Source organism: Micromonospora sp. CB01531, assembly GCF_001905095.1.
Classification (GTDB): domain Bacteria; phylum Actinomycetota; class Actinomycetes; order Mycobacteriales; family Micromonosporaceae; genus Micromonospora.
The window spans coordinates 56035-110539 of the sequence record NZ_LWLS01000024.1 but is presented as its reverse complement, the minus strand read 5'-3'; the positions used below and the strand labels follow the sequence as shown (position 1 = coordinate 110539).

The 54505-nt window shown below is 72.8% G+C and carries 60 protein-coding genes and 5 tRNA genes (2 of these 65 running past the window's edge); 27 read left to right on the top strand and 38 right to left on the bottom strand.

Annotated features, from left to right (window positions below):
• The 4 genes from A6A27_RS05790 to A6A27_RS05775 form a co-directional block, all read left to right on the top strand.
• Positions 1-1161, top strand: partial view of a lipopolysaccharide biosynthesis protein gene (locus tag A6A27_RS05790; protein ID WP_083672449.1) — the 3' portion only. 183 nt of this gene lie to the left of the window's left edge; the window shows 1161 of its 1344 coding nt (coding positions 184-1344); its start codon lies off the left edge, out of view; the stop codon is at positions 1159-1161.
• Positions 1158-2999 carry a hypothetical protein gene (locus A6A27_RS42900; protein WP_073833495.1) on the top strand — a complete coding sequence of 614 codons (1842 nt, stop codon included), beginning with the start codon at positions 1158-1160 and terminating at the stop codon, positions 2997-2999. Before A6A27_RS05790 ends, A6A27_RS42900 begins: the two co-directional genes overlap by 4 nt.
• A gap of 104 nt (positions 3000-3103) precedes the next feature.
• A complete protein-coding gene (locus A6A27_RS05780) occupies positions 3104-3442 on the top strand; it encodes a hypothetical protein (RefSeq protein ID WP_073833494.1) in 339 nt (112 codons plus the stop codon).
• Positions 3439-3651, top strand: coding sequence for a hypothetical protein (locus A6A27_RS05775; protein WP_073833493.1), 213 nt, complete (start codon positions 3439-3441; stop codon positions 3649-3651). Before A6A27_RS05780 ends, A6A27_RS05775 begins: the two co-directional genes overlap by 4 nt.
• A 42-nt stretch (positions 3652-3693) precedes the next feature.
• Here the strand turns inward: A6A27_RS05775 and A6A27_RS05770 are convergent, their stop codons facing one another.
• A complete protein-coding gene (locus A6A27_RS05770; protein WP_073833492.1) occupies positions 3694-4713 on the bottom strand; it encodes an NAD(P)/FAD-dependent oxidoreductase in 1020 nt (339 codons plus the stop codon).
• Between the two features lie 79 nt (positions 4714-4792).
• On the opposite strand from A6A27_RS05770, the gene A6A27_RS05765 reads away from it, so the two are divergent.
• Together A6A27_RS05765 and A6A27_RS05760 are read left to right on the top strand one after the other, a co-directional pair.
• Positions 4793-5404: a helix-turn-helix domain-containing protein gene (locus A6A27_RS05765; protein WP_073833491.1), complete on the top strand. Its 612-nt coding sequence runs from the start codon at positions 4793-4795 to the stop codon at positions 5402-5404.
• Positions 5401-6090 carry a methyltransferase gene (locus A6A27_RS05760; RefSeq protein WP_073833490.1) on the top strand — a complete coding sequence of 230 codons (690 nt, stop codon included), beginning with the start codon at positions 5401-5403 and terminating at the stop codon, positions 6088-6090. Before A6A27_RS05765 ends, A6A27_RS05760 begins: the two co-directional genes overlap by 4 nt.
• 103 nt (positions 6091-6193) lie before the next feature.
• Here A6A27_RS05760 and A6A27_RS05755 read toward each other — a convergent pair whose 3' ends face one another.
• Both A6A27_RS05755 and A6A27_RS05750 read right to left on the bottom strand, forming a co-directional pair.
• Positions 6194-7024, bottom strand: a complete 831-nt coding sequence (locus A6A27_RS05755) for a polysaccharide deacetylase family protein (protein ID WP_073833489.1) — start codon at positions 7022-7024, stop codon at positions 6194-6196.
• Between the two features lie 357 nt (positions 7025-7381).
• On the bottom strand, positions 7382-9646 hold the full coding sequence (locus A6A27_RS05750) for a hypothetical protein (protein ID WP_073833488.1): 2265 nt from the start codon (positions 9644-9646) through the stop codon (positions 7382-7384).
• A gap of 192 nt (positions 9647-9838) precedes the next feature.
• Between A6A27_RS05750 and A6A27_RS05745 the strand changes: the two genes are divergently transcribed.
• A complete protein-coding gene (locus A6A27_RS05745; RefSeq protein WP_073833487.1) occupies positions 9839-11083 on the top strand; it encodes a PucR family transcriptional regulator in 1245 nt (414 codons plus the stop codon).
• A 9-nt stretch (positions 11084-11092) separates the two neighbouring features.
• Here the strand turns inward: A6A27_RS05745 and A6A27_RS05740 are convergent, their stop codons facing one another.
• Together A6A27_RS05740 and A6A27_RS05735 are read right to left on the bottom strand one after the other, a co-directional pair.
• Positions 11093-11341 (bottom strand): potassium transporter TrkA, encoded by a 249-nt coding sequence (locus A6A27_RS05740; RefSeq protein WP_073833486.1) that lies wholly within the window; start codon positions 11339-11341, stop codon positions 11093-11095.
• Positions 11342-11468: 127 nt separating this feature from the next.
• Positions 11469-11672 carry a hypothetical protein gene (locus A6A27_RS05735; protein ID WP_073833485.1) on the bottom strand — a complete coding sequence of 68 codons (204 nt, stop codon included), beginning with the start codon at positions 11670-11672 and terminating at the stop codon, positions 11469-11471.
• 541 nt (positions 11673-12213) lie between these two features.
• Between A6A27_RS05735 and A6A27_RS05725 the strand changes: the two genes are divergently transcribed.
• From A6A27_RS05725 to A6A27_RS05715, 3 genes are all read left to right on the top strand, one after another.
• A complete protein-coding gene (locus A6A27_RS05725; protein WP_073833483.1) occupies positions 12214-13029 on the top strand; it encodes a rod shape-determining protein in 816 nt (271 codons plus the stop codon).
• Positions 13030-13101: 72 nt separating this feature from the next.
• Positions 13102-13422, top strand: coding sequence for a TraR/DksA family transcriptional regulator (locus tag A6A27_RS05720; RefSeq protein WP_073833482.1), 321 nt, complete (start codon positions 13102-13104; stop codon positions 13420-13422).
• Between the two features lie 98 nt (positions 13423-13520).
• A complete protein-coding gene (locus A6A27_RS05715) occupies positions 13521-14093 on the top strand; it encodes a hypothetical protein (RefSeq protein WP_143193901.1) in 573 nt (190 codons plus the stop codon).
• A gap of 108 nt (positions 14094-14201) precedes the next feature.
• On the opposite strand, the gene A6A27_RS45540 is transcribed toward A6A27_RS05715, so the two are convergent.
• Together A6A27_RS45540 and A6A27_RS05705 are read right to left on the bottom strand one after the other, a co-directional pair.
• Positions 14202-15098: an alpha/beta hydrolase gene (locus tag A6A27_RS45540; RefSeq protein WP_083672447.1), complete on the bottom strand. Its 897-nt coding sequence runs from the start codon at positions 15096-15098 to the stop codon at positions 14202-14204.
• 22 nt (positions 15099-15120) lie between these two features.
• Positions 15121-15627 carry an NUDIX domain-containing protein gene (locus A6A27_RS05705; RefSeq protein ID WP_241825092.1) on the bottom strand — a complete coding sequence of 169 codons (507 nt, stop codon included), beginning with the start codon at positions 15625-15627 and terminating at the stop codon, positions 15121-15123.
• Positions 15628-15772: 145 nt separating this feature from the next.
• On the opposite strand from A6A27_RS05705, the gene A6A27_RS05700 reads away from it, so the two are divergent.
• From A6A27_RS05700 to A6A27_RS05685, 4 genes are all read left to right on the top strand, one after another.
• Positions 15773-16327: an AMIN-like domain-containing (lipo)protein gene (locus A6A27_RS05700; RefSeq protein WP_198940205.1), complete on the top strand. Its 555-nt coding sequence runs from the start codon at positions 15773-15775 to the stop codon at positions 16325-16327.
• 92 nt (positions 16328-16419) lie between these two features.
• Positions 16420-17100: a response regulator transcription factor gene (locus A6A27_RS05695; protein WP_073833575.1), complete on the top strand. Its 681-nt coding sequence runs from the start codon at positions 16420-16422 to the stop codon at positions 17098-17100.
• A gap of 6 nt (positions 17101-17106) precedes the next feature.
• Positions 17107-18504, top strand: coding sequence for a sensor histidine kinase (locus A6A27_RS05690; protein WP_073833479.1), 1398 nt, complete (start codon positions 17107-17109; stop codon positions 18502-18504).
• Positions 18492-19382 (top strand): Gmad2 immunoglobulin-like domain-containing protein, encoded by an 891-nt coding sequence (locus A6A27_RS05685; RefSeq protein WP_073833477.1) that lies wholly within the window; start codon positions 18492-18494, stop codon positions 19380-19382. Before A6A27_RS05690 ends, A6A27_RS05685 begins: the two co-directional genes overlap by 13 nt.
• Here the strand turns inward: A6A27_RS05685 and A6A27_RS05680 are convergent.
• Positions 19339-19605: a hypothetical protein gene (locus tag A6A27_RS05680; protein ID WP_073833475.1), complete on the bottom strand. Its 267-nt coding sequence runs from the start codon at positions 19603-19605 to the stop codon at positions 19339-19341. The two genes, A6A27_RS05685 and A6A27_RS05680, sit on opposite strands and share 44 nt — an antisense overlap.
• A gap of 452 nt (positions 19606-20057) precedes the next feature.
• Here A6A27_RS05680 and A6A27_RS05670 point away from each other — a divergent pair, with 452 nt between their 5' ends.
• Complete coding sequence (locus tag A6A27_RS05670; RefSeq protein WP_073833472.1) at positions 20058-22025, top strand: zinc ribbon domain-containing protein; 1968 nt, start codon at positions 20058-20060, stop codon at positions 22023-22025.
• Here the strand turns inward: A6A27_RS05670 and A6A27_RS05665 are convergent.
• From A6A27_RS05665 to A6A27_RS05655, 3 genes are read right to left on the bottom strand one after another with little or no spacing between them, the layout of a single operon-like run.
• Positions 21998-22516: a glycosyltransferase gene (locus A6A27_RS05665; protein WP_073833470.1), complete on the bottom strand. Its 519-nt coding sequence runs from the start codon at positions 22514-22516 to the stop codon at positions 21998-22000. The two genes, A6A27_RS05670 and A6A27_RS05665, sit on opposite strands and share 28 nt — an antisense overlap.
• Positions 22513-23109 carry a TetR/AcrR family transcriptional regulator gene (locus A6A27_RS05660; RefSeq protein ID WP_073833469.1) on the bottom strand — a complete coding sequence of 199 codons (597 nt, stop codon included), beginning with the start codon at positions 23107-23109 and terminating at the stop codon, positions 22513-22515. The genes A6A27_RS05665 and A6A27_RS05660 overlap by 4 nt, the downstream gene beginning before the upstream one ends.
• 53 nt (positions 23110-23162) lie before the next feature.
• Positions 23163-23381: a hypothetical protein gene (locus A6A27_RS05655; RefSeq protein WP_143193900.1), complete on the bottom strand. Its 219-nt coding sequence runs from the start codon at positions 23379-23381 to the stop codon at positions 23163-23165.
• Positions 23382-23543: 162 nt separating this feature from the next.
• On the opposite strand from A6A27_RS05655, the gene A6A27_RS05650 reads away from it, so the two are divergent.
• Together A6A27_RS05650 and A6A27_RS05645 are read left to right on the top strand one after the other, a co-directional pair.
• Positions 23544-24302, top strand: a complete 759-nt coding sequence (locus tag A6A27_RS05650; protein ID WP_073833466.1) for a HipA family kinase — start codon at positions 23544-23546, stop codon at positions 24300-24302.
• Complete coding sequence (locus tag A6A27_RS05645; protein WP_073833465.1) at positions 24299-24667, top strand: DUF3037 domain-containing protein; 369 nt, start codon at positions 24299-24301, stop codon at positions 24665-24667. Before A6A27_RS05650 ends, A6A27_RS05645 begins: the two co-directional genes overlap by 4 nt.
• A gap of 69 nt (positions 24668-24736) precedes the next feature.
• On the opposite strand, the gene A6A27_RS05640 is transcribed toward A6A27_RS05645, so the two are convergent.
• From A6A27_RS05640 to A6A27_RS05630, 3 genes are all read right to left on the bottom strand, one after another.
• Positions 24737-24809 (bottom strand) — tRNA-Gln (locus A6A27_RS05640).
• A 24-nt stretch (positions 24810-24833) separates the two neighbouring features.
• Positions 24834-24906: transfer RNA gene (locus A6A27_RS05635), tRNA-Arg, on the bottom strand.
• 39 nt (positions 24907-24945) lie between these two features.
• Complete coding sequence (locus tag A6A27_RS05630; RefSeq protein WP_073833463.1) at positions 24946-26145, bottom strand: RtcB family protein; 1200 nt, start codon at positions 26143-26145, stop codon at positions 24946-24948.
• Positions 26146-26513: 368 nt separating this feature from the next.
• Here A6A27_RS05630 and A6A27_RS05625 point away from each other — a divergent pair, with 368 nt between their 5' ends.
• Positions 26514-26939: a hypothetical protein gene (locus A6A27_RS05625; RefSeq protein WP_073833462.1), complete on the top strand. Its 426-nt coding sequence runs from the start codon at positions 26514-26516 to the stop codon at positions 26937-26939.
• 116 nt (positions 26940-27055) lie between these two features.
• Positions 27056-27613 carry a dihydrofolate reductase family protein gene (locus A6A27_RS05620; RefSeq protein ID WP_073833460.1) on the top strand — a complete coding sequence of 186 codons (558 nt, stop codon included), beginning with the start codon at positions 27056-27058 and terminating at the stop codon, positions 27611-27613.
• Positions 27614-28205: 592 nt separating this feature from the next.
• Here the strand turns inward: A6A27_RS05620 and A6A27_RS05615 are convergent.
• The 6 genes from A6A27_RS05615 to A6A27_RS05595 all read right to left on the bottom strand — a co-directional run bounded on the left by A6A27_RS05615 (position 28206) and on the right by A6A27_RS05595 (position 30669).
• Positions 28206-28279 (bottom strand) — tRNA-Gly (locus A6A27_RS05615).
• 27 nt (positions 28280-28306) lie between these two features.
• Positions 28307-28379 (bottom strand) — tRNA-Glu (locus A6A27_RS05610).
• A gap of 213 nt (positions 28380-28592) precedes the next feature.
• Positions 28593-28664 (bottom strand) — tRNA-Trp (locus A6A27_RS05605).
• Positions 28665-28737: 73 nt separating this feature from the next.
• Entirely contained in the window at positions 28738-28860 is a 123-nt protein-coding gene (locus A6A27_RS46775; protein ID WP_274534527.1) for a hypothetical protein, read from the bottom strand.
• Positions 28861-28968: 108 nt separating this feature from the next.
• Entirely contained in the window at positions 28969-29199 is a 231-nt protein-coding gene (locus tag A6A27_RS05600) for a hypothetical protein (protein ID WP_241825096.1), read from the bottom strand.
• A 102-nt stretch (positions 29200-29301) separates the two neighbouring features.
• The gene (locus A6A27_RS05595) at positions 29302-30669 is read right to left on the bottom strand and encodes a hypothetical protein (protein WP_073833459.1); all 1368 of its coding nucleotides are present in this window, start codon (positions 30667-30669) and stop codon (positions 29302-29304) included.
• Positions 30670-30873: 204 nt separating this feature from the next.
• Here A6A27_RS05595 and A6A27_RS05590 point away from each other — a divergent pair, with 204 nt between their 5' ends.
• A complete protein-coding gene (locus A6A27_RS05590; RefSeq protein ID WP_073833457.1) occupies positions 30874-31485 on the top strand; it encodes a DUF6058 family natural product biosynthesis protein in 612 nt (203 codons plus the stop codon).
• On the opposite strand, the gene A6A27_RS05585 is transcribed toward A6A27_RS05590, so the two are convergent.
• Positions 31463-31792 (bottom strand): hypothetical protein, encoded by a 330-nt coding sequence (locus A6A27_RS05585; protein ID WP_073833455.1) that lies wholly within the window; start codon positions 31790-31792, stop codon positions 31463-31465. The genes A6A27_RS05590 and A6A27_RS05585 overlap by 23 nt on opposite strands.
• A 77-nt stretch (positions 31793-31869) precedes the next feature.
• Entirely contained in the window at positions 31870-32286 is a 417-nt protein-coding gene (locus A6A27_RS05580) for a hypothetical protein (RefSeq protein ID WP_073833454.1), read from the bottom strand.
• Positions 32287-32346: 60 nt separating this feature from the next.
• Between A6A27_RS05580 and A6A27_RS05575 the strand changes: the two genes are divergently transcribed.
• Positions 32347-32652 (top strand): ArsR/SmtB family transcription factor, encoded by a 306-nt coding sequence (locus tag A6A27_RS05575; protein WP_073833453.1) that lies wholly within the window; start codon positions 32347-32349, stop codon positions 32650-32652.
• On the top strand, positions 32649-33056 hold the full coding sequence (locus tag A6A27_RS05570; protein WP_073833451.1) for an SRPBCC family protein: 408 nt from the start codon (positions 32649-32651) through the stop codon (positions 33054-33056). Before A6A27_RS05575 ends, A6A27_RS05570 begins: the two co-directional genes overlap by 4 nt.
• 27 nt (positions 33057-33083) lie before the next feature.
• On the opposite strand, the gene A6A27_RS05565 is transcribed toward A6A27_RS05570, so the two are convergent.
• Positions 33084-33476: a hypothetical protein gene (locus tag A6A27_RS05565; RefSeq protein ID WP_073833450.1), complete on the bottom strand. Its 393-nt coding sequence runs from the start codon at positions 33474-33476 to the stop codon at positions 33084-33086.
• A 256-nt stretch (positions 33477-33732) separates the two neighbouring features.
• On the opposite strand from A6A27_RS05565, the gene A6A27_RS05560 reads away from it, so the two are divergent.
• A complete protein-coding gene (locus tag A6A27_RS05560; protein ID WP_073833448.1) occupies positions 33733-34518 on the top strand; it encodes an alpha/beta hydrolase in 786 nt (261 codons plus the stop codon).
• A gap of 8 nt (positions 34519-34526) precedes the next feature.
• On the opposite strand, the gene A6A27_RS05555 is transcribed toward A6A27_RS05560, so the two are convergent.
• Positions 34527-35033 carry a DinB family protein gene (locus A6A27_RS05555; RefSeq protein ID WP_073833447.1) on the bottom strand — a complete coding sequence of 169 codons (507 nt, stop codon included), beginning with the start codon at positions 35031-35033 and terminating at the stop codon, positions 34527-34529.
• Between the two features lie 103 nt (positions 35034-35136).
• On the opposite strand from A6A27_RS05555, the gene A6A27_RS05550 reads away from it, so the two are divergent.
• A complete protein-coding gene (locus A6A27_RS05550) occupies positions 35137-36174 on the top strand; it encodes a M4 family metallopeptidase (protein ID WP_073833445.1) in 1038 nt (345 codons plus the stop codon).
• 37 nt (positions 36175-36211) lie between these two features.
• Here A6A27_RS05550 and A6A27_RS05545 read toward each other — a convergent pair whose 3' ends face one another.
• The 9 genes from A6A27_RS05545 to A6A27_RS05505 all read right to left on the bottom strand — a co-directional run bounded on the left by A6A27_RS05545 (position 36212) and on the right by A6A27_RS05505 (position 46444).
• Positions 36212-36997, bottom strand: a complete 786-nt coding sequence (locus tag A6A27_RS05545; RefSeq protein WP_443189949.1) for a M15 family metallopeptidase — start codon at positions 36995-36997, stop codon at positions 36212-36214.
• A 110-nt stretch (positions 36998-37107) separates the two neighbouring features.
• Positions 37108-37830: a polysaccharide deacetylase family protein gene (locus A6A27_RS05540; protein WP_073833442.1), complete on the bottom strand. Its 723-nt coding sequence runs from the start codon at positions 37828-37830 to the stop codon at positions 37108-37110.
• On the bottom strand, positions 37827-38687 hold the full coding sequence (locus tag A6A27_RS05535) for a UDP-N-acetylglucosamine--LPS N-acetylglucosamine transferase (protein WP_241825090.1): 861 nt from the start codon (positions 38685-38687) through the stop codon (positions 37827-37829). The genes A6A27_RS05540 and A6A27_RS05535 overlap by 4 nt, the downstream gene beginning before the upstream one ends.
• A 10-nt stretch (positions 38688-38697) precedes the next feature.
• On the bottom strand, positions 38698-40458 hold the full coding sequence (locus A6A27_RS05530; protein WP_073833441.1) for a lysylphosphatidylglycerol synthase transmembrane domain-containing protein: 1761 nt from the start codon (positions 40456-40458) through the stop codon (positions 38698-38700).
• An 86-nt stretch (positions 40459-40544) separates the two neighbouring features.
• Positions 40545-41870 (bottom strand): D-alanyl-D-alanine carboxypeptidase family protein, encoded by a 1326-nt coding sequence (locus A6A27_RS05525; RefSeq protein ID WP_073833440.1) that lies wholly within the window; start codon positions 41868-41870, stop codon positions 40545-40547.
• A 256-nt stretch (positions 41871-42126) separates the two neighbouring features.
• Positions 42127-42546, bottom strand: coding sequence for a protein-tyrosine phosphatase family protein (locus A6A27_RS05520; RefSeq protein ID WP_073833439.1), 420 nt, complete (start codon positions 42544-42546; stop codon positions 42127-42129).
• Positions 42547-42659: 113 nt separating this feature from the next.
• Entirely contained in the window at positions 42660-43292 is a 633-nt protein-coding gene (locus tag A6A27_RS05515; protein WP_073833438.1) for a hypothetical protein, read from the bottom strand.
• A gap of 12 nt (positions 43293-43304) precedes the next feature.
• Complete coding sequence (locus A6A27_RS05510; RefSeq protein ID WP_241825089.1) at positions 43305-45074, bottom strand: DUF4012 domain-containing protein; 1770 nt, start codon at positions 45072-45074, stop codon at positions 43305-43307.
• A gap of 143 nt (positions 45075-45217) precedes the next feature.
• Positions 45218-46444 carry a glycosyltransferase family 4 protein gene (locus tag A6A27_RS05505; protein ID WP_073833435.1) on the bottom strand — a complete coding sequence of 409 codons (1227 nt, stop codon included), beginning with the start codon at positions 46442-46444 and terminating at the stop codon, positions 45218-45220.
• 123 nt (positions 46445-46567) lie between these two features.
• Between A6A27_RS05505 and A6A27_RS05500 the strand changes: the two genes are divergently transcribed.
• Positions 46568-47143: an arsenate reductase/protein-tyrosine-phosphatase family protein gene (locus A6A27_RS05500; protein ID WP_241825088.1), complete on the top strand. Its 576-nt coding sequence runs from the start codon at positions 46568-46570 to the stop codon at positions 47141-47143.
• On the opposite strand, the gene A6A27_RS05495 is transcribed toward A6A27_RS05500, so the two are convergent.
• Positions 47124-48581 (bottom strand): polysaccharide biosynthesis tyrosine autokinase, encoded by a 1458-nt coding sequence (locus A6A27_RS05495; RefSeq protein WP_073833434.1) that lies wholly within the window; start codon positions 48579-48581, stop codon positions 47124-47126. The genes A6A27_RS05500 and A6A27_RS05495 overlap by 20 nt on opposite strands.
• Before the next feature lie 187 nt (positions 48582-48768).
• Between A6A27_RS05495 and A6A27_RS05490 the strand changes: the two genes are divergently transcribed.
• Both A6A27_RS05490 and nhaA read left to right on the top strand, forming a co-directional pair.
• On the top strand, positions 48769-50619 hold the full coding sequence (locus tag A6A27_RS05490; RefSeq protein ID WP_073833432.1) for a polysaccharide biosynthesis protein: 1851 nt from the start codon (positions 48769-48771) through the stop codon (positions 50617-50619).
• Positions 50620-50797: 178 nt separating this feature from the next.
• Entirely contained in the window at positions 50798-52108 is a 1311-nt protein-coding gene (nhaA, locus tag A6A27_RS05485; RefSeq protein ID WP_073833430.1) for a Na+/H+ antiporter NhaA, read from the top strand.
• A gap of 31 nt (positions 52109-52139) precedes the next feature.
• Here nhaA and A6A27_RS05480 read toward each other — a convergent pair whose 3' ends face one another.
• The 4 genes from A6A27_RS05480 to egtC all read right to left on the bottom strand — a co-directional run.
• On the bottom strand, positions 52140-52355 hold the full coding sequence (locus A6A27_RS05480) for a hypothetical protein (protein WP_073833429.1): 216 nt from the start codon (positions 52353-52355) through the stop codon (positions 52140-52142).
• Between the two features lie 218 nt (positions 52356-52573).
• On the bottom strand, positions 52574-53161 hold the full coding sequence (locus A6A27_RS05475; RefSeq protein WP_073833427.1) for a TMEM165/GDT1 family protein: 588 nt from the start codon (positions 53159-53161) through the stop codon (positions 52574-52576).
• A 237-nt stretch (positions 53162-53398) separates the two neighbouring features.
• Positions 53399-54364, bottom strand: coding sequence for an L-histidine N(alpha)-methyltransferase (gene egtD / locus A6A27_RS05470; protein ID WP_073833426.1), 966 nt, complete (start codon positions 54362-54364; stop codon positions 53399-53401).
• 53 nt (positions 54365-54417) lie between these two features.
• A protein-coding gene (egtC, locus tag A6A27_RS05465) for an ergothioneine biosynthesis protein EgtC (protein ID WP_073833424.1) crosses the window boundary here: on the bottom strand, positions 54418-54505 show its 3' end. 659 nt of this gene lie beyond the right edge of the window; only the last 88 of its 747 coding nucleotides appear in the window; the start codon falls outside the window, past its right edge; its stop codon occupies positions 54418-54420.

The window sequence follows — 54505 nt, the reverse complement described above, 5'->3', positions numbered from 1 at the left end:
GCTCTCGCCGCGCGCCTCTACTCGCCGACCGAGCTCGGCATCGGGGCGGCGACAGTGTCCACGATGACGTTTCTCAGCAACCTCGCCCAGCTCAATCTGAACGGGGCCCTCGCCCGCTTCCTGCCGGCCGCGGCGGGGCAGAGCGGCCGGCTCGTCGGGTACGCGTACGCGGTCACCTGTCTTGCGGCGCTCGCCCTGAGCGGCGGTTTCCTGCTGCTCGCTCCCCTGGTCACCGACCGGCTCGATTTCCTGCACCGCACCCCCCTGTTCGCCGTGGCGTTCGCCGTCGCCGTCGCCTGCTGGGGCGTCTTCACCCTGCAGGACAGCGTGCTGACCGCCCTGCGCGGTGTCGTCTGGGTCCCGGTCGAGAACACCGCCTTCGGGCTCGCCAAGATCGGGCTGCTGGTGCTGTTCGCCGGCGTCGTGCCGAGCCTGGGCATCTTCGTCTCGTGGAACCTGGCGGTCGTCGCGGCGCTCATCCCCGTCAACATGCTGGTCTTCCGCCGGCTGCTGCCCCGACAGCGGGCACGGGGCACCGAAGCGGCGCTACCGGGCCGTCGGGGACTCGCCCGGTTCGTGGCGCTGGACTACGTCGGATACCTGTTCATGCAGGCCGGTACGAATGCTCTACCGTTGCTCGTGACCGCCCGGTTGGGCGCGGAGGCCAACGGCGTCTTCTACGTGGCCTGGCTGCTCGGCGGCTCACTGGAGCTGGTGGCGTACCACTTCGGCACCTCGCTGACCGTGGAGGCCGCCGCCGACGAATCGCGGCTCGCGGCGTACGCGCGGCAGGTGCTGCGCCGGGGCCTGCTCCTCTTCGTACCGGCGGTCGTCCTGCTCTGCACGACGGCGCCGCTGCTGCTGGCCCTGTTCGGCAGCGACTACGCCGAGCCCGGCTCGGACACCCTGCGGCTCTTCGCCGTCGCGGTGCTGCCCAAGTTGCTGCTGACCGTCTTCGTCGCGGCGTCGCGGGTCCAGCGCCGGGTGGGGCGCATCATCGCCGTGCACGCATCCACGAGTGTCCTGGTCGTCTCGCTGGCGGTGGTCGCGATGGCGGAGATCGGGGTCGCCGGGGTCGGCGTCGCCTATCTCGCCGGACAGCTCGTCGTGGCGGCGGCCGTGCTGCCGTCGCTGGTGCGGCTGCTGAGGGGCGCGTCGTGAGCGGCGCCGCGGCCCTGCTGGCCACCCCGGCCTCAGCCGGCCGGCGGATCCGACACGGCCTGCTCGCCGGTGCCGAGTGGGCTGCGCCGGCGGCGGCGCTCGCGCTCGGGGTCTGGGCCCTGCAGCGGGGGGACGCCGCCGACATCGGGTCGCTCGGCCTGGTCACCGCGCTCCGCCCCGAACTGTACGTCGCACTGGCGCTACTGACCGCGAGCTTCCTCCGCGGCGTCTTCCGCCCCCGCCCGGCTTCCGATGCCCTGCTCGCCGCGCACGTGGTGGTGCTCGTCATCCTGCTCTTCGGCGCGGCGCCGATCATCGAGCCCCTGCCGCGGGTGATCTCGGGTTGGCTGCACGTCGGCTTCGCCGACTACATCGCCCGTACCGGGGAGACCCTGCCGGAGTTGGACGCCCGCTTCAGCTGGCCCGGATTCTTCGCGCTGACGGCCATGGCGACGCGGCTGGGCGGGCTGCCGGACGCCATGCCGCTGCTCGCCTGGGCGCCCGTGGTGTTCAACCTGCTCTACGGCGTCGCGGTGTTCCGGCTCGCCCGGTTGACGTCGACGGACGCGCGGACGGCGTGGCTCGCCCTCTGGCTGTTCTTCCCGGCCAACTGGGTGGGGCAGGACTACTTCGGCCCCCAGGCGATGAACTACCTCTTCTACCTGGTCCTGCTGATGGTGCTGCTCCGCTGGTTCCGCCCGGTCCCGCACGACAGCCGGCAGGGCGAGCGGACCTGGCGGAGCCCGACGGCGTTGCTGCGACGCCTGCTCCGGATCCCGCCGCGGACGCTGCTGCTCGAACCGGGGGCCGACCGGGCCAGCCCGGCGTCGCTGGTCGGGCTGGCCGCGGTGGTTCTCGTGATCTTCGCGGCCAGCACGGTGAGCCACCAGCTCACCCCGATCGCGATCGTGGTCTGCGTCGGTGCGCTGGTGCTGGTCCGCCGCTGCACGCTCCGTACGCTGCCGGTCCTGCTGGCCGTCATGCTGATGGCCTACATCAGCTACGGCGCCGTCGCGTACTGGGCGGGGCACCTGGACGACATGTTCGGCTCCTTCGGCAACGTCGGCGGCACCATCAACGACGGGGCGGTCGAACGGGTACGAGGCGACGCGGGGCACCAGATGGTGGTGCTGCTGCGGGTCCTCCTCGCGATGGCGGTCTGGGGGCTGGCGGCCATCGGCGCGTGGCGACGAATGCGCCGGGGACAGGCCGTCCTGGGGCTTCTGACGCTCGCCGGCGCACCCTTCCTTCTGCTGGGGATGCAGAGCTACGGCGGGGAGATCTTCCTCCGCGTGTACGCCTTCGCCCTGCCGTTCATGGCGATCCTCCTGGCCACGCTGCTGGTCCCGCTGTGGCCGGCGCGGCGTCGCGTCCCCGCGGCCCTCACGGCGGGCGCGCTGAGCGCCGTCCTCATCGGCGCGTTCTTCGTCGCCCGATACGGCAACGATGCCTTCGAGCAGATCCGCCCGGGCGACCACCGGGCCGTGGAGTGGCTCTACGCGCACGCCCCGGCGGACACCACGCTCGTCTCGGTGACCTCGAACGTCCCCTGGCGGGCGAAGGGCGTCGAACGGTACCAGTACCGCCCACTCGGCCAGGACCTCGGGCCGACCACGGTCCCCGCCCTCGAGGAGGAGATGCTGCGCAACCCGAAGGGCGCATATCTGATCATGACGAAGGGGCAGTTCGTCTTCGCGCAGTCGTTCCTGGGCAAGCCCCCGGGCTGGGGCGAGGACCTGGAACGCCAGGTCGTCGACTCAGGACGGTTCCGGCTCGTCTACCAGAATCCCGAGGCGAGGGTCTACGTCCTCGCCAGCAGCGAAGGGGGCGGCCGGTGACCCAGATCGCCGATCCTGGCATCGATGCCAGTCCAGGTTCTCTCGGCCAACCGGCTCCGCCCTCGCTGACGGGCTCCCCGTCGGGTTTGCCCTGGTCAGCGTTGGTGACGCTCGTCGCCGGCGACGCGGTTCTCGCCCTCGTCCTCTGGGACGTGCCGGGCATCCTGCGGACCGTCAGCGTCCTCGCCTACCTCGCCGTGGCGCCGGGACTGGCATGCGTGAGGCTGATCCGGATCCCGGACGGCCTCACCCGGTTCGTCGTCGGCGTCGCGCTCAGCCTCGCCCTCGGCGTCCTGGTCGCGCAGGGGATGCTCCAGCTGCACCTGTGGTCGCCGCTGCTCGGGATCGTCACCCTCACCGTGATCGCGTCGCTGGCCGCCCTGATCGAGCTGGGCCGGGACGTGTTGCACCACCACCGGAGGCGACGGATGGAGCCGGCATGACTGACATCGTCCTCAGCGTGGCACGTTCCGGGCCCGTCCAGGCGACCGTGCTCACCCTGCTCGTGGGGGCGCTCATCGCCCGAATCGTGGCGCAGCTTGCCGCGCGCCCGGCGCGGCCGGAGGTCCTCCGGACCCTCGACATGGTGGCCGCGCCGCTGCTCATCGCATTCGTTGTCATCATCCTGCAGCGGTTCCATGGGCTGAGCTGACCGTGTCCGGCGCAGCCCAGCCCGTCCCCGCCCGTCTCCCCTTCACAGGCCGTGGCGGCGGTCGCCCGTCACCAGCTCGGTGATTCGTGCCTCGGACCGGGCCGAGAACGGGTCCCGGTGGGCGGCGACCGCCTGCCGGGTCTCCTCGGCCATCAGATCGGCGTTGATCTGGGCGCCCGCGCCCGCGCCGGCCGCAGCGGCGGCGCCGACCTGGGCGGCCGGGTCGGTGACGTTGCCCGCGACCCACACTCCGGGCACCTCGGTACGGCCGGTCGCGTCGGCGGGGATGTGCTCCCCGACCCCGGCGGGGTGCGCCGCCGGCCGCAGTCCGAGCGCCGCCAGGAATCCGGCGCGGGCCACCATCCGCGGCGCGACCACCAGGGCGTCGCGGTGGACCAGCCGGCCGTCGCCGAGGCGTACGCCCACGAGGCGGTCCTGGACGACCTCCAGGGACGCCACCTCGCCGGCCACGACACGGACGTCGCGGGCGGCCAACTGCTCCGCCTGCTCGTCGGTGGGCGGCGGCATGGTGTGGGGGAAGAACGTGACATCGGCGCTCCACTGGCGGAACAGCAGCGCCTGGTGCACCGACAGCGGTCCGGTGGCCAGCACCCCGATCGCCCGGTCCCGGACCTCCCATCCGTGGCAGTACGGGCAGTGGATCACGTCCTGACCCCACCGGGCCCGCAGTCCCGGCACGTCCGGCAGCTCGTCCACCAGCCCGGTGGCCACCAGCAATCGGCGCGCCCGGACGGTCCGGCCGTCGGTCAGCGCCACCCCGAACCCGTCGTCCGCGGGGGTCGCGGCGCCGACCTCGCCGGGCACCACCTGGCCGCCATAGTTGCGGACCTCGGCCCGGCCGCGCTCCAGCAGCTCGGCCGGGGGCATCCCGTCGCGGGCCAGCAGCCCGTGCACCCCGTCGGCCGGGGCGTTGCGCGGGGCACCCGAGTCGATCACCAGTACCGATCGGCGTGCCCGGGCCAGCATCAGCGCCCCGCTCAACCCCGCGGCACCCCCACCGATCACCACCACGTCGTAGCTCGCCCTGAGCTGCTCGGTCATCCTGACCACCTCCGAGGGCAACCATCCGGGTCGCCCGCGAAAGTGGCAACCTTTGTTGCTGTTATGGCAAGCTGATGGCATGGACGACGACCTCGACCAGGCACTCGACGCGGTCGGCCCCCGGCTCCGCGCGCTGCGCCGGCAGCGCGACACCACGCTCGCCGAACTGTCGGCCGCCACCGGCATCTCGGTGAGCACCCTGTCCCGGCTGGAGTCCGGCACCCGCCGGCCCACCCTGGAGCTCCTGCTCCCCCTGGCCCGGGCCCACGACGTCACGCTCGACGAACTCGTCGGCGCCCCGCCCACCGGAGACCCGCGCATCCACCTGCGCCCGGTCACCCGCCACGGCATGACCATGCTGCCGCTGACCCGTCGGGCCGGCGGCATCCAGGCGTACAAGCTGGTGATCCCCGCCAGCGGTCGGCGGAACGAACCGGACCCGCAGACCCACGAGGGCTACGAATGGCTCTACGTCCTCAACGGGCGGCTGCGGCTCGTCCTCGGCGACCACGACCTGGTGCTCTCCCCCGGCGAGGCGGCCGAGTTCGACACCCGCGTACCGCACTGGTTCGGGGCCGCCGACGCCGAACCGGTCGAGTTCCTCAGCCTCTTCGGGCGGCAGGGCGAACGTCTGCACCTCCGTGCCCGCCCCACCACCGGCTCCACGCGCTCCGGCGGAGTTGCCGGATGAGCGCAACTCGATCCGCCGCCCAGGCCTGGGACGATGAATATCGGCGCGGCCGCTACCAGGACGAGCCGCCGGTCGCGTTCGTTGCCGACATCCTGGCCGCCGCCCACCGGGCCGGCGCGACCGACGGGCTCTACGTCGGCTGCGGCAACGGCCGCAATCTGCTGCCGTTGGTGGACGGCGGGCTCGACCTGCTCGGCCTGGACATCTCCGCCGAGGCGGTCCGCCAGCTCGCCGACCGGCGACCGGACCGGGCCGGACGGCTGCGCCACGGCGACCTGGACTCGTTGCCGCTCGGGGCGACCTGGCCGTTGGTGATCGGCATCCAGGTCTTCCAGCACGGCGATCGCGGGCAGGCACACCGGCAGGTCCGCGCGGCGCAGCGGCGGGTCGCCGCGGGCGGTTTGATCTGTGTACGCGTCAACGCGGTCGGCACGGACGTGTGGCCGGCGCACGACGTGGTCGAGCGGGCACCCGACGGCGGATTCACCGTGCGCTACACGGCGGGGCCGAAGCGCGGGCTGGACATCCACTTCTTCGGTGCGGCGGAGCTGGGCCAGCTCTTCGCGGGGTGGGCACCGGTGCTTCCGGCCCGGCCGCAGCGCACCGAGCGGGACAACCTCGGCACCGGGCAGTGGACGCAGTGGGAGGCCATCTGGCGACGCCCGGCGGAGCTGGTCACCCCGTAGCTCGACGTCGGCCGCGAACCGTCGACCGGACGCCGGGTTGAGTGGGGCACCGACCCTCAACCGCCGGATGGTCCCGCTGCCGTACGGGGTAGTCGGGTGGCGGTCAGCTGCCCTTGGCCGATCCGACGGCGGCACTCTGCGATTGCCCGCCTGGCTGCCGAGATGGTGACGGCAACCTGGACTGTCCGGCCCCAGGTGCGTCGACGGGCAACGCCTCGAGCTGGAAGCGGCTCAGCAGGCCGGGCAGAAACGTCGCCAGGGCGGTGGCAGTGTTCTGCCGGTCGCCGCCGCCATCGTGCAGGAGCACGATGGAGCCGGCCCTGGTGCCCTCTGTGACGGTGGCGATGATGGCGGCTGCTGCCGGCTCCTCCCAGTCCCGGGGGTCCACCGCCCAGTGCAGGCCGGTCATGCCCAGGTCCTCGGCGACGTCGACAAGCTGCGGGGTCCAGTTCCCGCCCGGCTGCCGGAAGTACTTGATCGGGGCCTGCGGTGCGGCGGCGTGGATGGCCTGGCTGGTCCGCAGCAGATTGCCCTCAATGTCCAGACGTGGCCGGCTGCCGAGGTCGAGGTCCTCGTTCCAGGTGTGGTTGCACAAGGTGTGACCGTCGGCCACGATGGCCCGCACGAGTGCCGGATACGCCGCCGCGTTCTTGCCCAGTAGGCAGAACGTCGCCTTGACATGGAACTGGCGCAGTGTCTTCAGGACGAGCGGAGTCCAGGTGGGATCGGGCCCGTCGTTGAAGGTCAGCGCCACCTGCGCCGAGCCGGTGGTCATCTGGACACCGGTGGGGACGGGGGATTCGGTGGCGGACGGCGCTTCGGCCGATGATGACGCGTGCGGCAGCAGGGACCGACTGATCAGATAGACGCCGCCGACCAGCACGGCCAGCACCAGGGTCAGGACGGCGGCGCGCAGCGCCGAAGACCGGCGCATCAGACCCTCCTTCGACTGCCGGTCGCTGCGGACATTGTCATAGCTGGTCACTGTCGCCCCTTCTGCCAATCCGACAGGCGCCACGCTATCCGCAAACGACCCAAAGCCGTGTGTATATGAACAAATTGCCCCTCATATCGGCATTGCAGCCCCAACCAGCAGCTCCCGAAGGCGAACTATCAACGGTTGGCGGGGCGGGGCGAATGTAGATCTGGGCGGCACCGATGAACAACACCCGGATGGGCCATGCACCCTCCACTGCGGTCGCCGGGTCCGGCGGCGGCGCCCGCCTACGGCGTCGCACCGCACCCAGTCAGTGGCCGGGAAATCCGGGCCGACCCGGCATGGCCGCCCAGGTCAGCGGGGCGCGGTTTGCCCACCGTCGGCGGGCTCCTCCCGGTCGAGGTAGTCGGCGAGTTCGATGACGACGTCCGTGTAATGCGGGTCGGTGTGGTACGGCCAGTGTGCCTCGATCGGCGGCGGGACGGTGTCCATGGGTGCGACGGTGACCGCGCGCGGGTCGCGCAGGCGCACGTCCACCTGCCCGGCCGGCCCGTCGACGGCGGGTGGTTGGCCCGGGTGGTGCGTGGAGAAGATGGCCCCGCTGATCGGGTCGGTGTTGCGCCAGAGGTTGCGCCACCGCCACCCGACGCGTTCGCCGACCTCGTGCAGGACGTCCTCGCCGAAGTAGGCCGGCATCAGGTGGCCGTAGAGCCGGCGCAGCGGTGAGCCGTAGGTGAGCAGGGCGACCCGGTGCAGGGTCTCCGGCGGCAGTTGCAGGATGGCGGCCGCCGCCAGCGCGGAGCCGTGGCTGTGCCCGGACAGCACCACCTTGTGCTCCCGGGTCAGGGCGCTCACCCGCCTGGCGAGCTCGGGCACCGCCCGCTCGGCATAGCAGGGCGGCGCGAACGGATGTGTCGTCCGCGGGAAGAAGGTGCCCAGGTCCCACAGCACCCCGGCCGCCCGCCGGACCTCGGGCGAGACGTACGCCAGGAGGCCGATCAGCACGAGCCCGATGATGATCAGACCGAGCGAGATCGTCCCTGCGTCGGTGAGATAGGCCGCGAGCCCCACGAACGTGCCATGGTTGCCGCTGACCTGCTGCGCCAGCTGGGTCGGCCCGATCTCGATCAGGTCAAGCGCGGTGAACACGAGACTGAGCAGCGAGAGCACGAAGTACACGATGAGTAGCGGGCTGAACTGCTCGGCGAGGCGTGACCTGCTGATCGCGCGACGCACCGTCTGCACCTGCCCGGCGGCCTGCGGGGGCGCGTCGGGAAAGTCCTCCCGGCTGATCCGCTCCGCCAGCCGGTCCCGCCGGCGCCGGCTGAACCGGCCCGCGTACAGGCCCACCACGGTCACCAGCAGCACGGTGAACAAAGCACCCAGCGCCTCCCACCGGTAGGCGATCGGCGGGTCCAACGGTGGGGCGCCGGGCGGCGGTGGATGCCCGGGGCCCGGGATGTCACCCCGGTCCAAGACGTCGGCCACCCGGTAGACGAGTCCCGCCGTGATGGTGGCCGCGAGACCGGCCGCGATCGCGCCGAACACCGGGGCGCCCAGGCCCCGGAAGAACGCCCGGGCCGAGGGCGGGGTCGCCCGCTGCTGCCACACGGTGATCACCGCGAGCGCCAGTAGCAGCGTGGCCTGTCCGAGGATCACCAAATTGACGCTGAGGGCGAAACCGGGCAGCGCCCCTCCCCGGGGTACGGGAGGACGCGGCAGGAGGGCGTACCCGGCGGTGAGGACGGTGATCGCGATGACCGCCACCCGCAGCGGCCGGATGACCACCCTGGTCCAGTCCCAGCGGGTGTGCGGAGCGTTCAACGCGGGCAGGCAGAGCAGCACCACGCAGGAGGCCACGAGCAGCGCCGCCGCTGCGAGCAGCGCCATCCCGACCGGCCGGTGGTCCAGGGTGATGAGGGCGAAGAGGGCGCTGACGTCGAGCGTGCCGTACGCGATCGCCACGTGGATCGACCGGAGCCGTCCGACGATGGTCTCTCCGCTCCAGAAGCCAGGCGCGTCGAGCCGGTCCCCGGGCGGGGCGCCCGAGCTGCCGTAGTTGGACCGGAACGCCTCGTAGGAGCGCGCGGAGCGCTTACCGACCCACCAGATGACGCGGATGGTGGCGGCCGGGAACACGGCGAGGACGACCATTCGCGGCCCGATCGGAAACTCGTCGAGCCAGGCCAGGTACCCCCGCCCGGCGGTGCACGGCCGGTACTGCGCGCACTGCCAGCCGACGAGGTCCAGGGTGACGCCAATGATCGACAGCACGAAGATGGCGGTGATGGTGGCGCCGAGCACGCGGCAGAGGGCCTTCACCGTGTCGCCGTTGCCACCCGGGGGCCGCAGCCACGCCGCCAGGTTGCTGAACATGAAGGGCAGCAGGAAGAGCAGTGACAGCGTCCGGGCCACCGTGCTCACGGTCAGGTTCCGCCACTGGTACGCCTCGATGACCACCCCGCCCGGCCCGGACGTGTCGCCGAAGCCCGGCCGCGGGCGGTAGAAGCCGGCGTTGCGGTCACCGGCGACCCGGACCACCACCGGGTGGTCCAGCAACTCCTCCGCCCGCACCCCGGTGACCCCGTGTACGCGCAGCTCCACCACATCTCGCGACATCTGCCCCTGACCACGCCGTCGGGTCGCCCCGGGCCGCCGCGGGCCCGGTCGAGCCTGCCGCGCGCGCATACCCCGGACCGGAAGCGCTATGCCCGGCAAAAGCCGGCTCCGGCGATCGCCGGAGCCGGCTCGCTAAGCTGGCCGGGTCCGGATCGGTGGGGAACCGGCAACGTGCCAGGAGGAGCGGCGGCGATGACCGGTGGCGTCCGGCGGTCCGGCCAGGGCCCCGCGGTCGAGAACGACCGGGACGCGTGCCTGGCGGCGGTGGCCCGTGCCGCCAGCGCCGACGCCGGTGGGGTGCCCGTGGACCTGCTCGGCGACTACCTGTGGCTGCTCGCGGAGGCAGCGGTGACCGGGCGCCGGCCACGGCGGGCCGAGCTCGACGCCGTCGGTGTGCTCGGGCGGCGCGCCGCCGAGCAGGGCGTGTCGGCCGGGCGCGCGGTCCAGCTGTACCTGTCGGCGGCCCGCCGGCTGTGGCAGCAGCTGCCGCAGCTGACGACGCCCATCGACAGCACGGGGGTACGCGCGTCCGCCGAGGCTGTGCTGCACGTCGTCGACAGCGCGGTGGCGACCCTCGCCGAGGGCTACGCCGCGGCCCGCCGGGAGCTGGTCCGGCGGGAGGAGACGCTGCGCCGGGAACTCGTGGACGATCTGCTGCGCGGCGACTCCGACCTGGGTGGCTTGGTGGAGCGGGCCGAGCCGTTCGGGTTGGACCTGGCCCGGGTGCATCAGGTGGCGCTGGCCGCACCGAGCCGGCGCCTGCCGGACACCGACGCGGCGATCAGTGCCCTGGAGGCGGTCATCTTCGATCGTCTCGGGGACCGTGACGTGCTGGTGGCCACCAAGGAGGGGCTGCTGGTGGTGATCGCCCCCGCCGACGCGGTGGCCCCCGACCGGGGTGGCCGCGGACGGGGCGCGGTCGGCGACCTCGGGCGGCTGATGCACGCCGAGCTCGACCGGCTGCCGCGCGGCGGTCCGTGGCAGGTGGCGGTCGGCCGCCCGCACCCCGGCCTGTACGGCATCGCCCGTTCCTACGAGGAGGCCCGGGAGGCGCTGACGATGGCGCAGCGGCTGAACGCCGACACGCCCGTCATCGACGCCCACGATCTGCTCATCTACCGGGTCCTGCTGCGTGACCAGCCGGCCATCGTCGACCTGGTGCAGGCGGTGCTCAGCCCGCTGCGGCACGCCCGCGGTGGCGCCCAGCCGTTGCTGGACACCCTCAACGCGTACTTCGCCACCGGCGGCGTCGCCACCGAGGCCGCCCGCCGGCTGCACGTGTCGGTCCGCACGGTCACCTACCGCCTGAGCCGGATCAGGACGCTCAGCGGGTACGACCCGAACGACCCCAGCGACCGGTTCACCCTGCAGGCCGCCGTGTACGGCGCGCGGGCGCTGGACTGGCCACGTCACCCGCTGCCCGGCCCAGCCGCGTAGCCGGCGGCCTCACCCGCACCGGTCGCCGCCGGCGGCCACCTCGACCACCTCGAGCAGGCCCAGCAGGCCGGCCAGCGCCACCGCCTCGGAGCGGGTGAGGCGGAAGCCGCAGGTGCTGTCCGAATCGTTCAGGTCGTCGTGGATGACGTCCCGGCGATCCTGCCCCCGGTACTCGACCACACCGATTCGGCGACCCTGCTCGGTCGTGAATGTGTGCCGCACTCCGATGCCCGGCAACGGCGTACGTTCGATCTTCATGGGGTGCTCCGTACTGGAAGGGCTGGTGGGGGTGACCGCGATCCCGTGTCCGGCCGACGCCGACGGGTGGCGGCGCCGCCGAGGGGCGGCGGTACGGGCCGGGACTGCGGGTGAGGTTCGGGTGGCGTCAGCTGGCGGCGAGCCGGCCCGGCGGCGCCCGGTCGGCCGACCATGCGGGCACACATCCCGGGATCGCCTTCGCCAGCCTGACCACGATGCACAGGCCCACGGCCGGGCGGGCGTGCCGGAACGCGGTGAGCACAGCAACCAGGACGAGCATCGCCAGGGCGCTGCGCTGGGCGACGTCGGACCGGTGCCGGTGGGGTGGCATGCGGTCACCATAGCCCTCCGGAAGACGCCGCCGGTGCCGCCCGGTTGCGGGATCTGCGGCGGCGGGCGGACCCCGCCACCCGCTCCGGGCGCGACACCCGCCGAGTGGCGCATCGGTCGCGCGGCCACCGGCGGGACCTCGCCGGTGGCCGGCAAGCAAGCCGCTGGATGTTGGCCGGCCCTAGGCCATGTCAGTCCGCCGCTTCCGGCCGACGCTGGAGGTCCGACAGGTCCTGACCGGCGAGGAGGTGGGTGATGACGACCAGCATGGTGGCGCTGCCATTCGTGCCGGCCGGTCGAGCCTCGGCTGCCCCGCCGACGTCTCCCGGCCGCCGCGACGGCGCCGCGACACCCTGGCGCTGCCGTCCCCGCCGCCGATCCGCGCTCCGCCGACCGGGAGCGCTGGGGGTTCCGGACACGGTCAGCGGCTGATCGCCGCGACCCACCGCGACCGCTGAGGTCAGCCCCTTCCGTTGGCTTTCCCGCCGCTGCCCACGCCGGGCGGCGGCATCGTCACATCCACCGTTGAAAAAGAGGTCGGCATGCCTGTCGTCCAAGCCCCCACCGGTCGCCAGCCGGACACCGTTGGCACCGGGTCCGTGCTCAACGGCATCGTCGGGCCCGCCACCACCCGCCCCAGCCCCATCGCCGTCGACCTCGGCAGCGGGCAGTTGCGCATCCGGGTGGGCAGCCACGCGACGCTCACCACGCTGGTCGGCGACCGGCGGATCCGGCCGCTGGTGCGGCGGGGCCAGATCGTCGACGGTCCCGGCTGCGCCACCGCGCTGGCCCAGCTGCTGCGACAGCACCACGTCACGGTGCCGGCCCGGCCGCTGATCGTCGCCTGCCGCCCCTTGCTCGCGACCGCCGCCGACCACGACACCACCCGGCGGGTCCTCGACGCGGTGTTCGCGCCCGCGCGGCTGCTGTTCATCGACACCGTGCGCGCGGCCGCCATCGGTGCCGGCGCCGGCGCCGGCGCACTGCTCGTCGCCGACATCGGCGCCCAGCTCACCGAGGTCGCGGTCCTGCGGGACAGCCAGGTCGTCGCCGGCCGGCGGGTGAACCTCGGCACCGGCGACCTCGCCCACGGCACCACGGTCGGAATGCTCGCCGACACGCTCGCCCGCCTCGTGCGAGAGCTGACTCTGGGCGCGAAGGCCGTGCCGTCGGCCGCCACCGCGCTGTCCCGCGGGATGGTCATCGTCGGGGACGGCGCCACCCGGCCCAACCTGAGAGACCGCCTCGCCGCGCTGACCGGGATCCCGGTGCACCGCGCCGCGGGACCCCGTACGGCCGCGCTGACCGGCGCGAGCCTGGCCGCGGCGGCTGCGGCCCGCCATCCGGCCGCGGACTGAGCCTGGTCCGCCCACCCTCCCCAACCTCGCGCTGGTCCCGGGCCAGTGCGTCCAGTGAAAGGTACCGACGCCATGACCGACACGCTGAGCGACCGCGCGAAATCTTTGCGCGACATTCTCGAGCGGCAGTTCGAGGAGCACACCGGTCAACTCACCGCGCTCACCGCGCACGCTCGGGAGCCCAACCACGGTGGTTACGACCCCGACACCCTGCGCGGGCTCATGGAGACCGCGCGCCAGGGCATCGCGGACACCGCGGCGGCGTTGCGGCGCATGGCGGAGGGCAGCTACGGCAGCTGCGAGAGCTGCGGCGGTGAAATTCCCGTCGCCCGGCTGGAGATCCTGCCCTGGGCCCGCCACTGTGTCCCCTGCCAGCAACGACAGCGGGTCTGAGCATCCTCCTCCACCGCGGGCGCCGTCGCCGGAGGACGGCGCCCGCGGCGGCACTTCAGGGGACCGCCGGACAACCCTGAGGGCTCTAACCTGGATCGATGAGACCTCGAGGGTTCTGGCCGGTCGTGACGCTGCTGACGGTGGCCCTGGGCGGGTGTGGGTGGGCGGAAGTGACCGGCGAGGCCCGAGTGCCGGGCTGCGCGGTCCCGAACGACGAGGACGAGCTGCTCGACGCGTACGCGGACGATCGGATCCTCGCCGTGCGGCCAGAGGGCTCCCAGCCCGGCGGCGACGTCGTCCGCAGCACGGGGTGCCGCCGGCTGAACAAGGAGGACGTGTCGAACACCTCGATCACCCTGACCTGGCGGTTCGAGCGCGACTACGACGACGCGACGCTGCGCCGCACCTTCGACCCCGTGGCCAGCGGCGACGGATGGCATCCCGTGGTGGACATCGACATCCCGCCGGACGTGCCCGGGGAATCGACCCTCACCTATTGCCGAGCGGTCCGGGGTGTACCCAGCCGGCTGCTCATCCGGTCCCAAGCGGCACAGCGCATGGACGTCCGACCGAGCACGGCGGACCGGCCGGCATCCCCGCAGTGGACCGTCGTCGCACCGGCTCTCATCTATCTCACCATCTACGCCGACCCGACCTGCCCGAAGCTGTGATCAGCGGGTGCAGTCAACTGGGCCGGCGGCGATGGACGACTCTGGTGCTGCCCCGGCTTCGGCGGGCTCGGGCCTGAATCACCACCGTGCACATCGACGCCGAGGCGATCAGCCCGCCAACGCCGCGCTGATCACGCGTACCTGTTCCGGCGCAACGGAGCGCCAGAAGTCGGTGTCGTGGCAGCCGGTAGGGATCTGCACGACACCCGGGTCGGGCAGCCGGTCGCGCAGGGTGCGTACGGCCCGGGCGAACGGGTCCGCGGCGCCGATCGCGATCCGCACCGGCAGGCCGGCGAACTCCCGCGCCCGGGCGGTCACGTCGTACCGGGCCCACTCGGCGGCGCTGTCGAAGGCGCCCGCGTTGACCCGTTCCGCGTCGGCGTACGAGTGGAAGATCGCCGGTGAGGTGGCCGCCACCGCCCGGAACCGCCCCGGATGGGTCAGCGCGGCGAGCAACGCCCCGTACCCGCCCATCGACCAGCCGGCCACCGCGACCCGGTCGGTCCGCAGCCCGCGCTCGGCCAACAGCGGCAGGAACTCGTCGACCAGCATGCCGAGTGGGTCGTCGCCCGCGTGGGGGTGCCAGTAGCCGTCGCCGCCGTCGGGAGCGGCGAGAGCGAACGGGGCCGCCCCGTGCGGCAGGGCGCCGGCCAGGACCTCCGGGTATCCGGCCGCGCCGACGGCGCTGCGGGCGTCCGCCGCGTACCCGTGCAGGGCCAGGCAGACGGGGAGCCGCGCGCCCGGGGCGTGGCCGGGCGGGTAGGCGATGGCGAAGGCGACCTCCCGGCGGCGCGCCGCGGACCGGAAGGTGCCGGTGACCGGCAGCGGCGCGGGCGCCCGTGGCGCGTCCGGCGGGCGGGCGTCGCAGCGGCCCAGCGTGCGGTTGAGCACCGACCGGCCCGGCAGCACCTCTGCGTCGACCAGGGCCACGCCGCCCGCGCCGAGCCCGGCGAGGCCGGCGGTGGCGCCGAAGGACTGGAGCAGTCGACGTCGGGTGACCGGCATGCGGCCACCCTAGACGTCCGGGTCAGGTCAGGGGGTCCGGCAGCAGCGCCAGGGTGGGCGCGAGCTGCGAGTGCAGCGGGGTGGGCAGCGCGTCGCGGGTGTACCAGCCGAGCCGGTCGAACTTGTGCGGCTCGCCGATGGCGACCGTGGCCGGGTCGACCAGGACCGCGAAGACCACCGCCACCCAGTGCGAGGACGGGTCGTCGCGCAGCACGTTGCGCACCCCGAGCAGGCTGATCGCCAGCGGCGACCTCGCGTACTCCTCGCCGACCTCGCGGGTGACGGCCGCCTCGAACGTCTCACCGAACTCAAGCGCGCCGGCGCCGGTGTCCCAGGTGCCCGGCTCGTCGCGGGCACCGGTGCCACGCCGGGCGAGCAGCAGCCGGCCGGCGCGGTCGTGGCAGACGAAGACGCAGGACACCGATGGGGTACGCGCGGACATCAGCTCATTCTGCGCGACGCTCTGCCCGGCCGGCCCGGCCAGTAACGCCGCGGCGGAGCTGCTCCGGGCGTAGCGCAGGAACCGCACGGCCCGCCCTGGTCAGGTGGCCGGCGCTGTTACCTGGCGGTTACGCCACTGCGAAGCCACCGTGGCACGGCGGGTCGACCGTCGAGCGCACGGGACCACCGGAGACGGTCCGGTGCTCGTCCCGAGCATCGACAGGAGGACAGCGATGAGACTCAGGAGCGCACTGGTGGCCCTGGTCGTCGTGCTCGGCGGGCTGGTCGCCGGCGTCGGCGGCGCCGCGGCGGCCACGCCGTACTGCGGCATCACCTGGGGCAGCACGGCCAAGGCGGGCGGCAAGCTGAGCACCGCCCCGCTAGGCGAGGTCCGCACCGGCCAGCACGGCTGCTGGGACCGGGTGGTCTTCGAGTTCGCCGGCCCGGCCGACGGCTGGTCGGTCGCGTACGGGGAAACCTACACCGAGGGGCAGGGGCTGGCGCTGTCCCCGTACACCGCGGGTGGCGCGCTGCTGCGGGTCTCGCTGCGGGCGCCGGCGTACGACGGGAACCGCGTGGCCACCGTGCCGTACCGCACCGGTGAGCACGTCGCGAACCCGCTCGGCTACCGAACCCTGCGGGACGTGGTCTTCGGCGGCAGCTTCGAGGGCTACACTACCTTCGCCGTCGGCGTCCGCGCCCGGCTGCCGTACCGGGTCTTCGTGCTCGACGGCCCCGGTACGCACAGCCGGATCGTCCTCGACGTGGCCCACCGATGGCAGGCCTGAACCCGTCGGCGGTGATGGGGGCCGACCGGGTCCCCATCACCGACCGTTGCGCCAGCACCCCGCAACGTCCCACCCGGCTACCCTCGGTGGCCATGGAGGGCCGCGTGCTGGTCGTCGAGGACGATGCCTCCATCCGGGAGGTCACCGCCCTCGGTCTGCGGCGGGCCGGATTCCGGGTGGAGACCGCAGCGGACGGACGGGCGGCCCTCGCCGCGTGGCGGGCCCGGCCGGCGGACCTGATCGTCCTCGACGTGATGCTCCCCGGCCTCGACGGCTTCGAGGTCTGCCGGGAGATCCGGCGGACCAGCCAGGTGCCGATCCTGATGCTCACCGCCCGCACCGACACCATCGACGTGGTCGTCGGGCTGGAATGCGGCGCCGACGACTACCTGCGCAAACCGTTCGACCTCCCGGAACTGGTCGCCCGGGTCCGCGCCGTGCTACGCCGCACCGTGGCGCCGGTCACCGACACCACCGTGACGGCCGGGCCGCTGGAGATCGACCCGGCCCGGTTCGTGGCCCGCAAGGCCGGCCGCGAGCTGACCCTCACCGCGACCGAGTTCCGGCTGCTGCTGGAGCTGGCCCGCCGACCCGGGCAGGTGTTCACCCGCGAACTGCTGCTCGACCGGGTGTGGGGGCACAGCTACCTCGGTGACTCCCGGCTCGTGGACGTGGCGGTGCAACGGCTGCGCGCCAAGGTGGAGGACGACCCCGGCGCCCCGACGCTGATCAGGACGGTCCGCGGCGCCGGCTACAAACTGTCGACGGGGTGACGGGCGATGACGGCGGGCAGGGTCACCCCCGGGCGCTTACGGCGCCGGCTCGTCATCGCGTTCGTGCTCGTCGCCGGGGTCTCCGCCGGCGCGCTCGCCGGCGGGTCGTACCTGATGCTGCGGCAGGCCCGGTTCGACGGCTCGCTGCAACGCGCCGCCGCCGACGCCCGCTACCAGCTCGTCCTCGCCGCCCAGTTCCTGCCGCTGACCGACACCCGCCGGGCGGACCTGCTGGCCAGCTTCGAGCAGAACGGACGGCACGTGCTGCTGGTCGCCGGCGACACCCAGGCGTCGAACCCCCGGTACGCGCCGACGCCCGGCCCGGCCCTGCAGGACGCGGTCGCCGCCGGGCAACTCGCCTTCCAACGCTCCCCCGGCAGCACCCGGCCGCACCTGCTCGTGGTCGGCGGCCGGATCCCCGGCTCCACCGCCGAGCTGTACGTGGTGACCGTCGAGGACGACCTCGCCGACGGCCTCAACCAGCTCCGCACCGCGTTGGCGGTCGGCTGGATCGCGGTGGTGCTGCTCGCCGCCGCAGTCGGCAACACCCTCGCCCGGCGCACCCTGGAACCGGTGGGCCGGGCCAGCCGGGCCGCCCGCGCCGTGGCCGAAGGGCTGCTGGACACCCGGCTGCCGGTACGCGGCCGCGACGAGTTCTCCGCGTGGGCCGCGTCGTTCAACGAGATGGCCGAGGCGCTGGAGACGAAGATCGAGGCGCTGTCCCGGGCCCAGGCCCGGGAGCGGCGGTTCACCGCCGACGTGGCGCACGAACTGCGTACCCCGGTCACCGCCCTGGTGGCCGCGGCGTCGCTGCTCGCCGACCAGCTCGACGCGCTCCCCGCCGACGCCCGGCGCGCCGCCGAACTCCTCGTCACCGACGTGGTCCGGCTCCGCCGGCTCGTCGAGGAACTGATGGAGATCTCCCGCCTCGACGCCGGGCGGGAACCCGTGTCGATCCGGCCGGTGGACACCGTCGCGGTGCTCCGCGGGATCGTCGACGCGCGGGGCTGGACCGACCGGGTGACCGTCGCCGGGGAGGCACCCCCCACCGGCACCGACCCGCGCCGGCTGGAACGGGTGCTGGCCAACCTGGTGTCCAACGCGGTCGAGCACGGCGGCGGCGAGGTCCGGGCCGAGGTACGGCACACCGGCGAGACGGTCGTCGTCGACGTCACCGACCAGGGCCGCGGCATCCCCGCCGAGCACCTGCCACATCTGTTCGACCGCTTCTACAAGGTCGATCCCGCCCGCACCGGATCCGGCAGCGGCCTCGGCCTGGCCATCGCCCAGGAGAACACCCGACTGCTCGGCGGACGGCTGACGGCACACAGCGAGATCGGCCGCGGCGCCCGTTTCCGCCTCGAACTGCCCCTCACCGGAGGAGGTGACCCGTGCGACGCCTGATCGCCCCGCTCACGGCGCTGCTCCTGCTCACCGCCGGCTGCGCGCCGGCCCGCACCGGCACTCTCGGCCCGGCCCCCGCCGGAGCCTCCCGCACCGCCGGCGCCACGCCGACGGGCGCGGGACGCACACCCGCCACCGTCTCCCCCACCACCCGCCCGTCGACGCCCGCCGCCCCGACCGGCGTCGAGGAGCCGAGCCCGGACGGGACGGTCACCTTGCAGCTCTGGTTCACCCGAGGCGGCAAGCTCGTGCCGGCCCGGCGTACGCTGCCCGCCACCCCGGCCACCTCCCGGTTGGCACTCACCGAACTGGCCGCCGGCCCGTCCCTCGCCGAGACGGCCACCGGCATGACCACCCTGGTCCCGGCCGGCACGCAGGTGAGCCGCATCGCCGGCGGGGTGGCCACGCTGGTCCCGCCGGCCGGCTTCGACGGCGACGACGCGGCGACCGTCCGGCTGCGCCGGGCCCAGGTGGTCTGGACGCTGACCCAGTTCCCCACCGTGCGTCGGGTGGCCTTCGCCGCGAACGACACCACGCCGGCCGCCCGCGGCGACTTCGCCGACCTGCTGCCGCCGATAGTGGTGACCGGACCGGCGATCGGCGACCGGGTCACCAGCCCGGTGACGGTGACCGGGACCGCCGACGTCTTCGAGGCGACGGTGAGCGTCCGGGTCCTGGACGCCGCCGGCCGGGAGGTGGGCACCGCGTTCAGCACCGCGACGTGCGGTTCCGGCTGCCGGGGCGACTACCGGGTACGGGTCGGCTACCGGCTCGACCGCACCGGACCGGGCAGCATCGAGGTGTACGAGGTGTCGGCCCGGGACGGTTCCCGGATCAACGTCGTGGCGGTTCCCGTCGTCCTGACCGCCGGCGGGTAGAGCTGGTCATCTTCTCGATCAGGTCGGCGGCGACGGCCGCGCCGTCGGCCGAGCGGATCTGTCTGCCGATCCGGGCGGCGCCATCGCGGTGCGGACCGTCGCCGAGCATGTGTGCGATCGCGGCTCGGATGTCGCTGACCGAGGCGGACCTGCGCAACACCGTGGCGGCGCCCTGACGGGCGACGGCCCTGGCCACGGCGGGCTGGTCGCCCAGCGGGGTCATGGGAGGAGCACCATCGACAGGTCGTGCGCCAGCGCCTGCAGGTGGTGCTATGCCCGGCGTGCCCCACGACCAGGCTCACCGTCGGCAGGACCTGCGCGTGCGGCAGGAACTGGTGCACCTCGACGTTGGCCGGTGGACGGAGCTCGTCGGCCGCGACGCCGTGGCCGACGGTCAGCACCGCCTGCACCGGAAGGTCCGCGACGGCCTCCAGGATCGACTGCAACACCGCCTTCTGCCCCACGTAGTAGATCGAACTGAGGCTACCCAGTTTGATTATGAATCGTCACTGATCATAGATTGGTCTGTGTGGAACGTTTTCGGCTCTCCAATGCTGCGGAGCGTGTCGGTGTTCATCCGTGACGCATCACGTTTGGGCTGGCTCGGGAGCGTTCCGGTGACGTGGGTCGATCGTGAGGGCCGGTTCTCTGGATCGGTGTCGAGGCATTGAGTCGGTGAGCGGGAAGCTGCGGCTGGCCGAAGGTGAGGCCGCCCGCACCGCGTGCGCCCGCGCCTTGCTGCGCACCGGTGTGGACGAGGAGACCGGCGAGGTCCTGTCTGCGGCGGTGCTGGCGCAACGTGTCGGGTGGTGTGCCGATCTGGTGGCGGGCATGGTGGCCGCGCTGATCGGCGAGCACTGGAACACGGCGGATGTGGAGGTGCTGGCGGCCGGGGTGAATGCGGGTGGGCGCAGGTTGCCGCCGAACGCGTGGATGGCGTTGCGACGCCTTGGCTGGACGGTCGCCCCGCCTGGGGGTGTGAGGGTCAATGACCGGGTCGTGCGGATGGTGCAGGAGCAGGCGGGGCGTGCTCTTCGTTCGGCGGCGTGGCGTGCTGATGTGACAGCGGGGGTGCTGGCGACCTGGCCGGCCGATCCACGCAAGCGCACCCCCGTCGAGTGGGAGCAGGTTCGGGCATCGATCCCTGGCGGGGAGCATCTGCCATCGGGCGTCATCAAGGGCCGCACCCGGCAGGCCGCCGCGTTCCTCACCGCCAACGGCCGGGTGCCGGCGGACGTGTTCGAACTCGAAGGCGTCCCGAGGATCCCGCGGATGCTGCTGCTGGCCGCGTGTGATCGGCAGCAGGCCACCCTCGAACGTTGCGCCACCGACCCGGGCAGAGCGCTACTGCGGCTGCAGCTTCCTGTACGACCGGATCCGCGAGCGTACGGGGACTGGACGTGGGTGGCCTGTCCGATCATCCTGCCGCCCACGGTCCCTGCGGGTGCGGTGCTGCACCTGCCCACTCTCCGTGTCATGGGCGGCAGGGTGCGCGCCGATGTGGCATTCACCCATGCCGTGCCGAACGCCCAGCGCACCGGTCACACGGTCGGGCTCGGTGTGGACTGGGGCGTGAACACCCTCCTCAGCGCCGGTGCCCTGCGACTACAGGCGGACGGTCGGATCACGGCGTTGGGGGCTGGGGCTCAGTTCCGGGCCGCCGGGGTCCTCGCGAAGCAGCACCGGCTGCGCCGTCACGGTGAGCGGCTGCACACCAAGGTCGACCACTACCAGCGGCTCATCGGCCTCGACTCGCGGCATCAACTCGTCGGTAAGCATGCGGTCCTGCGCGACGAGATCCGCCACGTCTCCGAACGCCGCCAGAACCTGAACAACGCGCTCGCCTGGGCTGCCGCCCGCTGGACGGTGGACCAGGCGATCGTCGCTGGGGCGTCCGTGATCTATGTGGAAGACCTGCGCTCTTTGGAAGCTCGGGGCATGGGCGTCACCCTGAACACGCGCCTGTCTCAGCAGGTGCGCGGGCAGATCGTCGACCGGATGCGGCACCTTGCCGCCGAGGCGGGTATCGCCGTGGTCACCGTCCCCGCCCGGAACACGTCCAAGCACTGCCCGCAGTGTCTGACTCCGCTGCAGCATCGTAAGGCGCCAGACAGGCCGACGGTGGCGGGCTGGAAGTGGGCCATCTGCCCCAACACGGGCAGCTGCGGCTGGCAGGGCGACCGCGACCACGGCGCATGGCGGCGCATCGCCGCCCGCGGCCTCACCCACCAGGCCAAGACCGTCACCGACAAGACCAACGGACACATGATCATTCGCGCCGTGGTCGACACACTCGAAGCCACAGCCGTCATCACCAGGACCAGTCGGGGAGACCGGTCGAAGACCGGCCCTACCCGGCACAAGGCAACACGCCCCGCGCCCAGGCGACGCAGGGCACCCTCCCCCGCCAGACCTCATGGCCAGGCGGGCAAGCGTCCGGAGGGACACGCACCAACGGACCGGACCCGGCTGCCCCGCGCAGCCCACCGACACCAGGGCGTGAACACGATCAGCACACCCACCACCGGCCACCGGCCACGCGGAGCAGCACTGGGCGCAGGATTCCACCTGAATGCCCACGCTACCCCACCACGGTGGGAAACGATCCCGGAAACTCAATCCGACTCAAGATCACTAAGCTGACCAGAGACGCTCAGGTCGCTGCGGCCCCACAGCCGCGCCGGCGACATGCCCTTGGCGCGGGCGACCAGCCCGATCGGCCCCCGCGCCCAGGGGCCGTGCAGGTAGCGGTGCAGGGTGTGCACGAGCGTCACCTGCGGGACCGAGAGGCCCTGCGCGGCCCTGATCCCGGCCAGCAGCATGCAGTCGACGACCGCGACATCAGCCGGCTCGCGGCGCAGCGACTCGGCCACGTCCGCGCCCACGGCCGTCTCGGTGAACAGTCGCAGATACTTCACCGCCCACTGCGGGCTGTTGGTACGCGTCACCGGCGACCAGGCGCGGGCATGCCGGTAAGGCTCGAAGCGCAACCCGGCCGCCTCCACCGCCTGGCGTTGCCGCGGGTGGCCGAGCATACGGACCGTGTGCCCGCGACGCTGAAGTTCGGCGGCGATTCCGAGCGCCGGCGGCACGTTGCCGCCACCGTCCCAGGTGACGAACAGCGATGACGTCATGATGACTCCCCAAGAATCGCTGCGATGAGCTGCCGGACCCTGCCCTCGGCCTGCTCCCGGGCCAGCCGACGGTCTCGGGTGAGCAGCTTCCAGGTGTACAGGTCGGTCGCGATGACCAGCAGATCGGTGATCGCCTCCCGCGCGCCGGCCGGCCGGGCCGCAAGCATCGGCGCGAAGACCTGCGCGACCCAGTCACGATGGAACTCGCGCCCCTGCTCGGTGACCGCGTAGACCCTCGGGTCGTGCGCCTCCTGGGCGAGGAATCGCAGCATCAGCTCGCCCCAGCGGTCGTAATGGTCGAAGAGAGTCGCTACGGCGGCATCGACGTCGCCGGCCGGGGTGTGTCGTTCCGCACTGACCTGCTGCACGGCTTGCGCCGCAGCCGCCTCGAACAGGCCGTCGCGGCTGCCGAAGTGCCGCAGCACCGTCTGCACGCTGACCTGGGCGGACTCCGCCACATCGGTGAGCACGATCTCCACCGACGCCTGCCGCCGGGCCAGCGCCACGGTGGCGTCCAGAATCCGCTGCCTGGTACGCGCCGCTGACGCGGCTCGCGCCGTCTGGACGTAGGCCCGCTTGGCGTTCACGGGCATCAGTGAACACCGCGACCCGATTTCACGTCAATGGCGTTGACACGAAATTGCCGCTACCCCGTGGTGGCCGCCGGTGTCTCGTAGATCCACGACTCGGCCGCGCCCTCCGGCGCCCGCTCCACTCGGCGATACTCGACGGTCTCCGTCGTTTCATGGGGTCCGTGCAGCTTGAGCTGGTACGTCGTCGGCGGATCATCCGCATCCGGCACGTCCCAGTCCACGCTCATCCCGTCGTACGGCCCGCCCCGCAGGCGCAGCTTCGCGATCGCCACGCTACTCACCGTAGCGAAGCCGAGGGTCATGCGGGCGCGTTAGCGGCCTGAGACCCAGGTCGCCGCCCACCTCGCGCGGACCGGCAATCACACACGGTGGACCGCGCCGCGTCCCACCGGACACCCGCCGAACACCGAAGGCCGCGGCGCTAGGGTGGGCTCGTGCTCCGCCAGGTCACCGGAATCCGATACGTCACCCCGCTGCGCGAGGGCGGCTCGCTGCCCGGCGTGGTCGAGGCCGACGACCTCGGCACCTACGTGGCGAAGTTCCGCGGCGCGGGACAGGGCCCGAAGGCCCTCGTCGCCGAGGTGATCTGCGGGGAACTGGCCCGCCGACTCGGGCTGGCGGTGCCCCGCCTGGTCGTGCTCGACATCGACCCGGTGATCGGCCGGGCCGAACCGGACGAGGAGGTGCAGGAACTGCTGCGCGGCAGCGGCGGCGCCAACCTGGGGATGGACTTCCTGCCCGGCGCGCTCGGCTACGACCCCATGGCGCACCCCGTCGACCCGGTCCTCGCCTCCCGGGTGCTCTGGTTCGACGCGTTCACCGAGAACGTCGACCGCAGCTGGCGCAACCCCAACCTGCTGATCTGGCACCGGCAGCTCTGGCTGATCGACCACGGCGCCTGCCTCTACTTCCACCACAACTGGCCGCGCGCCGAGGCAGCAGTGCACCGGCCGTACCGGGCCGACGACCACGTGCTCGCCCCGTACGCCACCCGGCACGCCGAGGCGGACGCCGACCTGGCGCCACGGGTCACCCCCGCACTGCTGACCGAGGTGCTGGCCCTGGTCCCCGACGACTGGCTGGCCGGCCCCGACTTCGACTCCGCCGACGCGGCCCGAGCCGCGTACGCCGACCATCTCGCCCGACGGGTCGCGCGCACCGCCGACTGGCTGCCGCAGGAGAGCGCCGCATGAGAAAGCCCTTCGAGTACGCGGTGATCCGGCTGGTGCCCCGGATCGAGCGCGGCGAGCAGATCAACATCGGCGTGATCCTCTACTGCCAGGGGCTCGACTTCCTCGGCGCGCGTACCCACCTGGACGCCGACCGGGCGCGGGCCCTCGCGCCGGACGTGGACCTGGAGGAGGTCGCGGCGGCGCTGCAATCATGGGACCGGACCTGCGTGGGGGCCGGCCCGTCGGCGGGAATGCGGCACGGCGAGCGGTTCCGCTGGCTGGTCGCACCGCGCAGCACGATGATCCAGGCCGGGCCGGTGCACACCGGCCTCACCGCCGACCCGGCGGCCGAGCTGGACCGGCTGCTGGAGACGCTGGTGCGCTGAGCCGACGGCACAGCGCTACTTCACAGTGGACGGCAATCGAGACCGAGGTGGGGCTCGAACCCACGTGCGCTGCGAGCGGAGGACTCGAACCTCCACCTTCCCTTCCAGAGAGGGATGTGCTGCCCACTTGCACCAGCTCGCATGGTGTCCGCCGAGCGGCGGACCGTGCCCCGGCCAGGATTCGAACCTGGGCCCTCCGAATTCGTAGTTCGGCGCGCTCTCCGCTGCGCCACCGGGGCGGGCGACCGGCGCCCTCCCCCCGCGGGGCGCCGGTCTGGTCAACCCTTCACGCAGACAACCTGCTTGAGGTGCGCCACCACCTCGACCAGGTCCTCCTGCTGCGCCATCACCTGGGTGATGTCCTTGTACGCGCCGGGGATCTCGTCGACCACCCCGGCGTCCTTGCGGCACTCCACGCCGGCCGTCTGCGCCGCCAGGTCCGCGGTGCTGTAGGTCCGCTTCGCCTGACCGCGCGACATCCGGCGCCCGGCGCCGTGCGACGCCGAACAGTAAGCGTCCAGACAGCCCTTGCCGCGCACGATGTACGAGCCGGTGCCCATCGACCCCGGGATGATGCCGAGATCGCCCTTGCCGGCCCGAATGGCGCCCTTGCGGGTCACCAGCACGTCCACCCCGTCGTACGTCTCCTCCGCCACGTAGTTGTGGTGGCAGCTGATCGGCTCGTCGTAGGTCACCTGCGGGAACTCGTCGCGGACCACGCCGCAGAGCAGGGCGAGCATGACGGCGCGGTTGCGGCGCGCGTACTCCTGCGCCCACCAGAGGTCCCGACGGTAGGCGTCCATCTCCGGGGTGCCGGCGAGGAACACCGCGAGGTCGCGGTCGGGCAGGTCGACGTTGTGCGGCAGGCCGCGGGCCACCGAGATGTGCCGCTCGGCCAGTTCCTTGCCGATGTTGCGGGACCCGGAGTGCAGCATCAGCCAGACCTGGCCGTCGTCCGGGCCGCCCTGCTCGAGGCAGACCTCAATGAAGTGGTTACCGCCGCCGAGGGTGCCCAGCTGGCGCTGAGCCCGGGTCTCCAGCTGCGCCACCTTCCGGTCGAGAGTGCCGAAGCGCCGCCAGAAGTCGTCCCAGCCGCGCTGCTCCAGGCCGCGGACCCGACGCGGGTCGACCGCGTCGTCCCGCTTGGCGAAGCCGACCGGAATGGTCGCCTCGATCGCCGTACGCAGCGGGGCGAGGTCGTCAGGCAGGTCGGCCGCGGTGAGCGAGGTACGCACCGCCGACATGCCGCAGCCGATGTCGACGCCGACCGCGGCCGGCGAGACGGCCTGGCGCATCGCGATGACCGAGCCGACGGTGGCGCCCTTGCCGAAGTGCACGTCCGGCATGACGGCGACCCCCTGCACCCAGGGCAGGGCGCCGATGTTGCGCAGCTGCTTGGCCGCCTGCGCCTCGATGCTGTAGGGGTCGGTCCAGACCCGGACCGGCGCCCGGGTGCCGGCCAGCGGGGTAAAACCCATCGTGTCTCCTTGATTTCAGGGATTTCTAAATCTTGTCGTCCTCATTGGAAGATCGCCTGCGCTGTTGAAGGTCGAGGTCTGATGTCGCTCGCTCTCGTGAAGGATCTGAGCAGTCGCCGTCAGCCGCCCACCGCCGTCGAGATCGAGGCTCTGGAGACAGACGCGCTGGCGGGCTTCGTTCTTGCTCGATCGAGCGCGGGCTGGGCAGACAGCACCATCCGCGCCGACGTACGCACGTTGACCTCACTGCGCGAGTGGCTCGACAAGCCTCTGTGGGAGATGGAGCCCTCCGACGCGGACCGATACTTCGGCAGGCACCTGAAAGGCATGGCGAGACGACCAAGACCGCACAGTCCTGCTCGATCACGGTGTTCTTTACCTACTTGGAGAAGCGCCACGCCGCCGAGATCTACAACATCACTGGCCACGCCCCGGAAGGTCCACTGGACGACCTCAACCGCCCCCGTGGCCACCAAGAAGGGCTGATCCGTGTTCCCCCGCCCGAGGCGGTGCTCAAACAGCTCTTCGGGGCTTGGCGCGCGGACCTGGAGAACACCAGGAAGTTCAACACCGAAGCGCGCGACTACATCGCCTGCCGGCTGATGGCCAAGATCGGCGTCCGCATCAACGGAACCACGAAACTCGATCTAGACGACATCAAGGACGGGCGCAAGTTTGGGTCCCGGCGCCCTCCGGCGGGTTTCATGGGGCGTGAGTCTAGGACCCGCCCTGGTCGTGGGTGCTTGGCCTTATCGCCATGGGTCGCGCAACAGTCGGCAGCGAGCGAGCCATGATCTCCGCATGGAGGAGGCGAGCGCAGGCTCGTCCAGACCGACGACGTCCACGAGACGGGGCGTGTGTACCTCGAGCTCGCTGATGCGACGCCGTAGTGGCGTTAGAGTCGCCGGGTATGGGACTCCTTACCTTCAACCTTAACCTCACCCTGGACGGTTGCGTCGACCATCAGGAGGGGATCGCCGACGACGAGACGCACGCCCTCTTCACCCGCCTCATGGACACAGCCGGGGCCATGCTGTGGGGTCGCGTCACCTACGAGATGATGGAAAGCTACTGGCCGGCCGTCGCCCGCGGCGACGAGCAGGCGCCGCCGGCCATGCGCGATTGGGCGGTCAAGCTGGAGGCCAAACCCAAGTACGTGGTGTCGTCGACGCGCAAGGACTTCCCGTGGACCAACAGCCACCACATCGCCGGCGATCTGCGCGAGGGCGTGCAGAAGCTCAAGGACGCGACCCCGGCCGGGGTCCTCCTCGGAAGCGGCAAGCTCGCGACCGAGCTCGACCGGCTGGACCTGATCGACGAATACAAGCTGCTCGTCCATCCCAGGATCGCCGGCCACGGCCCGACGCTTTACCAGGGCGGGCTGCCCGGCACGCGCCAGCTCGAGCTGGTCTCGGCGGAGCCGCTCCGCAACGGCGTGGTGGCCATGCACTACCGTCGCGTGCGCTGAATCGCACGAGTCGATCGCCGCCAGCTCACCGGCACCGCGGCGTCCTTCTCGCGTTCGCCGCGCCGAACGACTTCTCGAAGGCGAGTACGTCTCCGAATAGCCGGTCGGAGGCTCCATGGATGTCGCCAGCGACAGAGGATCATGGCCCGTCCATCATGACCACGACATCACAGGCGGTCCCGGCGGGTGAGCGACATGCTTGCGCCCACCCGCCAGTGCCTCCAGGGCGGGACCCAAACTCGCGCACATTGCTCATCGAGAAACACTCCGCCCTTGGCCCAGAAAGGACGCCCATCTGGGCCCCGTTTCCACGACCGAAGCCAAACGGGCGGCCCTCACGCTGACTTGGTCGACGCTGGCGTCGAAACCGGCTTCTGGATGACCAGGGACGCCCCGCACCCTGGCCCGACGACATCGACGACTGGACTCCTGCGGGAACTACGCAGGAGTCCGAAAGGCCGCCGTCTGACGACGCTCCGGTCTAAGCCGGCTGAACTTCATCCGGAACATAGAGGCGAGGTGCTGGTCAAGGCGTTGGAGGGGTTCTAAGTTCGTCCTGAAGCAACTTCAGTTCCCGTGAACTTAGGCGGGTCGCGGCTGGCCGGATTCGAACCGGCGATCTTCACCATGGCAAGGTGACGCGCTGCCTGACTGCGCTACAACCGCGAGGTGGTCCCGGAGGTGGGACCGGCGTAGGCCGTACGGGACTCGAACCCGTGACCTCCCGGGTGAGCACCGGGTGAGCTGCCAGCTGCTCCAACGGCCCGTGCGGGACGGCGGGTTGCCGTCCGCGAAAGTCCGGGACCGCGGAATCGAACCGCGTGTCCCTCGCGCCCAAGGCGAGCGGGTCAGCCAGCTCCCTCGTCCCGGAGGCCCGGCCGGCGTCGGGTGGGACGCCGGGCCGGGACAGTACTCATGCCGTCCACTCTGGAGTTGAGAAGATGCGACGTCGCCGGCTGGCGGCCGGGACGGGGTGAAGCAGGGGCGACAGGATTCGAACCTGCAACCGTCGGAGTTGGAATCCGGTGCTCTTCCGTTGAGCTACGCCCCTCGGAGCGGGGTGACGAAAAAGCCGCCCGGTCCCTGATCGCGGGGCGGGCGGCTGCGCGTGGATCGCGCCGGCGCTAGACGCGCCACCACCCGGATTGCCAGAGCTGCCGTCGGCAGCCGCCCAGGCCGGATTCCGGCAGCAGGGCACCGCCGCGCGGCGTGGGCCGCTCGGCCTGGGTGCGGTTCTGCTGCGACACGGTGTGCTCCCTGCGTGGTGGTGCCAGTTGATGTTGCCCGCTCACGGTAGGCGGGCCGGCGGGCGGACCGCAATGAATATTCGTACGCCCTGCATCAGCCGGCACGGGTCACGCGCCCTCGAGATGGCGGGACAGGACCAGCGCCGAGGAGACCGCCAGCTCACGGTCGAGTACCTCATCCCGGGGGACGAACACCATGGCGCGTCCCTCTCCGAGCACCACGTCCTCCTGTCGTGCAATGGTGGTGCCGTGGAAGACGTGGACCGTCACGGTGTGGGGGAAGCCCTCCTCGTATGGGCGCGGACCACTCCACAGCGGGTGGAGCTTCCCCGCTGTCAGGCCTGTCTCTTCCAGTAGCTCACGGCGGGCGGCTTCCTCGGGCGTCTCGCCGGGGTTCGACGTGACCGCCTGGCGAGCTCCATTGAGGATCGGCGGGACGCTCTACTTGGCATCGGTTAGGAAGGCGGTGACGCGGGTGCTGACGGTGGCGTGGAGGGCAGCTACCGCCTCAACGCCCTCGTGCAGTGCTGCGGACAGCGCCGCGACGTCGCACGGGTCGTCGATCGGGCGCGCGATCGCGAGGGCGCCTTCCCACCAATAGGTGGCTACCGCCCACGCGACGTCATCGTCGGAGAGCATGAGGTCGTCCAGCACCTGGTCGATGGCCTCGCCGAGGTCTTCGTCGTCCACGTCCGGATGGTCGTCGACGCACCGCTGCCGCAGCCGCCCGGCGTCAGCGTCAATCTGGAGCTGCCAGCCTTCGCCGGCAGCGGTGACGTCGAACCATTTCGGTAGGCCGCGGTCGGTGTCGTCGCCCGCCACCAGGCAGGGGATGCGCAGGTCGTCGATCGGGTGGGTGCGGACCAACTCGTAACCCAGGGCGCTCGCTGCCTGACGCAGTTGCGCGGCTCGGCCGCCCTCCCAGCGGGCACCGACCGGCAGCACGGCACGCAACCGTTCCCCGATCGTCGCCCAGCGCGCGTCTGGGACGAGCACCTGCAGCGCAGCCGCAATGTCCTCGAAGGTGACCGCTGGCAGCCGTGGGTCGCCCACATACAACTCGATGTGGGGTTCGAGCAGACAGGTGAGTAGCACCTGCTCGGCGGCGACCTCATAGGGTGGGGCGTCGTCGATGTAGGCCAGCGCGTCGTGGATCGCCGACACCCAGTCATTGGCATTCCAGGCGACCGGCTGCCAGGCGATCGAGCCGCAGTCGCAGCGACTGGCGGGCGCGGTCGGGGACAGGTCGGTGTCGCAGCGGGGACAGGTCAGCCCGGCAGCGGCTGTCTGACGGGCGTAGTCGTCGCGGATCGTTGCCAGGTCTGCGGCGATCTGCCGCGGTGACCCGTCGAGGAATCCGGCCCAGCCGAAGTCGGTGTAGATCTTTACTGTCCACATCCGGCCGCGGCGGCCGCGCTCGGAGTCGGCGTCAGCGAGTTCCCAGCCGTCAGGGCCGAGTGTGGCGGTGAGTGCGTCGATGACCGGCTGCCAGGCCGACACGTCGTCGTCCGGTGGCGGCGGTGGGGCGGGGCGGCCGGTCGCGGCGGCGGCGAGCGCCGTGGCGCGCCAGATCGAGCGTGCCTGGCCGGGGGTCGGTTCGCTGACGGTGTAGCCGGTGAAGTAACCAGCGATGTCCGGGGTGACGGCCACGAGGTGGCCGTCGGGCACGACCAGCGAGGCTGGCGGGTCGAGGAGGCGGTGGCGGGCGCAGACGAGCGCGTCGAAGCTGCGGACGAGTGCCGCACGCACGGATCGCGTGTGGCCACACTCGGCGCAGGTGGCGCTGACCTTCTCCCGGCCTTTTGCCATGATTCGTCCTCCCAAGTCCGTGCGGGCCCACGCTACCGATGGGGTCCGACAGCGTGGGTTCGCCGGGATCTGGGACCTATCTGAGCCGCGCCTGGGTCTCCGCTGCACGGCGGGCATCGCGGCGTTTTCCCCCGGACGGTTCGGCGGGCACCGAAGGCTGCGGCGCCTAGCCTGTCGCCGGGGCTCGAAGGAAGGAAGGCCGGGATGGAGTTGCGGCGTCGGGTGGCGGAGCGGTTCCGCGATGTCAACGGGGAGCACCCGATGACGGCGGCGGACGACGCGTACGTCAGCGGTCAGTTCGTGGTGCTGACGGAGCTGTGCGCGGCGACCGGGCGGGACCCGGACGGCGTACGCCGGTTGATGCTGGACCGGCGGCTGCCGTTGCCGGGCTATCTGCGCTCGGACCGCGCGGAGATGGTGCCGGCCGACCTGTTCGCGCTGGCGGAGCGGGCGGGCGGCCCGGAGCTGCTGGCGGAGGGGTTCGTCGGGCACTGGGCCGACCCGGCGCAGGGCGCGGCCGAGTGGGATGCCTACCTGAGCGGGCGGTACGTGTGCCTGCGCTCGGTGACGCCGGGAAACATCCGGCGCAAGGACGAGCTGACCACGGCGATCGAGGCGGCGCTCGCCGCGCCGGACGCGGGGTCGGCGGCCTGGCTGGACCGGCTGCATGCGCTGGTCGACGAGCTGGACACGCTGGAGCCGGCGTTCACCGGGTACGACCGGCTCCGGTTCGGCGGCCCGACCTCGCGGGACACCTGCATCGACGCGGTGCGGGCCCGGTATCCGCGCCGGGTCACCGCTCGGCACGGGCGGTGACCCGGCGGGCCACGGCGAGCAGGTACTCCTTGCGGTGGAGAGGGTCGTGGTCCCAGCGGGGCCGGCTGGGGGCGGGGCCGCGGACCGGTCGGTAGTGGCCGAACTCCGATTCGAGCGTCCCCTCGCCCCGGGTCAGCGCGGGCAGCCGTTGTTCCAGCGCGTGCACCCGCCCGGCCGGCACGTCGCCCTCGACCAGGTATCCGCTGCCGTGCGGGGTGGCGGTGCGGGGCACCGCGTCGAGGCCGGTCAGCACCGGCAGCACCGCGCCGAACAGGTCGGCCGGCAGGTCCAGGCGGAACCGTTGCACAACGGCGCCGCAGCGCGGGCAAGCGATTAATCCGGACGGGTGGCGGTCGACTGGGTAGGGTCTCGGGGCGCCGGCGCTCACGCTTCGCGGGCGAACTCCATGTCCATCCAGTCCACCCAGGTTGCGCCGTCGGGTGAGCGCTCCCATTTCGCTGCCATCGTCTTGCCGTCGGGGTCGATGGTCAGCGTCGTGCGCATCGTGTCCCCGGCGAATGTCCAGACACCGGCGTCGTCGACGCTTGCCCGCATCTCGCCGTATCCGCCCTGGTCGTCGAACGCCCGCATCCGCAGCCGGCCGCCGTCAGTCGGGTCCGGGTCGCCGATCATCTCGATCACCTGCACTCGGTCCTCGCCCATCTGCACGTCGACGTGATGCACCAGGAACCCGCCACCCGGAAACCACTCGTAGGCGTCCGTGCCGGCGATCTGCACACCGTCCACCGCGCGGCCGCTCGATCGCCACCGTCCGACCAGAGGTTCAAGCCGCTCGATCACCGGTATCACCCTCCTACCTTCGGGTAAGCTCGTAAGCACAAGCTAACAGAAGGACTGTGGATGGACGAGGTACTCACGGCCGTGGCCGATCCCACCCGCCGCGGCATCCTCCTTCTCACCCGCGACCGCGAGGTCGCAGCGGGCGAGATCGCCGTGCAGTTCCCGATGATCAGCCGACCAGCCGTCTCGCAGCACCTGCGCGTCCTGATCCACGCCGGCCTGCTCCACATGCGACGCGACGGAAGCCGCCGCCTCTACCGGCTCCGGGCCGAAGGCTTCGCCGAGGCGGCCGGCTTCCTCGACAGGATGTGGGCGGCCCGGCTCGACCACCTCAAGCATGAAGTGGAGAAGGAGCAACAAGGATGATCGAGCGCAGCATCCAGATCGACGCCCCGCCAGAGGTGGTCTGGCGCTTCTTCACCGATCCGGCGCGCATGGCCCGTTGGCTCGGCCCGGCCGATCTCGAGCCGATGCCGGGCGGCGAGCTGACGTTCCAGCTCACCGACGGCCCCGGACTCGTCGTGCGCGGCCACTTCACCGAGCTTCGGCCGTACGAGAAGATCGCCTTCACGTTTGGCTGGGAGCCGGCGCCGGGCGTGCCCGATCTGCCACCCGGCTCTTCCCAGGTCGAGGTGACCCTGTCGGCGCAAGCCGGCGGCACCCTGCTGACCCTGCGCCACACCAGTGTGCCACCCAACCTCGCCGAAAACACCAACGCCGGCTGGGCGGGCTTCCTTCATGCTCTCCGAGCCGAAGCCGCGAACGTCTAGAGATCTGCCGCAGCCGGCGGCGGCGCACTAGCTGGCCTGGGCGACCGGGTGGCGCCTCATCTCCTCCATGAAGGGGAACCGCGCGGTGAGTTCGGCGAGCGTGGTCCCGGCCCGCCAGGCGTCGGCCACCTGCGCCACCTGGAGCAGGTCGGTGGCGTCGCCACGGGCCTGGACCTCGCCGGAGACCCGGAGGTCGATCATGAAGTAGCGGGCCTGGGAGCCGAGCCCGACGCAGACGATCCCGCGGTCGGAGCTCAGCTCGGCGCAGGTGAACCGGGCCCGCCCGTGATCGGGGGCGCTCACCTGGCCGAGGTCGAGCTGGTGGCGGGCGGCCGTGTCGGTCAGCGCGGGGGCGAGTCCGCCCCGCTCGACCAGGTCCGGGTAGAGGCGCACACCCAGCGCCGTCGACACGTCGCTCATGAACTGACTCCCACTTCCTCGTGACAGAGACCAGCAGCACGCGGTTACGGGAATGTTTCCGGCGCGCCTTCGTCATCCTGTCCCCCTGGAGGCCCCACGGCAATAGGAACGGTTGATTCGGCCCCTGTCCGGGTGACATCGCCGCACCGGCTCGAGCGCGTCGGCCTGGTGGCCAGCACCTGGCGCGACGGGGGCGGGCGCCGCCGCTAAGCGCGCACCGGCGGCCGGCCGGCGGCGCCGCGTACGATCCAGGCCCATGGCGCGGATCCGGTGTGACTTCTTCTCCGAGGCGCTCGGCATGGGCACGTCGATGACCGTGCTGCTACCGGAACGGGCCGCCACGCAGATCGGCATGGCCGGCAGCGCCGCCGTCGGCGACCCGCCGGTGCTCTACCTGCTGCACGGGCTGAGCGACGACGACACCATCTGGACCCGGCGCACCGCGATCGAGCGGTACGTGGCACCGCTCGGGCTGGCCGTGGTGATGCCGCAGGCCGGGCGGAGCTTCTACACCGACGAGGCGCACGGCAACCGCTACTGGAGCTTCCTCAGCGAGGAACTGCCCGAGATCTGCCACTCGTTCTTCCGCCTGTCCGCCCGCCGGGAGGACACCTTCGTCGCCGGCCTGTCGATGGGCGGCTACGGTGCGATGAAGTGGGCACTGCGCGATCCGGGCCGATTCGCGGCGGCGGCCAGTCTCTCCGGCGCGCTGGACGTCACCCGGCGGCGGGACCACCCGACCAGCCCGGTCAACCCGGCGGTGTGGCACACCGTGTGGGGCGACCGGGAGGTGCCCGGCACCGACGACGACACGGTGGCGCTCCTGGAGCGCACGGGCTCCGACCTGCCCGCGCTCTACGTCGCCTGCGGCACCGAGGACTTCCTGTACGAGGACAACATCCGCTTCGTTGAGGCAGCCCGGCGGCGTGGGGTGCCGGTCACCATGGAGTTCTCCCCCGGCGACCACGACTGGGCGTACTGGGACGCAAAGATCCAGGACGTGTTGGCCTGGCTGCCGCTGCGCCGCGCCGTCACCGGCTGACCGGCGGGTCAGACGCCGACGGAGCCGTCGATGGCCTCGCGGAGGAAGTCCGCGTGCCCGTTGTGCCGGGCGTACTCGTGCATCATGTGCAGCATCACCAGGCGCAGCGAGACCTCCTCTTCCCAGCGTGCGTTGTAGGCGGTGACGTCGAGGGACTCCGCCTCCCGCTCGATGCGGCGGGCGTGCTCGACCTCCCGCTGCCACGCCTCGAACGCTTCCGACCGGTCGGCGGCGCTCGCGTCGTACGCCTCCTGGAAGTCGCCGGTCTCCGACCAGACCAGCGGGATGTCCTCGCCGTTGATCACCCGCCGGAACCAGGTGCGCTCCACCTCGGCCATGTGCCGGACCAGGCCGAGCAACGACAGCGTCGACGGCGGCGAGGACTGCCGGCGCAACTCCTCGTCGGTGAGCCCCTCGCACTTCATGGCCAGGGTGGCCCGGTGGAAGTCGAGGAATGCGCGCAGCGTCTCCCGCTCGCCGGCAAGCAGCGGCGGGCCGATCCGTTCAGTCTCCACGAGGGTCCTTCCGCGCAGGCGGCAGGCCTGCTCGTCGAGGGTTGGCAGCGGTACCGAGCGAGCCTAGTCTCAGCGCATCCGTCCACCTCCGAAGGGATCATGGATGTACGCCCACCTCCGACGTTCCGCGCTGGTCGCCTCGGCGGTCACCGCGGCGCTCGCCGCCGGCGGCACGACTGTCCAGGCGGCCGCCGATCCCTACGGCCACACCGCCACCGCGACGGTCTTCGCCCCGAACCCGGTGCAGCAACTCGGCGACCAGTCGCTGACCGACCAGAAGGACGCGGACTACCCGGCGCTGGCCGGGGCGTACCGGTCGGTGCTGCTGACCAACCTGGACGGTTCCGGCACGCTGACCGGGAAGTACGTCGTGGTCAAGAGCAGCACCGGCACGCCGGCCCGGGCGGTCGACAGCGCGTTCCCGGCGTGGCACCGCGACGCCGACCAGTTCGAGCAGGTCATGGGCTACCACTGGGTGAACACCGCCCAGGCGTACCTGCAGTCGCTCGGCTTCGGCAGCACGCTGCGCCCGGTCAACCAGCGGCAGATCGAGCTGCGCATCGGCCAGTACGGCGGCGACAACTCGTTCTTCCGGGAGGACAAGGCCAACATCACCCTGGGCAAGGGCGGGGTGGACGACGCCGAGGACGCCGAGGTGATCGTCCACGAGTACGGCCACTCGGTGCAGGACGGCCAGGTGCCCGGCTTCGGCACCACGCTCGAGTCCGGCGCGATCGGCGAGGCGTTCGGCGACTACCTGGCGGTCGCGGTGACCAGTTGGATCACCGGGGCGCCAACGCGGACGCCGGAGGCCTGCGTGGCCGACTGGGACTCCGTCTCGTACACCCGGACCGCCCCGCACTGCCTGCGCCGCCTCGACGGCACCAAGGTCTACCCCGCCGACCTGCGGGGCGAGGTGCACGCCGATGGGGAGATCTGGTCGCGGGCGCTGTGGGACATCCGTACCGCCCTCGGCGACCGCACGGCGACCACGCTCATCGTGGACGCGCAGTTCGACTTCGCCAGGGACACCACCTTCCGGGAGGCGGCGCTGGCGACCGTGGCCGCCGCGCAGCGGCTCTACGGCGCCCAGGCCGCGAACGCGACCCGCGCCGCGTTCGCCGCCCGCGGCATCCTGTGACCGCCGCTGTGGGCGCCGCCTCCCGCCGGGGCGGCGCTCACCGCAGCGACGACCGGGCCACCGGGAAGTCGAAGTACGTGTCCGGGTACGGCTCGTCGCGGTAGCGGTAGTGCCACCACTCCCGGGGATAGTTCTCGAAGCCCTGCGCGGTCATCAGCCGCTTGAGCAGCTCCCGGTCGGCCCGCGCCGGACCGGTGATCCGGGCGTCGGCGGTGTGGGCGCGCGGGTCGAAGCAGTCGAACCCGGTGCCCATGTCGACCGAGTTGTCCGGGAAGCGGCGCCCGGCGGGCGCGGTGCAGGGTTGCAGCGGCTGCCCCGGCACGTACGCCGGCTGGTCCGGGGTCGGCACCGGGACCAGGGTCAGGTCGAGGGTGCTGCCCCGGCTGTGCGCGGTCGGCGCACCGATGTAGCCGTCGGCGAAGAGCCTGGTCTTGGGCACGTCGGGATAGAACTCGGCCTTCATCTGCTGCTCGCCGGGGGTCTTCGCCCAGGCGACGAAGTCGTCCACCGCCCGCTGCGGGCGGTAGCAGTCGTACACCTTGAGGCTGCGGCCCTCGGCGAGGGCGGCGGCCTGGACCCGGTGCAGCGCCTCGGCGGCCGCCCGGGTGAGCAGGCACAGCGGTTCGGCATAGCCGGTGATCGGCCGGCCGACGAAGTTGTGCGCGGTGGCGTACCGGATGTCGGTGCGGATGCCCGGGTCGACGGCGGTGAGGTCGACGAAGTCGGCCGGCGCGCGTGGTCCGGCCGACGGGGTCGGTGCCGGGGTGGGCCGCGGCGCGGGGCGCTGGCAGGCGGTGATCGCGGCGACCAGCACGACCGCGATCGCCCCCACACGAACGCCGCCGCCGCCTCGTCTCCCACTCCCCACCTCGCCCTGTCTACCAGCGTCGCCGCCCAGAGCCGGGCACGAATTCCTGGAAAGGGTGGCCAGGGTCACCGCGTCGCGTCCCGGTGTGCCCCCAGCGGCCCGACCGTCCAGCCCTGGCGGTGGCACTCCGTCAGTAGCCGGGGCAGGGCGGCCAACGCGGCCCGCCAGGCACCCGGCGCGGCGGAGCACGAGGAGTCGTGCAGCAGGATCGTGCCTCCGCCGGAGAGCCCGGACCGGACGGTGGCGTACACGGTGTCGCCGGTGGCCTTACGGGTCCAGTCCCGGCCCCAGCAGCTCCACAGCACCGGTTCCAGCCGCAGCCGGCGCGCCGCCAGCAGGGTCGCGCCGGTGAGCACGCCGTACGGCGGGCGCAGGAAGCGGGGCGTCCGGCCGGCCACGCCGGCGATCAGCGCGTGGGCGCGCGCCAGGTCGCGTACGGTCGCCGCGGGCCCGCGCAGCAGCAGGTTGTGGTGCGCCCACCCGTGCACCGCCACCTCGTGACCCGCGGCGACGATGTCCCGGCCGAGCTCGGGGGCCCGCTCGAGCATCACTCCGAGCAGGAAGAAGGTGGCCCGCACCCCGTGCGCGGCTAGCACCTCCAGGAACCGCGGGGTCGACTCCGGGTCGGGACCGTCGTCAAAGGTCAGCGCCACCCGGTCCGGCGGGCCGACCCCGTGCAGGCCGGGCAGGAACCGCCGCCGGACGGCTGGCAGCGCGGTCACGACCGGCGCCACCTGCACCGCCGGCAGCGCGGCCGCCGCGGCCCAGGCGACGGGCCGGGCGCTCACCGGAGACCGCCGGTGGACTGCAGCAGCGCGGCCACCACGGCGACCGCGTCGCCGACCGAGTCGACCAGCCGGTGGCTGCGGTCGTCCACTCCGGCGCTCCCGGCCCGGCTCGCCACCTCGGCGACCAGGCTCGCCGGATCGTCCCGCTCGGCCGCGGCGACCTCCGCCCTGGTGCCCTCCGCCTCCCCCGCTCCCCAGGCGTCCGCCACGGTCAGGGCCAGCCGGTCGTCCAGCGGCAGGCCGGAGCGTTGCCGAGCCGGCCGCTGGCCGACGGCGGCCGAGCTGGCGAAGGCCCGCGACACGAGCGGCTGGACCAGTGTGAGGTCGACGTCGTCCGCGGGCTGCGGCTCGGCGTGCCGTACCGCGCAGTAGAGGTCCACGCCCTCGCACAGCCAGCTGGCATGGACGACGGAATCGGTCACGTAGGTGAGGAGCGGGACGGGCAGCCGCCCGTGCCGGCGCAGCGGCCCGAGGAGTTGGTTGGCGAACGGGTAGGTCGTCACCACCGCCCGGGTGTCCGGCGGGATTGACCGGCGCATCCGGCCCCGGAGCGGCCGGAGCAGCCCGCGGAGCACCGAAACGGACAGCCGGGATCGGCTGGTGAGGGCGAAGAGCGCGTCGTACCCCCACGGCAGCCGGCGCAGGATGCCTCGGTAGGCCTCCCGGACGACCCAGCGCGCCGGCCGGGGCAGCGCCTCCAGGAAGTTCAGCCGGTCCACCACGAAGCCCCGGCGGCGCAGCCGCCGCGTCAGCTCGGCGGCGGCCGTGTCGTGGCCCACGCCGATGTCCGCGGAGACCACCACGATCCGTCCGGTGCTCTCCATGTCGCCGCGCATACCCAGGGCCACGACATCCACGCGTCCGCCCTCAGATGGCCCGTCGCCGGACCAACAGGCGCAGGGCCACGTACCCGGGCAGCACCGGCAGCCAGAAGGTGGCCAGCCGGTAGATCAGCACCCCGGCGACCGCGGTGTGCACCGGCACCCCGTAGAGCAGCAGCCCGGAAACCAGGGCCGCCTCGGTGGCGCCCAGCCCGCTGGGCGTCGGCGCGACGGAGGCCACGCCCTCGCCGAGCGCGGAGACCAGCACCACGGGCGCGATCAGGGCCGGAGCGGAGGGCAGTCCGACAGCGAGCAACGCGAGCCAGAGCGCGGCCCCGTAGGCCAGGGTGAGCGCCACGCCGACCGGCAGCAGCCGCAGCATCCGCCCGCTGCGGACGAGCAGGCGGAGGGACTCGAGCGCCTGCCGCCGGGCCTGACGCACGCGGGCCCGCCACCGGCGTACGCCGAACGCCACCACGGCCAGCGCGAGCAGCGCAAGCACCACGAGCAGGAGGGTCCGGCCCCGACCGACGGCCGCACTGCCCAGGTGCTGCGCGGAGCCCGGGACGAACGGCACCAGGACGGGGAGCATCAGCGCGAAGGCGACCGCGCCCGCGGCCCGGTCCACGGCGATCGCGGTGGCCGCGACCGGCAGCGGCAGGCGCTGCCGCCGCAGGTAGCGGAGGCTGAGTGCGACCCCGCCGACGGCGCCCGGCGCGAGCCGGTTGACGAACGCCGACGCCACCTGCACCGCCACGGTGGCACCGAAGGGAATCCGGCCGGGCGCGGCGAGGCGCAGCGCCAGGGCACTGATCGGGTACGTCGCGGCGGCGGCGAGCAGCGAGCTGGCCACCGCCCACGGGATCGCGTGCCGCAGCGCCCCCAGCGCCATGGCCACCTGGCCGGACTGGGCGAACACGAGGTAGCCCAGGACGCCGAGCATGACGACCAGGAGCAGGCCACGGCCGGTGAACCGGACCAGCCGGGCCGGCCGGGGGGAGCACCCCGGACAGCGGTGGACGATCTCGTCGCGGAGTTCGTCGAGCAGGCCGGGCCGCGAGCCCAGCGCGTGTCGCCCGGCCTGGGACAGCAGCACGGGTTGCAGCCAGGGCAGGCAGTCGGCCACCGCGGCTTCACCCAGGTGGGTGGTCGCGGCCGCGACGGTGGGGCGTGCGCCGGCCAGGGCGGCGACCGTGACCAGCGGCTCGACCAGATCCCGGGCGCGCTGCTGGGGGCTGGCCCGGTCGGTGGCGGCGGCCAGCCCGACCAGCCGGGCCGCGGAGTCGGTCACCAGCACGCAGCCCGCGCGCAGGTCCTGGTGGGCGAGCCCGGCGCGGTGCAGCAGCGCCACCTGGCGCCAGAGGTCGGCGAGCGCGTCCGCGCCCAGTTCGCCGGGGCGGAGCGTGTCCAGCGGCCGCCCAGGTGCGAACTCCTCGACCAGCAGGCCCTCCCCGGCCGGGCCGGTGGTCATGTCCACCGGGCGCGGCACCCGCACCCCGGCGCGCGCGGCCCGGCGGAGCAGCTCCGCCTCGTGCTCGGCCTTCTGCGCCGCGGTGCTGTACGGCGGGCCGTCGGGGAGCTGGCGGTACCGCAGCCGCCGGTAACAGCGACGCAGACGGCCCGCGTCCCGCTGCCGGCCGGCGGTCAGCTTCACGAAGAGGCAGCGCCCGTCGTCGGTGGTGACCCGCCAGGGGCGGGAGCCCCGGCGGTCGCCGGGCAGGGGCTCGAGGGCCCGCACCGCGACACCCCGGTCGGCGAGGAGTTGGCGGACCCGCGCGGCGGAGCCGGCCCCGCCGCTGTCCCGCATGCTCCGACCATAGGGCCCGGCGGCGGACGTCGGGCCGCAACGCCGCCGATCCGTCCGGCGGCTGCCGGCACCTTGTACGGCAGGTCCTACGCGCGGCGGCGACCGACCCGGCGGGACCGGCTCCGGCGGGCAACCAGCGCGGCCACGAGACTGCCGATCGTCAGCGCGAGGATGCCGGCGACCGGCACGATGACCCGCCAGTCACCGTCGGCCATCCGCGCCAGCGCGGTGCCGGCCGGCCCCCGCCAGGGCGCCGGCGTAACTGTGGTCGACGGGGCCGGGGAGCCGCTCGGCGCTGCCTCCGCCGCGTCCAGCTCGCCGGGTTCGACCAGCCGGCCGACCGAGGCGTCCCGGGGCAGGGAGAATCCCCAGTCGAGCAGCTGGGCCCCCTGCTGCCAGCCGCGTACCGGGCGGGCCTCGGCGCCGAGCAGGGTGACCACCAGCCGCCGGCCGTCGCGCTCGGCGGCGCCCACGTAGCTGTGCCGGGCCAGCTGGGTGAAGCCGGTCTTGCCGCCGAGGGCGCCCGGGTAGCGGTAGATGAGTTGGTTCTCGTTCTGGATCTGGAAGCCGCCCTTCTTCAGGGCCGGCTGGGCCGGGATCTTGGTGCGCTCGGTGAGCGCGTACCGGCGGAACAGCGGGTTGGCGAAGCAGGCCCGCCCGATGAGCGCCAGGTCGTACGCGCTGGTGAACTGTCCCTTGCCGTCCAGCCCGGACGGGGTGACGGCGTGGGTCTGCCGGGCGCCGAGACGGTGGGCCTCCTCGTTCATCGCCCGCACCCCGCCGGGTACGCCGTCGTCGCCACCGCCGAGCCGGGCGAGCACATTGGCGGCCTCGTTGCCGGAGTTGAGCAGCAGTCCGAGCCACACCGTCTCGACCAGGTACTTTCCGCCGACGAGCAGGCCGACGGCGGAGCTGCCCGGTTCGATCTTCAGGTCGTCACCGGTCACGGTGACCACCTGCTTCGGGTCGAGCTTCGGCAGCATGGTGGCCGCGAGCAGCAGCTTCTGGGTGCTGGCCGGGGTTGCGTACTCGTGCGGCCCGCAGGCGCCGAGCACGGCGCCGCTGTCCAGGTCGGCGACCAGCCAGGAGGTGGCGGTGACTGCCGGCGGCGCGGCCACCCCGTCCGGCACGACCAGCCCGGGCGTGTCCAACCGCTCGCCACCCACCACCCGGTCCGCCGGCACGTTCGGCGGCGGCACCGGTCGGGGCGGGCGGGACACCTTCGGCGCCGGCGCCTTCGGGCACGGCACGGGCGCCCGGGCGGCCGCAGCGGCGGGAGCGAGCTGCGCGGCCGCTCCGGCCGGCGCGACCTGCCCGCCGGATCTCGGCGGCGCGGCGTGCGCGGCGGGCACGGAGGTCCCGGTGCCCAGGAGGACGGCGGCGGTGAGGGCGGCCAGGACCCGAGCTCTCATGACCAGGGAGACTAACCGCAAGATCGCTTCGTGGTGACACCCGTCGGGGTCCGCCACGCCAAGTCCTGCCACCGTCGCGCCGGGTCACCGGCGCGCGGGCCCACCGGACCGCCACCGCCGGCCGGCGCGTGTTCGCCGGCACCCCCGCCGACCTCGTCGCGCACGGTGCCACCCTCAGCGCCCGCCACCTGTGCGGCTAGTTACTAGGTGAACCGCTGACCGCGGGCGGCGGCCGGACCGGCTCGGGACCGGCGGCTCAGGGCAGCCGGTGCAGCCACCACCGCTGCCATGGGGTCTCCACGGCGCGGGGGTGGTGGTGGGCGCGTACCCAGGCCACCGCCCGCGCGGGGGCGAGCCCGTCGAGGACGGCAAGCGCGGCGAGGGCGGTGCCGGTCCGCCCGACGCCGCCCCGGCAGGCGACCTCGACCCGTTCCCCCGCGTACGCCCGGCGCCACGCCTCCCGCAGCGCGTCCCGTGTGTCGGCGGAGTCGAGCGGTACCCAGAAGTCGGGCCAGCGGACCCGGCGGTACGGCCAGGCCGGGGTCGGGCCGGCGGCCAGCAGCAGGGCGAAGTCGGCCGGCGAGGCGGGCGCGCCGATCCGACGGCCGCGTACGGTGGCGCCGCCGGGCAGCACGACCAGCCCGGCGGGGTCGGTCCAGCGCTCGCCCGCGTCCATCCGGTCATTGTGCCGGCTGCCGCCCGGCCCGTCGGCCCCGCACACCTGGGTGCCCGCCGGACGTGGTCCGGCGGGCACCCGTCGAGGTCCGGGCTCTTCCCGGTGCGCCTCGGTCAGCGCGGGCCCATCCCGAGGCGGCCGCGACGACGCCAGGCCAGGGAGAGCAGCAGCAGGACGACACCCGCGCCGGCGAGGCCGCCGCCGAGCTTCATCGGTGTGCTGAGGCTCGCCCCGGTCACCGGGAGGTTCTCATCCTTGTGCGGCGGTCGATGCGGCTTCGGCGGGAGGACCGTACCCGTGGCGGTGGCCGTCCGGTCGGAGGTCTCACCGGTGGCGGTGAAGGTGTACCGCCCCGGCCGGTTCGGCCGGTAGGTGCCAGTGAAGTTGCCAGCGCCGTCAACGGTCACCGTGAACTCGAGCGGTGCCGGCCGCGGCTGCGCCTGCGAGTAGGACACGTTCGCCAGCGCCATGGTGGTGCCGTCGCTGCGCCGCGCCGTTCCCTGGGCGGGCGCGGCCTGCGGCAGCCCCGAGATGCCGACGTGGATGTCCACTCTCTCGTTGTGGTCGAAGCCGGTGCCTTTGAGCGTGTAGGTTTCGCCGAGCCTGATGGTGGGCGGGCTGACCGTCAGCTTGGTGACGGGCGGCGGATAGACCGGTGGCTGCGGCTGCGCCGCCCCGGCCGCGGTCGGCGCGGCCGCCACGGCCAGGCCGACCGTGAGCGCCATGATGATGCGGGATAGCCGCATGTGGATTCCCTCCTACTGGTCACAGCTTGGTGCGGTAACAACTTGGGTGGTCCATGGGGTGACGGTGGGGGTGACTACCAGCTCGGCCGTGCCGGCGCCGGTCTGCCCGGTGAGCAGCGTGGCGTCGAGGGTCCGGGTCTGTCCCGGCTTGACCTCGAGGTTCGCCACGGTGACCTGGCGGCGACGGTCGGTCCCGCTGCCCATCGCGGTGTCCCGCCCGTCGAGCCGGCCGCCGAGCACGGCGCCGCCGGTGGGGCTGTACACCGACACGAAGGTGCGGGCCGTGTACGGGTCGCCGGCGAGGGCGGCGCCGGTGACCGACTTGTCCAGGCCCGACCGCGGCGCGGTGGAGTGCACCGTGACGCGCAGCCGGAGCTCCCGCCGCCCGTCGGACTGGCAGTCGCCGACCGTCAGGTTGGCCGAGAACCTCAGGTAGTAGCCGAGCTTCGCGCCGCTGCCGTCGTTGAGGAAGACGCCGACCATCGGCACGGTGTCCTTCTCGGGGAGCCTCCCGGTCAACGGGCTGTCGCCCAGGACGCGCTGCTCCTCGGGATGAACACTCCAGAACAATATCCGACGTTCAGCAGCAGAACGGACGAAAACGGTCAAAACTTCGCGGGGATTGGGTGCCTTGGCGAAGAGCGCGTCGAACACCGCCGACGCCGCCTGCGCGTAGTACGCGTCCTGGGCGTGCACGTCCAGGTCGCGGTAGGAGTCGCTGAGCAGCGTCCGGATCACGGTGTTCGCCGCCAGGGACGGGCGGCCGGGCACCGCCACCGGCCCGATGACGCCGAGCAGGTACGACAGCACCACCGGATCCACGGCCAGCACCCCGTCCACCGTGGTCCCGGTACGCCGGTGGACCATCTCCCGATAGAGCGCCGCCGCGGTCGGGAAGTCGGGACTGAGGTTGACGTCCGCCGGAAAGGCCCCCGGCAGGTCGGACCAGAGCCGGCGCATCTCCGCGTCCACCCGCAACGGCGGGTCGAAGTACTGCATGCTGGCGGAGGCGCCCTGCCCGGTCATCCGGATCTTGCCGCCGTCGGCGCTGATCACGGCATACGCGCCGAACATCCCGCCGGTGGCGCGCAACTCCGCCGGGTTCTGCGACACCAGCAGGTAGCGGCGGGGACCGTCGGCGCCGAGCAGCGGCGGCAGCAGCCGGGCTCCCTGGTCCGCGGCGGCGGTCAGGCCGGCGAGCCGGTCGAGTTCGGCACGCAGCCCGGTCAACGCGTCGCGCACCTGCCCGACGAGGTCGTCGGTCGGCACCGCCCGCAGCTGCTCGGTCGTCTCCCGCACCGCTCGATCCGCCGCGGACACCTCGGTGGACACGGCGCGCAGCCGGGCCAGGTCGAGCCGCCCCTCCTTGGGCACCAGCGAGGCGAGGTCGATCCGGAGCAGGGTCGGGAAGGCGAGCCGGGCGAGGTCGTCCACCGCCACCGCGATCCGGCGTACGGCGGTGAGGTTGTCCCCGGCGTACGGCGTCTGCCGGCCGAGCCACCAGCCCGGGTCACCGGTGGCGCGCTTGGCGGCGGCCGCCTGCGCCTGGAGCGCGGCGAGGGTCCGCTGGGCCCGGCCGGCGTCCCCACCCACCACCTGGGCGCTGAGTTCCTTTGCCAGCCCGGCGGCGTTGAGCAGGTGGGCCCGGGCCTGCCAACCCCGGAAACCGACCCAACCACCCAGCGTCAGCAGCAGCGAGACGACCACCAGCCCGATGAGCAGGACGCGCCGGACCCGAGCCCGGGTCCGCCGTCGGGACCTTGGCCGCCGACCACGCGACACACTGCTCTCCCCCACACCACACTCCCAGGGCCGAATCGGACAGACTTGTCGATGCATCGCTTTCTAGCACGAAACACCACAGCATCGACCCGATATCAGGCAGTTTGCTGGTCCGCGTCCTGGTTTGCGATATCGGTTCGCCTCTATCGGCGGGCGCGCGCCGGCGCCGAGACGTCCTGGAGCATCTGCTCGATCCGGTCGACGCCGGCCCGCAGCGACATCTCCCGCAGGTAGGCGTCCCGCCCCCGGCGGCCCATGTCGACCCGGGCGGGCGGCGGGATCGTCGACGCCAGCCAGAACCGGTCCGCCAGCGCGGCCCAGTCCTCCGGCGCGCAGGACAACCCGGCCCGGACCCGCTCCACGAGCGCCACCGTGTCGCCACCGGCCGAGGCCACCACCGGAGAAGCGCAGGAGAGGGCGGCCTGGAGCTTGCCGGGCACCATCCCGCGCAGCTCGGGCAGGTCGCGCAGCATGACGAGCTGGTAGTCGGCCGCCGCGTACAGCGCCGGCATGTCCAGCGGTGAGCGTCGCTCCACGAAGCGGACGTTGTTCGCCCGGAGCTCGGCGGCGAGCCCCCGCACCCGCCGCTCCTCCGCTCCGGAACCCACCAGGACCAGATCCATCCGGTCGTCCAGCGCGGCCGCCGCGCGCACCGCGGTCTCCAGGCCCTGCCGTACGCCGATCGTCCCCGCGTGCATCACCACGCACCGGCCGTCACGGCGGATCAGCTGCCGCGCGGCCGGGCTGGGCTCGGTCGGCCGGAAGATCCGTTCGTCGGTCCAGTTGAGCACCACCCGCACCCGGTCCGGGTCGGCGCCGCCGGAGACGACCAGGTCCCGCATGGACGGCGCGGTGACAGCGATACCGCCGGCCTCCTGATAGATCCGGCGCAGGGTGGCGCCGAGCCGCCCCGACCACCGGCGGCCCTCGTCGGGCCCGGACGAGTCCTCCTCCGACCAGACGTCCTGCACGTGCAGCACGGTCGGTACCCGGCCGAGCAGCCGGAACAGGGCGGCCGCGGCGAAAGTGGCCGCCGGCAGCTGGAAGACGTACAGGGCGTCGACGTCACCGAGGTAGCGGCGGCCGGTCAGCGCCACACTGCCGGCGAAGGAGAGCCAACTGGCCATCCGTGCCCCGGCCGAGCCGTCGCCGCCCGCGTACCGGGGCACCCGGCGGACGGTCAGCCGCTCGCTGTGCGTCTGGTGCCGCCACCGCTGCCGCCAGCCCGGATAGACGTGACCGCCCGGGTAGTCCGGGAAACCGGTGAGCACGCGTACCTCGTGACCCCGGGCGGCCAACTCCTCGGCGAGGCTGCCGGGTATGAACGCCGGCTCCGGCGGGAAGTGGTAGGACAGAATGCCGATCTTCATGGCCGCGCTCCCGGTGCGGTATCCCGGCGCCCGACCCGACGCACCCCGTACCATGCACGCATCCCCTCTGCGTCCGGCCGCGATCGCCGGAATTCCGCCGTCGCGGCGATCAGCCGCGCCACCATGCCTACGAGAGGGGTGCAGATGGTCGACGGGGTGCTCTTCGTCTGCCACGCCAACCTGTGCCGGTCCCCGATGGCCGAGTTCCTCGCCCGGCGGCTGCTCCGCGATCTCCCGGTCACCGTGACCAGTGCGGGCACCGACGCCGTCGACGGCGGGACCATGCACCCGTACGCCGGCGCGGTCGCGGCCAGGACCGGCGCGGATCCGGCGGCGTTCCGCACCCGGCGGCTGCGCCCGGAGCATCTGACCCGGGCCACGCTGGTGCTGACCGCCACCCGGCGACAGCGTTCCGTCTGCACCGCGCTGGCCCCGGCCGCGCTGCACCGGACCTTCACCCTTCGCCAGTTCGCCCGGCTGGCCGCCGCGGCCGAGGCCCCCGCCGGGGGCAGCGGTTCCCCGCTCCGCGTGGCGGTGGCGGCGGCCGCCCGCGCCCGGGGACGGCTGCAACCCGCCACCCTGGACGCGGACGACCTGGGCGACCCGATCGGTGGCTCACCCGCCGACTTCCGGCGCTGTGCGGAGGAGATCGAGCGGTCGATCCGACCCGTGCTGGCACTCATCGGGACAGCCGGGTGAGTTCCTGGGTGCGGTCGCCCAGCGGCGCCTCGGGCTCGCCGCGCCGGGCGACACCCGCCCGGTCGGTGGGTACGGACGACGCTGCCGGCGGAACGACCACCTTGTACGCCTCGTACTGGTAGGCGTCCGCCCGGGCCACCTTGGCCATGTTCAGCACACAGCCGAGCAGGCGCACCGACACCGAGTGCAGTGCCCGGGACGCGGCGGCCACCTGGCTGCGCGAGGTCCGCCCCTGCTGGGCAACCAGCAGCGCGCCGTCCGCCTGCACGGCCACCACCACGCCGTCGGTGACGGCGAGCAGCGGCGCGGTGTCGATGACCACGATGTCCGCCGACTCCCGCAGGGCGACCAGCAGGTCCGCCATCGCCTTGGAGCCGAGCAGCTCACTCGGGTTGGGCGGGGTGGCGCCGCTGGGGAGCACGAGCAACGACTTGTCGCCCCACCGCTGCACCACGTCGCCCACCTGGACGTCACCCACCAGCACGTCGGTGAGGCCCACCCCACCGTCGACCCCGAGGTAGTCGGCGACCTTGGGACGGCGCAGGTCGGCGTCGATGAGCAGCACCCGCCAGCCCGCCTCGGCCAGCGCGATCGCCGTGTTGCAGGCCATGGTGGTCTTCCCCTCGCCCTGCAGGGCGCTGGTGACCGCGATGACCCGGGCCGGCTCGTGCACGTCCACGAAGCGCAGGTTGGTGCGCAGCTTGCGGACCGCCTCGGCGCGGGGCGAGTTGGCCGCCTCGCCCACGATCAGTGGAGCCGCCTTGGCGCCGGACTCGAACGGGATCTCGCCCAGCAGCGGGCTGCCGGTCACCCGCTGGAGCGCGGCCGCGTCCCGCATCCGGACGTCGGCGACGCCCCGCAGCACGGCCAGCCCCGCGCCGAGCAGCAGGCCCAGCAGTCCGCCGATGACCAGGTTGCGCACCGGCTGCGGCGCCACCGGGCTGGAGGTCACCCGGGGACCGCTCACGATCTCGATCTTGACCGGTGGCGACTTGCCGTCCGGGGGCGTCTCCACCTTCCGCACCAGCTCCACGAACTTGGCGGAGAGCGCCTCGGTGGTCTGCAGCGTCCGGGTCTGGTCGGTGTCGGTGAAGGTGGCCTTCAGCAGCACCGTGCCGGCCTCGGTGGAGGTGCTGATCCGGCGCTGCACCTGGTCGGCGGTGAGCCCGAGCGGGCTCTCCGTCACCACGCTCTGCGCCAGCCGGTCGCTGGTCAGCAGGTCGGCGTAGGACTTCACCCGCTGCTGGAGGAAGAGGCCGCCCTGGTAGGCGTCGGTGACCCCCTGGCTGGGCGTGGTGACGAAGAAGGTCACCGAGCCCTGATAGCTGGGTGGGGTGCGGACCGTGATCAGAGCGGCCGCCCCCACGGCGACCATCACGGTGACCAGAACGATCCACCAGTGGCGTCGGACCAGCCGCAGGTAGCTGAGAACGTCCATCACGCTCCCCCTCGCGACACGCCGATCAGCCGATGAAACTGCACGAAAGCCCCCTAAAACGCCCAGTTGCCATGCCAGGATCGAAAGTGCATATACATCACAGTAAGCGACCGGACGAATGTAAACGATTAGAAGCGCTCATACGGTCTAAATCCTTCCATTCCGGGTTCGGACGCAGAGGACATCCATGGATCGCGAAGCAACCGCCGCCGCCCGGCCCCGCGACTGGGTCACCCGCCGCACGGCCACCCTGTCTCTGTTAACGCTGGACACCGCCGCGTGGTGCGGCGGATTTCTCGGCGCGGCGTGGACCCGTTACGAGTTCGAGCTGACCGCCGTCCGCGGCGTCCGGGTGCTGACCGTGGCGCTCGGCTGCGCCGCGCTGTACGCGGTGCTCACCCTGCTTCGCTTCCGGATGTACGGGCGGCACCCGATCGGCAGCGCCGGCGAGGCCCGCGGGCTGGCCGGCCGGGCCGCGACCGCCGCGCTGGCCACCCTGGCCTGCCTGCTGCTGCCGTGGACCGAACGGCCGACACCGGCCACCACCCCGCTGCTCGGCGGCGCGGTCGCCCTGGTGCTGATGGCCGCCGGCCGCGCCGCCTGGCGGACCCGGCAGGAACGACACCGCCGGCCGGTCCGCGCCGCGGAGCGGTGTCTGGTCTACGGCGTGGACGCGGCCAGCGAACGCCTGGTCCGGGTGCTCCTCGGCGATCCGCAGGGCCGGTACCAACCGGTGGGCCTGCTCGACGACGACCCCGCCAACCGGCGGCTGCGCCTGGAGGGGCTCCGGGTGCTGGGCGGCCGGGAGCAGATCGGCTCGGCGGTGCGGGCGACCCGGGCCGGCACCGTGATCTTCTCGATGAGCGGCTCGGACGCGGCGCTGCTGCGGGACGTGCGCGCCCGCACGCTCCAGGCCGGCGCCGCGTTCAAGGTGCTGCCCCCGGTCCGCGAGCTGCTCGACCGTCCGGTCGCGGTCACCGACATCCGGGACATGCAGCTCACCGACCTGCTCGGGCGGGCGCAGCGGGTGGCCGAACTGACCGTGGAACGCAGCGGCCTGGCCGGGCGGCGGATCCTGGTCACCGGCGCCGGCGGCTCCATCGGCTCCGAGCTGTGCCGGCAGATCGCCCGCTGCGAGCCGGGCGAGCTGATGATGCTCGACCGGGACGAGTCAGCCCTGCACGCCCTGCAGATGTCCCTGCACGGGCGGGCGCTGCTGGACGGCCCGGAGCTGATCCTGGCCGACATCCGCGACGCCGAGGGCATCGCCCGGATCATCGCCGACCGGCAGCCGGACGTGGTCTTCCACGCGGCGGCCCTCAAGCACCTCACCATGCTCCAGCGGCACCCCGGCGAGGCGATCAAGACCAACGTCCTGGGCACCCTCAACGTCCTGGAGGCGTGCCGGGACGTCGCCGAGTTCGTCAACATCTCCACCGACAAGGCGGCCAACCCGACCAGCGTGCTCGGCTACTCGAAGCGGATCACCGAGCGGCTCACCGCCCACTTCGCCGACCAGTTCGGCGGGGCGCACCTGAGCGTCCGCTTCGGCAACGTGCTCAGCAGCCGGGGCTCCGTGCTGACCGCGTTCCAGGCGCAGATCCGGGCCGGGGTGCCGATCACCGTCACGCACCCGGAGGTGACCCGCTACTTCATGACCGTGCAGGAGGCAGTGCACCTGGTGCTCCAGGCGGCCACCATCGGCCGCGGGGGTGAGGCGCTGGTGCTCGACATGGGCGAGCCGGTACGCATCGCCGACGTCGCCCGCCGGCTCGCCGCCGAGGCGGACCACCCGGTCGACATCGTCTACACCGGGCTGCGGCCGGGCGAGAAGCTGCACGAGCACCTGTTCGGCGCCGACGAGGCGGACAGCCGGCCGCTGCACCCGCTCATCTCGCACGTGGCGGTGCCGTCGCTCGCCCCCGAGGAGGTACGCGGGCTGGACCCGTACGCCGACCCGGACGAGTTGGTCAAGCGGCTGGCGGCGCTCTGCGACCATGTCCACGCGTCGCTGCCGGTGCTGCCCGGGCAGCGCTGAGCCGGGCGTGGTGGGCGCTTCCGCCCCGCCGCGCTGGCCTCTGCTCCGACGGCTGAGCGAATCGTCCCACCGGCCCGGATCGGCACTGCCGCCGCCGCCGGGATAGGGTCGAAACCGGTGTGCCGGGAAGTCTGGTCGGCGAGTTCCTTGCCGTCGACGAGCCGGAGTTGGACACCGTATGACCAACCGCACCCCGCGCACCCGCCTGCCCGAACGCCTCCTCTCCCGCCGTTCCTGGCCGGAAGCACGCTTCCTGGCCGACGTGCTGCGTACCGAAACGGTGGGCGGCGGGCTGCTGCTGCTCGGTGCGGTGATCGCGCTGGCCTGGGCCAACTCCCCCTGGCGGTCCGCGTACGCGGAACTGGGCCGCTGGGTGCCGTGGCCCGGCGGCGGGGCGCTGCACCTGGACCTCGACCTCGCCGCGTGGGCCGCGGACGGCCTGCTGGCGATCTTCTTCTTCGTGGTGGGCCTGGAGCTCAAACGCGAGTTCGTGGCCGGGGACCTGCGGGACCCGCGGCGGGCGACCGTGCCGGTGGTCGCCGCGATCGGGGGCATGCTGGTGCCCGCCCTCTGCTACGTCGCGGTGCTCCTCTCCACCGGCGGGGCGGGACTGCGCGGCTGGGCCATCCCCACCGCCACCGACATCGCCTTCGCCCTCGCCGTGCTGGCAGTGGTCAGCTCACACCTGCCGCAGGGGCTGCGCGCCTTCCTGCTCACCCTCGCGGTGGTCGACGACCTCTTCGCGATCATCATCATCGCGGTCTTCTACACCGCCGATTTCCGACCGTTGCCGCTGCTCGCGGCGCTGGCACCGATCGCCGTCTTCGCGCTGCTGGTGCAGCGGCGGCGGACCTGGTGGTGGGCGCTCATCCCGCTCGCCGGGCTCGCCTGGGCCCTGGTGCACGCCTCCGGGGTGCATGCCACGGTCGCCGGGGTGCTGCTCGGCTTCACCGTGCCCGTGCTGCCGTCCCGGGCCGGCGGACCGGGTCTGGCGGAGCGGCTGGAGCACAGGTGGCGACCGGTGTCGGCGGGCCTGGCGGTGCCGGTCTTCGCGTTCTTCGCGGCCGGCGTGTCGCTGGTCGACGTCGACCTGGGCGCGGTGCTCACCGACCCGGTCGTGCTCGGGGTCGCCGCCGGTCTGGTGCTCGGCAAGACGGTCGGCGTGTTCGGCTCGACGTTCCTGCTCGCCCGGTTCACCCGGGCCGAACTCGACGAGGAGATCACCTGGGCGGACCTGCTCGGGCTGGCGCTGCTGGCCGGCATCGGCTTCACCGTCTCGCTGCTCATCGGTGAGCTGGCCTTCGGCGCCGGCAGCCCGGAGGACGACCGGGTGAAGATGGCCGTGCTGCTCGGCTCGCTGATCGCGGCCACGCTGGCCTCGACCGTGCTGCTGCGCCGCAACCGGGTGTACCGGCGAATCTCGGAGCGGGAGAGCCGGGACGCCGACGGCGACGGCATCCCGGACGTCTACCAGGATCGGTCCGCGTAGCGCCAGCAGTGCGCGGGCCCGCCGCGTCCGGTCAGCGCCGGCGGTCGGCCGGATGCTCCTCCTCGGGCTCCTCCCGCTCCTCGGTCTCCTCCTCGACCGCCTCGGCGTAGGGCTCCATGAGGTCGTCAGCCGGCACCACAAGCCACTCGGTCCGGTCCTGCTCGTTGGCGCGCCCGCCGGGCGGCGGCTCGGGAGCGGTGGGGTCCCCGGCGAAGCCGTACTCGTTGGGCTCGTCGTGCCTGGCCATGCGCTGACCTCCCGGTCGTCCGAAGGTTCGCCTCTCCTGCCGCCCACGCTAGGCGTCGGCCGTCACCGCCGCAGGGCGGCGCAGATCTTCGTACCCGGCGGCGGCCGGCAGAATCACGCACGCCCGACGCGGGCCGTGCCGCCCGGTGCGGGAACAGGCTCCGGCGGGCGCCGCCGCCGCGACCCACGCGGTCGCGGCGGCGACACCGCGCGGACGGCTCAGGTCAGCTCGTGGACCGCCTCCAGGATCAGCCACAGGCCGGAGATGGCGAAGAGGATCGCCGCGCCGTACCGGATGGTCTTCTCCGGCAGGTGCTTGCCGAGCAGCCGGCCGACCATGATCGCCAGGGCGTCGGCAGCCACCATGCCGATCGTGGAACCGAGCCAGGTCCCGAACCAGCCGTACTTGGTGGCCAGGGTGATGGTGGCCAGCATGGTCTTGTCACCCAGCTCGGCCAGGAAGAAGGCGACGCCGACGGTGATGATCGCGGACCTGCTGCTCTTCTCGGCCTTGCGCTTCTCCTCCTCGGTGAGCTTGTCGCCGCGCAGGGTCCACGCACCGAAACCCAGGAATGCCACACCGGCGATGAGCGAGATCCAGGTGGTGGGCAGCGCCGCGTGCAGCCCGTACCCGATCGCCACCGAGGCCAGGTGCACAATGGCGGTGGCGACGGTGATGCCGATGAGCACCGGCACGGGCTTGAACCGCGTGGCGAACGTGAGGGCCATGAGCTGGGACTTGTCGCCCAGCTCGGCGACGAAGATGACGCCGAAGCTGATCACCAGCGCGACGAGGAAACCGTCCATGTGAACCTTCCCGATCAAGCCGGGAGGAGGTACAGGGGCGCCCTCGACCCGGCTGCGACAGCCTGAGTCGAAGGTCTCGCCCGCCCCGGGAACCGGGGCCGCGTGGCCGGATGCGGGACGCACCAGTATGTCGACCACGACATTGGGGGCTACTCCCCTTCGCGCCGCCCAGCCTAACCCACCCCGGCCGGCGGGGTAGCCGCGGGTGAACAGGCTCACCGCGGCGGCCCCGGACGCTCAGTCGGCCCGGGCGAGAGTGACGCCGAACAGTCCGTGCGGGTCGGTCCAGAACGCCTGCGTGGCGAAGCCGGCGTCGGTCAGCTCGGCCGCGATCCCCTCCGGGTGGAACTTCGCCGAGATCTCCGTCCGCAGCTCCTCACCCGCGGCGAACCCGACGTCCAGGTCCAGCACGTGCACCCGCATCGGGCGTTCGGCGCGCAGCCGCATCTCGATCCACTCGTGCTCGGGATCCCAGACCGCCACGTGGGTGAACGCCTCCGGGTCGAAGTCCGCCCCCAGCTCCCGGTTGATCACACGGAGCACGTTGCGGTTGAAGTCGGCGGTCACCCCGGCCGCGTCGTCGTAGGCGGGCACGATCACCTTCGGGTCCTTGACCAGGTCGGTGCCGATCAGCAGCCAGTCGCCGGCCTCCAACGCGGCGCGCATGGCGGTGAGGAACTCGGCCCGCTCGACCGGCAGCAGGTTGCCGATGGTGCCGCCGAGGAACACCACCAGCCGCCGGCCGCCGGTGGGCAGCCGGTCGAGCTGCCGGGTGAAGTCGCCGACGATGCCACGTACCCGCAGCCCGGGGTATTCGGCGGCGATCCGCTCGGTGGACTCCCGCAGCGCGCTGACCGACACGTCCAGCGGCGCGAAGGTGCCCAGGCCTCCGTGGCGGGTGAACGCGTCGAGCAGCAGCCGGGTCTTCTCCGACGAGCCGGACCCCAGTTCGATCAGCGTCTTCGCCCCGGTCACCTCGGCGATCTCGTCGGCGTGCTCGGTCAGCACCGCCCGTTCGGCCCGGGTCGGGTAGTACTCCGACAGCCGGGTGATCTCGCCGAAGAGTTCACTGCCGCGGGCGTCGTAGAACCACTTCGGTGGCAGCCACTTCGGCTGCGCGGTCAGCCCGACCCGTACATCCTCCCGCAGGCTGCGGTCGAGGTCCTGCTCCGCCAGGTAGATCTCCAGTGGCTCCGCGCTCATGAGGTGCCCCTTCCGTTGCCCGAACGTCCTGCCCTACCCGTGGAAACGTTGCTTCAGGCGGCCACCAGATCCCGGGTTCGCACCCCGGTCGCGGTCGCCACCACCAGCCGCCCGTCCGGCACCGCCTGCCAGCCGGGGTCG

Coding starts and splice junctions, on each gene's coding strand:
- A6A27_RS05775 (WP_073833493.1), top strand. CDS start 3,439: ATGACTGACATCGTCCTCAGCGTGGCACGTTCCGGGCCCGTCCAGGCG.
- A6A27_RS05770 (WP_073833492.1), bottom strand. CDS start 4,713: ATGACCGAGCAGCTCAGGGCGAGCTACGACGTGGTGGTGATCGGTGGG.
- A6A27_RS05765 (WP_073833491.1), top strand. CDS start 4,793: ATGGACGACGACCTCGACCAGGCACTCGACGCGGTCGGCCCCCGGCTC.
- A6A27_RS05760 (WP_073833490.1), top strand. CDS start 5,401: ATGAGCGCAACTCGATCCGCCGCCCAGGCCTGGGACGATGAATATCGG.
- A6A27_RS05755 (WP_073833489.1), bottom strand. CDS start 7,024: ATGCGCCGGTCTTCGGCGCTGCGCGCCGCCGTCCTGACCCTGGTGCTG.
- A6A27_RS05750 (WP_073833488.1), bottom strand. CDS start 9,646: ATGTCGCGAGATGTGGTGGAGCTGCGCGTACACGGGGTCACCGGGGTG.
- A6A27_RS05745 (WP_073833487.1), top strand. CDS start 9,839: ATGACCGGTGGCGTCCGGCGGTCCGGCCAGGGCCCCGCGGTCGAGAAC.
- A6A27_RS05740 (WP_073833486.1), bottom strand. CDS start 11,341: ATGAAGATCGAACGTACGCCGTTGCCGGGCATCGGAGTGCGGCACACA.
- A6A27_RS05735 (WP_073833485.1), bottom strand. CDS start 11,672: ATGCCACCCCACCGGCACCGGTCCGACGTCGCCCAGCGCAGCGCCCTG.
- A6A27_RS05725 (WP_073833483.1), top strand. CDS start 12,214: ATGCCTGTCGTCCAAGCCCCCACCGGTCGCCAGCCGGACACCGTTGGC.
- A6A27_RS05720 (WP_073833482.1), top strand. CDS start 13,102: ATGACCGACACGCTGAGCGACCGCGCGAAATCTTTGCGCGACATTCTC.
- A6A27_RS05715 (WP_143193901.1), top strand. CDS start 13,521: ATGAGACCTCGAGGGTTCTGGCCGGTCGTGACGCTGCTGACGGTGGCC.
- A6A27_RS45540 (WP_083672447.1), bottom strand. CDS start 15,098: ATGCCGGTCACCCGACGTCGACTGCTCCAGTCCTTCGGCGCCACCGCC.
- A6A27_RS05700 (WP_198940205.1), top strand. CDS start 15,773: ATGAGACTCAGGAGCGCACTGGTGGCCCTGGTCGTCGTGCTCGGCGGG.
- A6A27_RS05695 (WP_073833575.1), top strand. CDS start 16,420: ATGGAGGGCCGCGTGCTGGTCGTCGAGGACGATGCCTCCATCCGGGAG.
- A6A27_RS05690 (WP_073833479.1), top strand. CDS start 17,107: ATGACGGCGGGCAGGGTCACCCCCGGGCGCTTACGGCGCCGGCTCGTC.
- A6A27_RS05680 (WP_073833475.1), bottom strand. CDS start 19,605: ATGACCCCGCTGGGCGACCAGCCCGCCGTGGCCAGGGCCGTCGCCCGT.
- A6A27_RS05665 (WP_073833470.1), bottom strand. CDS start 22,516: ATGACGTCATCGCTGTTCGTCACCTGGGACGGTGGCGGCAACGTGCCG.
- A6A27_RS05660 (WP_073833469.1), bottom strand. CDS start 23,109: ATGCCCGTGAACGCCAAGCGGGCCTACGTCCAGACGGCGCGAGCCGCG.
- A6A27_RS05645 (WP_073833465.1), top strand. CDS start 24,299: ATGAGAAAGCCCTTCGAGTACGCGGTGATCCGGCTGGTGCCCCGGATC.
- A6A27_RS05630 (WP_073833463.1), bottom strand. CDS start 26,145: ATGGGTTTTACCCCGCTGGCCGGCACCCGGGCGCCGGTCCGGGTCTGG.
- A6A27_RS05620 (WP_073833460.1), top strand. CDS start 27,056: ATGGGACTCCTTACCTTCAACCTTAACCTCACCCTGGACGGTTGCGTC.
- A6A27_RS05595 (WP_073833459.1), bottom strand. CDS start 30,669: ATGGCAAAAGGCCGGGAGAAGGTCAGCGCCACCTGCGCCGAGTGTGGC.
- A6A27_RS05590 (WP_073833457.1), top strand. CDS start 30,874: ATGGAGTTGCGGCGTCGGGTGGCGGAGCGGTTCCGCGATGTCAACGGG.
- A6A27_RS05575 (WP_073833453.1), top strand. CDS start 32,347: ATGGACGAGGTACTCACGGCCGTGGCCGATCCCACCCGCCGCGGCATC.
- A6A27_RS05570 (WP_073833451.1), top strand. CDS start 32,649: ATGATCGAGCGCAGCATCCAGATCGACGCCCCGCCAGAGGTGGTCTGG.
- A6A27_RS05565 (WP_073833450.1), bottom strand. CDS start 33,476: ATGAGCGACGTGTCGACGGCGCTGGGTGTGCGCCTCTACCCGGACCTG.
- A6A27_RS05560 (WP_073833448.1), top strand. CDS start 33,733: ATGGCGCGGATCCGGTGTGACTTCTTCTCCGAGGCGCTCGGCATGGGC.
- A6A27_RS05550 (WP_073833445.1), top strand. CDS start 35,137: ATGTACGCCCACCTCCGACGTTCCGCGCTGGTCGCCTCGGCGGTCACC.
- A6A27_RS05530 (WP_073833441.1), bottom strand. CDS start 40,458: ATGCGGGACAGCGGCGGGGCCGGCTCCGCCGCGCGGGTCCGCCAACTC.
- A6A27_RS05525 (WP_073833440.1), bottom strand. CDS start 41,870: ATGAGAGCTCGGGTCCTGGCCGCCCTCACCGCCGCCGTCCTCCTGGGC.
- A6A27_RS05520 (WP_073833439.1), bottom strand. CDS start 42,546: ATGGACGCGGGCGAGCGCTGGACCGACCCCGCCGGGCTGGTCGTGCTG.
- A6A27_RS05515 (WP_073833438.1), bottom strand. CDS start 43,292: ATGCGGCTATCCCGCATCATCATGGCGCTCACGGTCGGCCTGGCCGTG.
- A6A27_RS05505 (WP_073833435.1), bottom strand. CDS start 46,444: ATGAAGATCGGCATTCTGTCCTACCACTTCCCGCCGGAGCCGGCGTTC.
- A6A27_RS05500 (WP_241825088.1), top strand. CDS start 46,568: ATGCCTACGAGAGGGGTGCAGATGGTCGACGGGGTGCTCTTCGTCTGC.
- A6A27_RS05495 (WP_073833434.1), bottom strand. CDS start 48,581: ATGGACGTTCTCAGCTACCTGCGGCTGGTCCGACGCCACTGGTGGATC.
- A6A27_RS05490 (WP_073833432.1), top strand. CDS start 48,769: ATGGATCGCGAAGCAACCGCCGCCGCCCGGCCCCGCGACTGGGTCACC.
- nhaA (WP_073833430.1), top strand. CDS start 50,798: ATGACCAACCGCACCCCGCGCACCCGCCTGCCCGAACGCCTCCTCTCC.
- A6A27_RS05480 (WP_073833429.1), bottom strand. CDS start 52,355: ATGGCCAGGCACGACGAGCCCAACGAGTACGGCTTCGCCGGGGACCCC.
- A6A27_RS05475 (WP_073833427.1), bottom strand. CDS start 53,161: ATGGACGGTTTCCTCGTCGCGCTGGTGATCAGCTTCGGCGTCATCTTC.
- egtD (WP_073833426.1), bottom strand. CDS start 54,364: ATGAGCGCGGAGCCACTGGAGATCTACCTGGCGGAGCAGGACCTCGAC.